This is a genomic window from Halobacteriovorax sp. HFRX-2_2, assembly GCF_043196705.1.
GTDB lineage: Bacteria > Bdellovibrionota > Bacteriovoracia > Bacteriovoracales > Bacteriovoracaceae > Halobacteriovorax_A.
In genome coordinates this window covers 127176-184846 of sequence record NZ_JBEBMT010000004.1, presented here as the reverse complement: position 1 = coordinate 184846, position 57671 = coordinate 127176, and the positions used below count along the sequence as shown (strand labels likewise).

The window sequence follows — 57671 nt, the reverse complement described above, 5'->3', positions numbered from 1 at the left end:
CTGTTAGCGCGCTGAAAGAACTGTAGTGATGGTACAAACTCTCTTGTTTGAAACGTTAGTTTTCCCATTGAGAAAATGGCATCAAAATAGTTTTTATTAATCTGTATTGCCTTAGATAAATTCTTTTTGGCTTCTTGGACTTTTTTGCCTATTAAATAAATTTCCCCTAACATATAGTATCCAAACTCTGAATTTGGATGCTTTTCAATTTCAACAAGGGCCGCTTTTTCAGCATCTCTGAATTTTCTTTGGCTAAAAAGAATCTTAGAACGATAGTAATTAATCCTAGGATAAGTAGGTAATCTCTTTTCTAAGATGTCTATATGCTGATTAGCAAGGCCGTAGTTATTCATATGAATATAAGTGATGATTAGCTTTTCTCTTACGAGAAGGTTTCCTGGCTCGTATACAAGAAGTTTAATCGCGTTCTCTATTAACTCTTTATAATTTCTTTCAATCTCAGAAACTTCAACTAAGTAAGAGTATAGTGCACCGTCTTTTTTATTCAGACGATCCAGAACCTCTTTCATCTCACGATAGGCTTCGTAGTTCTGATCACGATAGTAGAAGACTGCAATCTGCCCATAAAGCTTAGGGTTATCTCTGTGCTCTAAGAGTTCTTGACGAAGGTAACCAATAGCAGTTGTCACACCATCTGTTTCGTAAAGGACCTTACTGTTTAAGATTTTATAATCAATATTGGAAGGGTTTAACCCCATCGCCTCATTTAGAAAAATCTTTGTTTGTTTAAACTTTTTATTTTTAAAAGCAATCTTGGCCATTTCAAATTGAGCGATATCACTAAGAGGGTTTACTCTTGCAGCGGCCTTAAATTTATCGAAGGCCATCTTATCATTTGCAATTAAATTATAATAAAGCCCTAAGAGCATATGAAATTCAAAAGTCTCTCTAAACTTCTCACTTGTCGATAAAGCCGATAGTAAACGCTTGGCCTCATCTTTCTTATAAGACATAATATTAGCTTTAATGAGAGCATAATTAATTCGTGGATTAACTGGGTGAAGTGCTCGAAGCTTAGTTAGCGTTGTTATCGCAAAATCAAAATATCCTCTTTTGACTTGTAGCTCTGCTAAGTAAAGTTTTGCATCAATACTCGTCTCATCCAACGAAACAGCTCTTAAGGCCAATTCAAAGGCCCTATCCCAATTTAAAAGCGCAACTTCGTCTTTTGATTGCCTAATAAGAACTTTAATCTTACTTGTTGAAATAACTTTTTGAGTGAGATCACTTCCAGCTACATCTAAAGTTGCAAGAGTATCTCTTAGAGATTCATCATCATAGATCTTAAGTGATTGTTGGAATAACTTTGTCGCACCTTGAATGTCCTTATTATAGGCTTTAACAAAACCCATAAATTTTAAACCTTGGGCAAAGTTGTATGGTGATCCACCACCGTATTTTGCAATTAAGATCGAGGCAATCTTATTTAGCTCCCCCATTTTCTCTAACTCTAAGAGGAGGTCTCCATATATAATTAAGAATCGGTAATCACTTTGAAATTTTGTCTTATTCTCAGTTATAAGCTTAAGGGCCTCTGTACTATTCTCATTTAAGAGTAAGTAGTTAACCATTGCATCAATCGATTCAACTGTTCTTAGCTTTGCTTTAAATAGCTTGTCATAAACAATCTTGGCCTTATCGAGCTCACCTGCTTTTAAAAGATAATTCAAGTAAATTGAAAACATCTTAATGGAAGGCTTATTCGATTTTAAATAATTATATCTCTCGATAGCAAAAATCGCCGTTTCATACTTTTGAAAATAGGCATAGAATTGAGCGGCACCAATAACGACATCAATATCTGAGAGAAGCTTAGACTCTTCAATTCTAATAAGCTTAGACAGAACCTGACCTGCTTCAAATTTATTTTGTGTATCAATTAGTAAATCACTATAAGCGTGGATTAATTTGCTAATTGCAGGGTTTCCTGAAAACTTATAGCGAAGCGAGAGATTAAACTTGTTGGCCGCACTAATACGATTTACAAAGCCTTCTTGTTTAAACAAGGCCATACCTTCTTTATAGGCCAATTGTGCTTTTTGAGGTTGAGCAACTTCAGTTGCAACAGGAAATGAAATCTTTGGAACAACGACTGTTTCAATATCTTTCTTCGCTTCTGGCAATAGGAAGATGATTGTCACCACAAGAAATAATACAACAACGAGGTTTCTTTTCTTATTACTAGTAACTTCTTTCTTTTCGACTTTCTTTTGAACAACTTTTTTCTTCGGCTTCTTTTTAAGTCTACGCTCTTCCTGCATAATCTGAAGTTCAATATCACTATAATCTTCAGTCTTTGTTGGAAGCTCTTCTTTCTTTAATTCTGCAAGATTAAACATCTGAGTTGCAGCATCAGCATCCACAACTTCCTCAGGTTCCGGTTCTGGCTCTTTATCTTTCCCCTCACCTTCTTCACCTTCAGAATCTTCGTCATCGCTATCAAGATCAAACTCTTCTCTGAAATTATTTACAACGACAGTTTTAGCTACATCCTCGTCATCTTCTTGATTAGGACTTTGCTTTTTCAAACTAGAAACATTAACGAGAACTGTTTTATCAATTGGAGGAGGGCCTTCTTCTTCGACCTCATCCTTTGCTTCATCTTCTAATTCTTTCTTGGCCTTAAACTTCTCTTCGATCTCCTGATAGTCAATATCGATATCTTTGTCCTTAGAGAACTTAAATTCATTAAAGGCCGTCTTATCTTCACCAATTAGCGTGTGATGCTTTTGCTCACTATCTGTTTGAGCATATTTTACTTCTTTTTCTGTTTTTTCTTTAACAGGCGCTGGTTCTTCTATTTTAGAAAAGAGCTCACTTAGTTCTGGAATTGCATTTACAGGGGCCCAATCCCCAGTTGGAAACTTTTGAAATAGACATGAGTCATCGATTGCATCTTTATGACCCAACTCGATTAATTCTGAAAATACAAAGGGGCCCAAAACCTTATTCGATTTGGTTTTGACACGAAACTTTATCATGTCTTCATTATCCTAAGTATTTGAATTTAAATCAAATCTAGGCTGTGCGTGGATTATTTTTCACAATACCGAATATATTCTGTCTGTATGCTAGTGAAATAATCAAGAATATCGTCGAAAGTAATTGTAAATTCGTTAGATAATCCATGTGTAAATAAACAATATGTCCTATTAAAAATAAGTAGGCCACATGTACAATCCCCATTAGTTTTGAAACAAGCGGAGAATAATCAACCTTAATAGCAAATATTAATAAGTAGATGACTAAGAATAATTGATAAAAACTATCAATACCAAATGTTGGAAGATAGATAACTGCACTAGTCAAACATATCGACATAAGTTGAATGGCCTGATAACGAGTATCCACTTTTATAAACGAGAATATCACCTGCACACATAGGAATAGAAGGTAGAAATAAGGACTTAACTCTATATTCAAACTGATAAATCTTTCTAAGACAGATAAGCAGAAAATATATTGTAGGATTGATAGATATGGGCGCTTCTTTTCCTTAGGCATTAATAATGCTGTCGTAACAACAATTAAGATCTCATAAAAGAAATTCCCTAACTCAACACCTTGGAACTCTTTCACAAAGAAATAAACTACTGCGATGACAATCCAAGCGAGGATATAAAAAAGGCTGTGCTCACTCTTTTTGTCCGTATCAAAAAAACATAGTGCCCCTAAAAGCAGCACAATATCCGTAACACCAGTAAAATTCCAAATATTAAAAAGTGAAAACCATAAAAGTGTAAAACCTTTAAATAAAGATCTTAAGTCACCCTTACTATTAAAAAAGAAAAATGAAAAAGTAACTGCTGTTACAGCAAAATAACTTCTCTCTGTTGAAGAGAAAACAAAATCTTTAAATAGAAAATAAAACACACCTAAGAAAATAACAGAAAGAATCGATGTGCGTTGCTTTTCATTAATCCCAGAATATTTCTCTAAAATAGAGTTTAAAAAATATGTAACAGGATAGAATAATAATAGTGAATAAAAACTAGCTTGCATGGTTTAACTCCATACTCTTGTTACAGAAGTCGACAAATATTGTAAGTAGAACCATCAAAGGTATCAGCTTTGCTAGACCTGAAACAAATGAAATCGATAAGATTATCGTCAGCATTGAAATATTAGCTGTCATAATAAATTGCATACGCTCCTTAGAACCTTTAATGAACTCAGATAATCCAAGTAAACTAAGGGCCGTAAGTAATAGTGGCAATGTATGAACTTGAGTAAGTAATAATAGAGATAGAGCAAGAATATTAATCGAATTAGTAACTCTTGATCTAAAATGAAGTCCTATTAAAAGAAGAACGATAAAAGGAACTATGATAATTGCGGAACTTGAAACATATTCTGCGTAATTAATAAGTGTTAAATATTTCAAAATGATAAGAGATAGTAAGACACTATCTTCTTTAGAAAAGAAAATGAATAATAAAGATGAAACGACTAGTGAATAGAAAAGATAGTAGAATTGATCTTTGAAGATTAATAGTCCTATTAAATTCACAAATAAATAAGCTAGAAATTTAAAATTATGTAATTTTGCAATCGAAAGTAATGACATCGCTGCAAGGACAAAAGTTGCTAAGTTTGTAGCACCAAAGATAGCAAAAGCAAGAGGTGCCATTAATGACAAGCTTAGTGAATCAGACTTTCTTAAAAGATATAAGGTAAATAAGGCACCAACCGCTGGTAAGAAGCCAAACTCTATTCCCAAAGTTAATCCTGAGAATCCTGTTGCATACAAAGTGCCACTAAACACAAAGCATAAAATAGCTGAAATAAGTATAGAAGCTATAAGAATAAGATGCTCTTTATTAAAACTCATTTCATTACCACCTGGATAATTAGTACGAGAAAATACGATGCCATAAGAATCATACTTAATGCTCGTACACTTCGATAAGATAGAGCAAATACGCCAATATTTGATCGAGTCATACTTATCTGAGAACTTGCTGTATCTTTAGATGCAAAAACATCATCAAGAAATGCAAATCGTTTCATATTTCCTAAGTTAACTTTAGTCCCAATCATTGTTGTAAGTTCTGGGAACTTGATAGCAAGCCCAAAAACTAAAAGATTTAAAGTAAAATAAGAACCTACTGCATAGTAAATAGGGCCTCTGTTGATATCACCAATAAAGCCTTGGAAATAAATTAGCCCAAAAGAAATTAAGCTAATTGTGATTAAACAATAGAGAAATTCGAACCACTGAAGCTCTTGGCGATTCTTTAGTGTAGATTCAGTATTTAGTAGAAGTACTATCGTCGCAACAAAGAAAGTTAAGACGAGAATCCCCGTGTTTTCAATTGTAAAGGCTAAAGTAAATAGGCCCAATAACCAAACCTGATCAAATAATTCATATGAAAAGTACTTTTTTAGTACTTGTATCTCATGCGCCAAAATATTCTTTGTAGCGATCAAAGACTTCCCTACATAAAAGAAAACTAGAATCGACATCAATAGCGATTCTAAATTTAATAAGACTGCAATAATTGAAGTTAGTAAGAATACTGCCTTAAAGATACTGGCCTTACTAATGACAGCTAAGAAAAGTAGAATCGATAAAGAGATAAGGAATATATTAAGAGTCGGTGAAATATGCTGGATATTTGATAATAACAAAAATGACATAATCACGCCGTCCGTAATAGCAAAGTCATCATCATTTGAATGTAAAAAGCTTAAAAATAAATATGCCGAAAATAGATACTTGAATGAAGCGGACTTATCAACAAGTGTAAGAAAACAAATTATAGCTATTTTTAAGATTGCTAAAGATCGAAACTTAAAGTCTACCCTTGAGAAATTAAACAAGCTACATGTACTAAAACCTATAATCTTTAAATTAATATCAATTGGTAGAAGTAAGATACCAAATGGTAAAACTTCAAAAACCTTACGCTTAGATTGATCAATTACTAAGTAAGAAAAAACAAAAGGTATAATGGTATTAAAGAAATCAAATTCAACACCAGCAAAGTAATAAATAAAATTTAAAAGTATAGGAAAGATACTAATAAAGGCCTTAGCGTAATTATTTAATCGACTGCTAAAATGAAGACCCATTAATGCAAGGATGAATAATGAGATATTAATATAAATCATTTTAAACCCTGCCTTACTTTAAACTCTTTGAAGATAGCATTGATAATAAGAAAGATAGGAGCTGAATAAATAAAAATCATGACACCATCACCTAAACTAATAGACTCTTGTACCCTTAGATCAATTAAAAGAAGAAAAATTGCTATGATTGTAAAAAGAGAGAAAAGCTTTTTTGTAAATCTCTTAGTGAAGAGATAAACACCAATATTAATAACAAATAGAGTTGATAAAAGTGTAAATGGATCGATATTATGCATTCTTATCTCCATCTAAATTCACAATTGATAAAAATGCTATAAATACTAGCAGTACACTAAATTTTAATAATATTGTCCAATCAACATGTGTATCAACATTAAAGTTGTTAATTGAACCAATTAATCCACCGCTACTCTTAAGGTGATAGATATTAACTGAGAATACACCCAGTACGATTGTCGTAAATAGGAAGTAAGGCAGATACTCAAAACGCTTAAACCTTACTTCAGAAGTTGGAAAACAATATTCAACAACACTTAGAATTAGTATAAGCAGAGATAAGAAAATAAATAAGAAGTACAGTAGTACAGTTGATGATACACCTAGAAAATTTAAGAGAAGCATCGTTAGTGATACTGGATATAGAATCATCGTATATCTCTTCTTAGAAAATGCTGCCAACAAGAAGAATATAATAATTAAGATATTAAAATACATTGAATACCTTTGTAATACATAAAATCATAATTACGACTAAACTAAAGACGGCCCTACTGCGAGCGCTACTAAGTATAGTCGAATAGTCTTTGAGTGGTTGAAACTTTAAGTAAGTGTTACTCAAGATAATTAAAATGGTTTGATAAATTAAAACAAAAAGCGTTATGACAAAGTAGTATAAAGCTACCGATTCAAACTTACTTTTAAACAGCAGTGACCAATCAGTATTTGTAAAAGTTAAATTAATAAAGAAGAGAGCAATAAAGCTTTGGTATAAAAGCCTTACATATGAGCACTGTATACTAATATATTTCTTATCAGAGTAAATAGAACCAGCCTTTATAACTTCAATCTCAGTCGTATAAAAAAGAGCTAAGATCGGAAAAGCGAAAAGTAATTTTATTAAGAAGCTATTAGACTGAATCAATGAGTAAATAATTAAAAGAGTACTCAGGACAATAAGCTGGCATATAACAATTTGAGTCTTTTCAATAATCTCAGAACGAATAAGAGATAGTCTAAATCTAAAAATACCAACGAATACAGTGACCGCAACCATTAGAGCATAGAATGGTAAGATATATCTAATCTCATTTGTGAGTAAGAAAAACGCAGATAATGTCTGTCCAAAAATGGCCAAAAACAAGATCACGATAAAAGAGTTAAAACTTAAAGCATCAACACTTTCAACACTGTGAGAAGCTGCTAAATATTTCTTCAGGCTCAAAGTTGGTAAGATTTCTTTTGAGTTAAGAAGAGAACCCATTAATTGAATAACGATTAGCCAAAGCGGCAAAGCAATAATTAGTTCCAAGAACTATCCTCTTTAATTTTAGATAATTACAAAATAAGTAGTATTAAAATTGTAGCAAGACCAATCAATATTGAATACGCTTCTTTGTAAAAATCTAGCGTTTGGGCACCAAGAATGACAACAGTAATCATGGCAATAACCTGAAATACAATAAGAAGCTTAAATGTCGTCTTAAATGAAGTTAAGTTTGATTTGGCCAGATGAGACTCACGATTAAGTTTCTTGAAAGGAGCCTGGGCCATTTTAGGTTTGAAAAACAAGGGGTAGCCTAAGACTACCCCAAGAATAATAAAGAAAATTAAAGATGTTAGTAGTACTAATTCCATACTACTTAATTAGGAGCAAGGCTCCGTTAGCAAGAGCGATAAGCTTTTGCCAGAAAATACCAAGAAGTACAACTGGAAGCGTATAAGCACCAATTACTAGTTGGTTGATAAATCCGAAACCACCGATTTGCTCATCAGACTCTGCATCTTTAAGAATCATTACACGAACAACTTTCATGTAGTAATAAAGAGAGATTACAGAGTTAAGAGCAGTAATAACCGCTAGTACATAGAATTTCTTATCAATAATTGCAGCAAGAATGTTGAACTTAGCTACGAATCCCGATAATGGAGGAAGACCAGCTAAAGAGAACATTGTAATCGCCATAGCAATTGCCATAACTGGATGCTTCTTAATAAGACCTGAGAAACGATCGATATGATCATTACCGTAGTGATCTTGAATGAATGAAGCAACATAGAATGCTACAAGAGTCATAAATAAGTAAGTTACAGAATAGAAAAGAATTGCTGTCCATCCTGATTTACCAAGTACAATCGCACCAAGCATCATTACACCAGCGTGTGAAATTGAAGAGAAAGCAAGCATTCTCTTAATTGAGCGCTGACCGATAGCTGAAACGTTACCAACTGTCATTGTAAGAGCAGCTACGATACTTAGAAGAACTAGCCAAGAGTCCTTAAGAACACCAACATCTCCACCAAAGAATACCTGAGTTAGACGAGCAAATGCTACGATCCCTGCAAACTTAGGAACTAATGAGAAGAATGCTGTAACTGGCAGAGGTGAACCTTCGTAAACATCTGGAGACCACATGTGGAAAGGCACACAAGAAATCTTATAACCAATACCTACAAAGAAAAGTAGGAATGAAGGAATAAGAATTGCTGTTTGCTCAGTTGATAGAGTTGATAGCATTGGCATAAGTTCAGAGAAGTTAATTGTCCCTAGAACACCAAAGATGTGACTCATACCAAATAACATCATACCAGCAGTTACACCACCGTATAGAACATACTTAAGACCAGCTTCAGTTGAACGTTCATCGTTCTTCTTAAGCGCGGCCATTGCATATGATAGTAGTGAAAGTGTTTCGATCCCTAAATAGAATAGAAGCATATTGTTTGCAGAAGCTAGAAGCATCCCACCAACTAAAACACCCATTGCTAAAATTGTGTATTCAGCTTTTGTTCCTTCGTAAAGATCCTTAGAGATCTTAGAAAGGTAAATAACACCAGCTGTACTTAGGATCATTACGATCTTTGCAAAACCTGAGAAGTGATCAATAACTAAAGACTTAGTAAAGATATGTGTCGGCTCAATACCAAGACCTTTAACTTGATAGATAAGCGCACATAGTAGTCCAAGCATTGAACCCCAGTAAAACATGTTTTTTGAGCTACCTTTTTCATCATTTCCGTAAGTAGCTTCGATGAGGATTAAGGCCCCCATCGTGAAGCACACTAAAAGCTCCGGAATATAATGTGAGATACTCGCTAAATAATTTAAAGCCATCACTTCACCTATTGACTATTAAAAAGTCGCTAATAATGAAACTAGTTTACCTACAGAAGCCTTCATCATATCTAGTAATGGAGATGGCCAAATACCAAATAGGATTACTGCAATACATAGTGGAACCATGTAGAAGATTTCTCTAGCATTCATATCTGTATAAGATTTGTTTTCTTCAATAACCTCACCAAAGAACATTCTCTTGAACATCCATAGTAGGTAAGCAGCACCAAGAAGAAGACCAACAACTGCAAGAACAGTGATTGTTGTAAATCTATTGTAGATCCCTAGGAAAATTAGAGCTTCAGAGATGAAACCTGAAAGTCCTGGAAGACCCATTGATGCGAACATCGCGATGATGAAAACAATTGAGAACTTTGGAAGTTGTGTATAAAGACCACCAAAACCTTTTGTTCCATCTGGTCTAACGATCCATCTGTGGTGTGATCTTTCATAAAGAATACCGATAAGAAGGAACATCATAGCTGTTGAAGTACCGTGGTTGAACATCTGAAGTACAGCACCGTTCATACCTTGAACTGTCATAGCAGCAAGACCTAGCATTACGAATCCCATGTGAGAAACTGAAGAGTATGCAACAAGTTTCTTAACATCTGTTTGTGCCATGGCACAGAATGCACCGTAAATAACGTTAATTAAACCTAGCCATGCAATTGCGTCTGCAAAGTAAACAGAAGCTGATGGGAAGATTGGGAATGCAATTCTTAGGAAACCATAAGTACCCATCTTAAGTAGTACACCGGCAAGGATAACTGAGATCGCTGTTGGTGCCTGAACGTGTGCGTGTGGTAGCCACGTGTGGAATGGGAAAACTGGAACTTTGATCGCGAAACCAATGAAAAGTGCTACGAAGAATACTTTTGCAAATGGAAGTGCCATACCAAAGATATTTACAGTCTCGTTTACAAATTTACCGCCCGAAAGCGCTAGAATATTGAATGAATCAACACCTTGTCCTGTTACGAAGTATAGAGCAACCATACCAACAAGCATTAGGATTGAACCAAAGAATGTATATAAGAAGAATTTAACAGCTGCGTACTCTCTATTCTCACCACCCCAAATTCCGATTAGGAAGAACATTGGGATTAGCATTACTTCCCAGTAAACATAAAATAGGAAGAAATCCATTGATAAGAATACACCGTAAACAGTTGATTGAAGCATTAGTAGTAATGCAAAGTAACCTTTAACTTGCTTTTTAACTGTCCATGAAGAAAGGATACAGATCGCAAAAAGAAGCGAAGTTAAAAGAACCATTGGTAATGAAATACCATCAATTCCTAGGTGATAAAAAATGTTAAACTGCGAAATCCAAGAATGTTTAATTGTAAACATCTCTTGCATACCTGGCACAGTATTGTCGAATTTCATGTATAGACAACCTGATAAAACAAGTGTGATCACAGTATTAATCAAAGACCATACTCTAATTGCCGTCTCTTTCGTCTTAGGTAATAAAAGTACCCCAAGAACACCGATCATAGGCATCCACAGAATCCAACTTAATAGATTAGAATGTGCGTTCACTGTAACTCCTTAATTCTCTTATAAAGCTAAAATATAACCAAATAGTACTAAAATAATCATTGCGATGTAGAACTGGATCTTTCCGTTTTGGATCGTTCTTAAGATAACGTTGAATAAACGTACACTTGCCCCAGTACCATCTACCATCATTGTGTCGACAAATAAGTTATCGAACCACGCTGAAACTCTCATTACAAAACGTGTAACCGTTGCCCAACCGTCAACTGCGTATCTGTCATAGACCCCCATGTCAAACTTAGCTAATAGGTTGTTAAACGGAAGAAGTCCCTTCTTGATGAAGCCACCAATATAAAGATCATCCATAAAATATTTGTTTTGTAGTGTTCTGTAATAACGGTTAAATGAGTTAACCCAGAAACCTGGATTCCATTTACCCCATAGGTACATCATCATCGCGATGAATACACCAGAGAAAGCAATCACAATCGACATACCAGCACCAATATAGTGAACCTGGTGGATGTGGTGTGCTTCTTCTTCAGATAGTCCGTAAGTTGAATCATACTTAGAAGTTGTAAATGTACCTTTTTCACGTACATCAATTGATCCAAGTTGCTCACGCTTATAGTTTTCGAACTGACCTTTCTTAGGCTTTTGAATTAAAGTTTGGAACCACTCATACTTACCGTTTGCTTTATCTGCAACTTTAACAAAACCTTGTCCTGTTAATGAACCAGAGAACCAAACACCTAGAGTAAATACAGCTAGGATAAGTAGAGGTACGTTTCTGTTCCAAGTAAGCTTTTCTTCATGACAGTGATCGTATACTTCTTTGTCTCTTGGCTTACCGTGGAAAGCTAGGAACATCATACGACACATATAGAAAGCTGTTAGTAGAGCACCCATGAAACCAAGAACTGCCGGAGCAACCATTACTGGTGAGTGAAGTGCTTCAATTAAAGCATCCCCTAGGATTCTATCTTTCGATACGAAACCAGAGAAGAATGGAATACCTGCGATTGCAAGAGTACAACACCACATTGCAAACCAAGTAAATTTCATTTTATGTCTTAGACCACCCATTCGTGGCATCTCTTGTACGTGAGCATGCGTGTGGTGATCGTGTAGAGAGTGAATAACAGAACCAGCAGCTAGGAATAGACACGCCTTGAAAACAGCGTGTGTAATCAGGTGCATGAATGCAGCATTATATGACCCAACACCAATACCTAGAACCATATATCCTAGTTGAGAGATTGTTGAGAAAGCTAGTACCGCTTTGAAGTCTGTTTGAACAAGAGCAATTGTTGCAGCACCGAAAGCAGTAATACCACCGATATAAGCAACAAAAGTTAAAAGCCCACCAGCATCAAGTAGCGGGTAAATTCTTAGTGATAGATAAACACCAGCAGCAACCATTGTCGCAGCGTGGATTAGCGCTGAACATGGAGTTGGACCGTTCATCGCATCTGGTAGCCAAACGTTTAAAGGGAATTGCGCTGACTTACCAATTGTTCCCATAAAGATACAGAAACCAGCAAATGTTGCTAGAGGGATACCAAGTACCGCCTGACCAGCTAATCCACCAGCATCGATCGCTTTATATAGGTCTACAAAACTTACTGAACCAACAACAGTCCAAAGAGCAACAATACCTAGTAGGAAGAAAACATCCCCTACTCTTGTTGTCATGAAGGCCTTAACGTTAGCAGCACCAGCAACTTCTTTCTCGTAGTAGTGACCGATTAGAGAGTATGAACAGAATCCCATAAGCTCCCAAAAGATAAATACTGAAAATAAGTTATCTGAAAGTGCAAGACCAAGCATTGCAGAAGTAAAGAGTGACATATAAGTGAAGAAACGACCGTTTCTACCGTAGTTCATGTCATCTTTCATATACCAAGTTGAGAAAACGTGGATAAGTGTAGCAACGGCCGTAACCATCATAAGAAGAACAGCAGTCATGTTATCAATATAGATACCCATGTTTACTACGAACTCTTGCCCACCACCAGTTAGGTCAAACCAAGTGAATACTTTGTGGATATGATAATCAGCAGAGTACGTTCCGAAAACGAAGTCGCTAAAAATTCTCCACGCATAAATTGTCGAACCTGCGATTGCTGCACAACTGATCGCTACAGCAGTTCTCGTAAAGCGTGATGCAATAAATGCATTAATCACGAAAGCAAAGAACGGTAGTAGAACAATTGGAGCAATACTTGAAATCGTATAATCCATTTTTTTCCCTTATATCTCTAATTAACTTTTTAGTTCAGTTGCATCATCAATATGAATCGAATCTTTAACTTGGAAGAAACGAATCACGATTGCTAAACCAACGGCCGCTTCAGCAGCAGCAACAATAATAATGAATAGTGACATGATATTTCCGTCAATATTCTGGTTTGCGTATCTTGTGTACGCAGCAAAATTAAGAGCAGCTGCGTTTAAAATTAACTCAACACCAAGAAGGATCGCGATAATATTCTTTCTCGCTACCATTACTGCAATACCTGCAAGGAATAAGAAGAAAGAAATTAGTAAGTAAGAAGATAAAGTCATCATTTTTTTAATCTCCTTGGTCTAGAAATTACTGCTGCACCAACAAGAGCTCCAAGAAGCAGGATTGAAGAAATTTCGAAAGCTAGTACGTGATCCGTAATTAGCTTAGTTCCGATCTCTTCAACTGTTGATTGCATATCTTCCAGTTGCACATGTTTTTGAATTTTTAAAACAGGTGCTAGGATTTTCATTAATACAAAACTGATTACAAGCATCATGATTGCTGCAATAGTGTACGTTTTAGTCGTTCCCATTGCTGCTACTTTCTTGATCCCCAGCTTATTGTAAGCTTGTTCAATCCCACCAGTTAACATGATGGCAAATAGCATGAGAATAACAACACCACCAGCATATACAACTAACTGAGTAGCAGCTAAGAAGTCAGCGCCTAGAGTTGCATAAAGACCAGCTACTCCAAAAAGAGTAAGTAGAAGGTAGATACATGCATGCATTAAATTTTTTGAAACGGCGACAAGGAATGCTCCTATAACTGTAGCCGCTGCTGAAATTAAAAACATTGTGTTAATAAACATTTCAAATATCCTTAAATATTAGTGTCCGCCCGCACCAGCAGATGCAGATGCGATTACTTTTCCAAGAATTGCCCACATAGACTTACCATTAAATAGGTAAAGCCATACAGCACAACCAATCATATTAAATAGTGCAATTGGAGTTAGATATTTCCAACAAAGTACCATTAGAGAGTCAACTCTCATTCTTGGTAGTGTCCATCTGATCCAAATTACAACGTAATAAAGAGCAAGTGTCTTAGTTACGAAAGATCCAAGTTGTAAAAAGTTTCCAATTTGCTTACCGATCATTGGGTGAGCTGAAGGAATTAATTTATTTACGAATTCACCTGAACCAAGGCCAAAAGGTACTTGATAACCACCTAGGAATAAAGCAGCACAAACACCACAAACAACGAAAACTTCGATGTATTCTGCAAGTGCAAAGAATGCAAACTTCATACCTGTAAATTCAGTGTGGTAACCAGAAACTAGTTCTGATTCCGCTTCAGGTAAGTCAAAAGGAGCTCTGTTTGTTTCTGCAAGTGCACCGATAAAAAGTACGAAGAACCCAATGAAAGTAAATGGGTTATGAAGAACAAACCATTGGTGAGGTAAACCACCTTGAGCTTCTGTAATTGTTTTAAATGATAGTGAACCAGTCATGATTACAATTGCAAGAATTGAAAGAGTTACTGGAACTTCGTAAGAGATGATTTGAGAAGCACCCCTCATACCACCAAGCATTGACCACTTTGAGTTAGATGCGTAACCACCAAGGAAGATACCAACACCAACCAGTGAAGAAACACCTAGTAAGTAGAAAACACCAACATTAAGGTGTGTAAGAGTAAATCCGCTTGAGAATGGTACAACAGCAAGTGACATGAATACACCAACTAAAGCTAGAAGTGGTGCAATGTTAAATAAGAACTTGTCCGCATCACGTGGAACAACGTCCTCTTTAAGAATCATCTTCACACCATCAGCTAGAAACTGAAGAATACCAAAAGGACCAACACGGTTAGGACCTTGTCTCATTTGAAGGTCGGCAGAAATCTTTCTTTCAGCGTAAGTACCAAGACCACCAATTGTTGCAAGTGCACCAACGATGATTAATGAGAAAACTAAGAATAGTAAAAAAGTTACGATTCCAGTTGCATCAGTTCCTAAAAGTTTTGATAGTGCATCCACGGCCATTGAATAGCCTGGTGCTTGTGATAAATACGATACAATCGTTGAATTCATTATTTATCCTTTCCATTAATATTTGCTTGGAATGACTTAACCCAATCAAGGTCACCTTTCTTCCAGCAATAAACTAAACCTAAACTTAAAATAACAATGAATAGAAGTAGTGATCCAAGAACTGCACCACCCTGCCCGATGTCGACAAAGTTTTTATAAACTGTTGCAACAGGGAACATTAAAGCACCTTCAACATCAAAGATTAAGAATACTAGAGCGATAACATAGAAACGAACGTTAAAGTTAGACCAAGCAGTACCAGTTGGTTCCTCACCACATTCGTATGGCGTAAGTTTCAATTCTGTTGGATTATTTGGCCTTACAAGACGACCGACAAGTAATGTTCCAAAGAAAGCGACTACTGCTACAGCGGCTAAAATTAACACCGGCATATAGACGTCAAAGTTTTGCGACATCGATTTATCTCCATGTATAAGTAAAGTAAGTTCCCAAATATTACACGATTACTAGCACTTTGGAAATAAATTGGCCCCTCTTTTTTTGAGTAATATCTTCTATTTAGTAACGCATGGGCCAATGCATAAATTCTTTGTTCTCACTATATTTTATGTTAAAAAACGACATGGATTTATTTTCACCACTACGCACAAAACTAGAAACATGGTTAGACACTAGGCAACACGACCTTACCATCGACGGTATTAATAGGGAGCACTGGGCATTTGCTAAGTTCTTATTACAAGAAAAAAATGGTAAAATTAATCCATCGAATTTATTTATTTTTGAAAACTATGATGACGCAGAACAGTTCTACGAGCTTGTAAAAACGAGCTTTTCTAAAACAAAACTTGTTTTCTACCCAGGACTAGACGCGTCACCTTATTCGGGAATGTTTGCCTCTGAAAGTGCACAACTTGCCCGACACTCAGCATTAGAAAAAATTATTCGTGCTGAAAATAAAGAATTAATAGTTATCACTTCAATAGAATCTCTTGGATTAAAAGTTCCACCGGCCAACTTTTTCAATGAAACTAAAATTGAAATTAATGAATCAGATATTATTTCTCCAGATGAGTTAGCTGGAAAATTAGTTCAGCTTGGATACAGCTCTTCTTTTACAGTGGAAGAACAAGGAACATTTTCTAAAAAGGGTGAGATTTTTGACATCTACCCTGTTGGTCATCATCCAATTCGTATTCATTATTTTGATGAAATGATTGAAGAGATTTATGAAATTGATAAAGAAACTTTAAAGACTATTAAAGATAAGAAACTTGAATCAATTATCATTGCACCTGGGCCAACTATTTTTTGTGAGTCACAATACTCAAATAACTTACGAAATAATATTCCTCGCCCAAGGGCCAATCAAAGAGACTTATTAGAAAAACGTAATGATATTTTTAGCAAGCTTTCCAGTGGAATGCTTTTTGAAAATCATCCAATCTATACGCCTTTATTTTTTAATGAAAATGAAACAGCAACACTTCTCGACTACATTAACGAAAATTGGATTATTTCAATCTTTGATCGTGACAATGTTGAAGACTATTTTTCAAATTACTGTGATGACCTCGCTAGAGATTTTGAAGACTGTGAAGAGTTACTTCCAGAACCAAAATATTTTTACGACTTATCAACAATTGATCGTTTAAAAGATATCGCTTGTTTAAATCTCAATCATTTAAATATTACTGTTAACCTTGATAATGACAGTAATATCGTTGATCTTGGGTTTAGGCCTTTCAAGTCTTATATCTCTTATCACGACATTAACTACTTAGTTAAAAAAGAGTTTTTAACAGGACTCTTTAAGCATATTAAAAGTGAATTCAAATACTCCGGGAAAATTATTTTCACAATTCAAAATGAAAATTCTCGAAAAGAAATTGAACACTTAATTGAAACATTTGAAGTAGATGGTGAAATCAAGAAACGTATCGAATTTGTTCCTTTCAAATTAAGTGAAGGATTCTTCTACCCTAGTGATAAATTACTTACAATTTCAGATAGTGATTTATTTTCAATTAGAAGAGACAAGGCCAAGGTTTCAAAGATTCACGACTATGATCTCTTTGCAGAACAGCTGGCCTCTCTTAAAGAAGGTGACTTCGTAATTCACTCTAAACACGGTATCGGAAAGTACTTAGGCTTAGAAGCAATGGATATTGGTGGCTCTAAAACGGACTACCTCGTTCTTCTTTATAAAGGTAATGATAAAGTATTCGTACCAATTTATAAGATGAATCTTATTCAAAAGCATGCCGGCGGAGAACTGAATGTCAATGTCGACAGCTTAAGAACAAATAAATTCTCGGCCCTAACTTCTAGAGCACGTGAATCTATTAAGAAGTTAGCTTTTGACCTCTTAAAACTTCAGGCCGAAAGAGCATCGGCCAAGGCCTTTCAATTTTCTCCTCCAGATCATGACTTTAAAGAGTTTGAGCTTTCATTTCCTTTTAATGAAACACCAGACCAAAAGAACGCTATTGATTCTGTTATTGATAAGATGCAAGCAAGTACAGCGATGGACTTTCTAGTTTGTGGAGATGTTGGTTTTGGAAAAACAGAAGTCGCCATGCGTGCAGCTTTTAAAGCTGTTCTTGATGGTAAACAGGTTGCGGTCTTAGTTCCGACAACAGTTCTTGCGCTTCAACATTATAATTCATTTGTTAAACGCTTTGAAAAGTTCCCAGTTCGTATCGATTACCTTTCTCGTTTTAAAACAGGAAAGGATGAAAAAGAAACGAAAGAAAAATTAGAAAAAGGCGAAATTGATATTATCGTTGGTACTCATAAACTTCTAGGTAAAACCATTCGTTATAAAGACCTAGGACTTGTCATTGTTGATGAAGAACAACGCTTTGGTGTTGGCCATAAAAACCAACTTAAACTTCTAAAGTCATCAGTTGACTTCTTAACATTAACGGCAACGCCAATTCCTAGGACACTACAACTATCTTTCTTAGGACTTAAAGATCTTGCTCTTATTAAGACGGCTCCTCCTAGAAGACAGTCGATTAAGACATATGTGATTAAAGAAGATGATCACACAATCCAATCGGCAATTAATCGTGAACTAAAGCGTGGTGGCCAGGTCTTTATTGTCCACAATCGCGTACAAGATATTGAAAATTACACGGCCTATATTAGAGAACTCGTTCCTGAAGCAAAGATTGTTTTTGCTCACGGACAGATGGCAGAAAAAGAACTTGAGTCTCGTATCTCCGCTTTCTACAACGGTGCATACCAGATTCTTATTTCGACTACTATTATTGAATCAGGAATTGATATTCCAAATGCCAACACAATGATTGTTGATCGTGCTGATCGCTACGGCCTTGCACAACTTCACCAGCTGCGTGGTCGAATTGGCCGATCTGATAAGAAGGCCTACTGCTACTTTGTTGTTCCAAATAATCGCAATATTACAGAAGTTGCGGCCAAGCGACTTAAGGCCCTACAGACATATGCAGATATGGGAAGTGGTTTCCAAATTGCCAATTGTGACCTTGAAATTCGCGGTGCCGGAGATATTCTCGGCGCACACCAATCTGGACATATTGAGGCCATAGGTCTTGAACTTTATATGGAGCTTCTAACAGAAGCGATTCAAGAACTTCGTGGTGAAAAGAAAGTCATCACAAAAGATATTGAAATTAACACGCCATTTGCGGCCTTTATTCCTGCCCACTTTATTAGTGAATCAAGTGAGCGTTTAAAATATTACAAGCAATTATCAAATTCAAAATCAATTGATGAAATCACTGCTTTAAAAGAAACAATCTTTGATATCTACGGCCCAGGGCCTGAAGAATTTAATCAGCTGATTGCCATTCTCGAAGCTCGCTCGTACCTGATGCCTTGTGGCGTAAAATCAGCGCAGCTAATTGATAACACGATCGTTTTTCAATTTGATCAAAATGTCGTTGAGGCCAATGAACAGCTTCGAAATAATATTTTAAATAATTTCTTAGGAATGCCACGAAAATATCGTTTCACGCCAGACTTCAAACTGATTTTCACTAATAAAAGCACAATATCTCCGAGTGGATTAGTCGAGTTCTGTCAGGAAATTGCGGAAAAAATAGTTCCATCTTAGTGAAATTTATAAGTTTTTAAGAATTTTTGGTACAATTAGATATAGTTTAAGAATTTGATTTCTATAATTTGAAAAGGATATCTATATGTACGGTAAAATCATCTTAGTTTTACTACTTGCACTAGGACTTGAAGCTGCACCAAAGAAAGTTGTAGCTGAAGTTAATGGTCAAAAAATCACGAAGGAAGAATTAGACCAAGCATACCTACTAAATAAGTATGTTGTTTCTGATGATCCTGTAACGATGAAGAGAGTTCTTACAGACCTAATCAACAAAAAGCTAGGTGTTGAAAAGGCCAAGAAAGCAAAGCTTGATAAAGACCCTATCGTTGTTAGAAAGCTAGAAGAAGTCATCTTCAATGCTCAAGTTTCAAAAGATCTAGAAGGTGAATTCCAAAAGATTAAAGTAACAGATGCAGATGTAAAGAAATTCTATAGTGAATATCCAGAATATCGTACAGCACATATCTTACTAAGAGTAAGAGTTGCTCCATCAGAAAATGAAATTAATGCTGCTCAAAAGAAGATTTTCGAAATTCATCAGCAAGTAACTCAAGAGCCAGCTAAATTTGCTGAATTAGCTAATAAGTATTCACAATCACCAAACGCTCATACTGGTGGTGACGTAGGATATCAACCAGCTTTCTTTATGGCACCAGAGTATTTTGCGGCCATTAAGGGAAAGAAAGATGGATTTATTACACGTCCGGTTCGTACTCAACTTGGTTACCATGTAATTAAGGTTCTTGGTGTGAAAAAGTACGAAGAGATCAATATGGGCGCTTACAAGAAGTTTGTTTATGACAGGAAGCGCGATAGAATTATTGAAGATTATTTCGCAGGCTTACGTAAAAAAGCCAATATTAAAATTTTAGACAAAAATCTAAAGTAATTCAGATTAAATAATTTGCACAAGCCTCATGGGCACGATAAATTATTGTTCTATACTTCATCGATGAAAGAACAGTAATAAGAGGTGTTCATGAGGCTTTTTCTTTTTTTGGCCCTACTTTTTTCAACATTAAACTTACAAGCAAAGAATACAAAACTATTAGATAAGATTACGGCAGTAGTTGATGAACACGTCATCACAAAATCAATGATCGAGCGTGTGAAGAAATCACTTCCTATTCGCCAAAATATTTCACCATTTATCTACAAGAAAGATATGAAATATACAGATAAGGCAGTCGCAGATCTTATTATTAGAAAATACATCATTCGCTCAACTCTTGCTGAGCAGGGATATGTAATTTCAGACTCAACTGTAGAGAAAGAGATTAAGAGAAAAGAGCAAAGACTTGGGCTTAGCCGAAATGACCTTATCGCCTTCTTAAAGAAATCAAATACAAACTTTGAAGAGTTCTTTGAACTAAATAAAGAGGCCATTGAGTTTAACCACTTCAACTCAGTTGTAATCATCCCTCTTATCTCTGTCAGTGAACAAGAAATTAAGAACGAGTTCTTCAAGGAAAACGTAAATAATAAGACTGTTTCTTATCGCTATACTCTTGTGGACTTCTCAATCGATGAATCAATTGTCACAAAGAAAGACTACTCTAAATTTAAAAAGACTATGGAGTCTTTCCAAAAAGGTGGACCCCTACCAAGTAAGTACGGCTCAATTGAAACTTCAACTCTTGGTGATATCACGGCCGATGGCCTAACTGCAGAGTTACAAAAGCTTCTCAATAAAACACAAGAAGGACAATTCACTCTACCAATTAATATGATGGGTGAAACACATATCTTCTATGTAAAAACTCGTGATGTTGTTGAATCTTCTCTATTTCAAAATGCTAAGAATCGAATTAGAGCTCAACTATATGAAGCAAAAGCAAAAGAAGTTACAAGAATGTGGTTTGAACGCGAAAAAGCAAATCACTATGTAAAAACATTATAGAAGAAATGATCTATGTTACTGCTGGCCATGAAAGAGGAATAGGACTTGAAGTTTTTTTAAAAGCTTGGAGCCTTCTATCATCAAGTCAGCAGTCTAAATTCCACCTCTTTGTTGGTGAAGAATTTAAAAATCAATTACCTGCCGAATTAAATCATACACTAGTTCAAAGCCCCTATTCACATAATGCCCTTGAGCAAGCTTGTGATCTTTGTGGGCCTAATGACATTTTAGTAACCATGCCTACGACAAAGAATGAATTATTCTTTGAAGGCAAGCCTGTGTCAGGACACACTGAATACTTTCGCAAGAGATATCAAAATGAAAATCTTGTGATGTTCTTTAAGTCGTATGATGCCAATGTACTTTTAATTACCGATCACATTCCTCTTAAGGATGTGACCACAAAAATAAATCATAATCTTATTCACAACAAGATTAAGATTTGTGTTGATAATTACAAAAAATATTTTGGCCATTTAAATGATGTCATTATTTCTGGTATTAATCCACATGCCGGAGAAGGTGGTATTCTTGGTAGCGAAGAAAAAGAGATTATTAGAGCAATTAAAGAACTCGATATCGATGAAAGAATTATTGGCCCTCTACCTGCAGACGGTCTCTTTCTAAATGATAGTTTTGCAAGTGATAAGCTCTACGTCTATATGTACCACGATCAAGGTCTTGCACCATTTAAGACGATGTTTAAATCTAAGGGTGCCAATATCACCTTAGGTATGCCCTATCTTCGTCTAAGTGTTGATCACGGTACGGCCTTTGATCTCTATGGAAAAGATTGTGCCAATTATATGGGCTGCTACTATGTTTTAAAGTTAGCTTTAAAGGTTATAAAAAATGAACAATGAAATTAAAGTCGTAAAAGCACGTGTTCACAATTTAAAAGACGTCACGATTGATATTCCCAAGAATCAATTGACTGTTATTACCGGTCCTTCTGGTTCGGGAAAGAGCTCCCTCGCCTTTGATACAATCTATGCCGAAGGACAAAGACGCTATATTGAATCTCTTTCATCTTATGCAAGGCAATTTCTTGGCCAGCAGCAAGCACCAGATGTTGAATCGATCACTGGCCTTTCACCGGCCATTGCCATTGACCAGAAGACAACAAACAAGAACCCAAGATCAACAGTAGGTACTATTACTGAGGTCTATGATTATATGAGAGTACTCTTTGCTAGAGTCGGTGATCTCTACGATCCAAATAACGGTGAAAAAGTTATTAGCTACACTCCAGGACAGATCACACGTGATCTTATGGATCTACCGGAGAAAACAAAACTTCATATCACAGTAGAAATAACTGATGAAACGAAGAAGGCACTTGAACAGCAGATGGCAAAGTACCTATCGATGGGGTTTTCTCGTTTTATCGTAAATGATGAAATCATGCTTCTTGATAGTAGCGAAATAAAATCTCTTAAAGCATCTGATGAAATCCTAGTCGTTATCGATCGTATCCTTGTTAAGGCCGATATTGAAAAACGTTTAACTGATTCAGTTGAACTAGGACTTAAACTTGGTAATGGAATTATTCACGTCATGATTGATGATGAATACCATACATATTCTGAGATCAATATGTCTCACGTAACAGGAGAAGTTTTCCCTGATCTTGAACCAAGACTCTTCTCTTTCAACTCACCTGTTGGTGCTTGCGGAAAGTGTAACGGACTTGGTGAATCAAAAGAATTTGTACTTAGCGAGATTATCTTCGATGACTCTCTACCTGTTCTTAAGGGAGCAATTCCACTTTTAACTAAGAAGAATAACTTCCTTCACAAGATGGTTGAGTGCATGCTTAAAGAAGAAGGTTTTGATTTAAAACTTCCTCTTTCAAAAATGCCAAAGAAAATATTTAAAATCCTAACGGAAGGTACTGATAAGGTTTATACCTATAAGTTCAAATCAGAAAATTCTGTCTTTGAATTCTCAAAACCATTCCCTGGCCTAATCAACTGGCTCGATAAGAAGTATCAAGAATCGACTTCTGAAAGAGTGCGTTCTGAACTTGAAAAGAGTATGCGTGTTCAAAAATGTTCTGAGTGTAATGGCCGTCGTCTTAATACAATTGCCTTAAGTACGAAAGTTGGTGAAAAAAATATTATTGAACTTTGTGAAGTACCACTTAGTGAAACTTATGAATACTTTAAGGATTTAAAGCTAGAAGGTATCAAAGAAAAGATCGGTGCCAAGCTACTGATTGAAATTACTTCACGCCTTAAATTTTTAAATGATGTAGGCCTTGATTATTTAACACTTAATCGTTCAGCTGGAACTTTAAGTGGTGGTGAGTCACAACGTATTCGCCTTGCCACTCAAATTGGTTCTGCTCTTTCAGGTGTTCTCTATGTCTTAGATGAGCCTAGTATCGGACTTCATCAAAGAGATAACGTAAGACTGATTCATACATTAAAAGAGCTGCGTGATCTTGGAAATACTGTCCTCGTTGTTGAACACGATGAAGATACAATGAAGGCCAGTGACTATATCATTGATATGGGACCAGGGGCCGGTGTTCACGGTGGAGAAATTGTTGCTCATGCGACAACTAAAAATTTCTTAAAGAAGAAATCTCTTACTGCCGACTACCTAAATCACAAAGTTAAAATCGAAGTTCCTAGCGAGAGGCGCAAGCTTAATGAGTTCATCAAACTTAGAGGCGCTCAACATAATAACCTAAAGAAAGTCGACGTGGACTTTCCGCTTGGAGGACTCGTTTGTATCAGTGGTGTATCTGGTTCGGGAAAATCAACTCTAGTACACGAAGTTCTCATTCCTGCAGTAAAGAGTAAATTAACTCGCATTAACCGCTCAATATATGAAAAGGCCAATTACAAATCAATTACTGGCCTAGAAAAAATCAAAACTGTTATTGAATTAGACCAATCACCTATTGGCCGTACACCTCATTCAAACCCTGCAACTTACTCAGGTCTATTTGATGATGTAAGAAAGCTATTTGCCGCAACAAGTGAATCACAAATTCGCGGCTATAAGCCAGGACGCTTTAGCTTCAATGTTAAAGGTGGGCGCTGTGAAGAGTGTGAAGGAAATGGAACTCAAAAAATTGAGATGCACTTTCTACCAGATGTTTATGTAACTTGTAATGAATGTAATGGACGTCGTTATAATAATGAAACTCTTTCTGTTCTCTACAAAGGAAAGTCAGTCGCTGACATTCTTGAGATGACAATTGAAGAAGGATACGAATTCTTCAAGAACCACCGAAGACTTGGTAAAATTCTAAAGACCATGAATGATGTCGGTCTTGGATATATGACTCTTGGTCAACCAGCTACAACACTTTCTGGTGGAGAGGCGCAAAGACTAAAGCTGGCAAGAGAGCTTGCAAAGTCAACGAAAGGTCATACTCTCTATGTTCTTGATGAGCCTACAACAGGTCTTCATTTTGAAGATATTAAGGTTCTTATGAAAGCAATCAATGAACTTGTTGAAAGCGATAACTCTGTTCTTATTATTGAACACAATCTAGATGTACTTAAAGTCGCTGACCAAATAATTGATCTCGGCCCTGAAGGTGGACACCGAGGTGGAACAATTGTGGGTACAGGAACACCGGAAGAGATTGCGAAAATTAAGACGTCACATACTGGTAAATTTTTAAAGGAAATTCTGAAGTGATAAATGGTTTTGAAGAATTTTATAATTTAAAGGATAAGAATCTTATTAAAGATGATTACTGTATCGCTGAAACAGAAAAGGTTGTTTGCAAAGCACTTCGTTCTAATCACGAAGTTGAAAAGATCATTGCGACTCAAGAATTCTATGATGCCAACAAAGAATTAATCGATCAAAACTGTAAGCATGTTTTAATAAAAGATAAGAAAGAGCTAGAAGAAATCACTGGCTTTAAACTCCATCATGGAATACTTGCTAAGGTTAGAACTAATGGCCTTAAAAAGATTGATGAGCTTGGCGACAAGATTCTTATCTTTAACGGTGTTACGTCACCTGAAAATGTTGGAACGATGACGAGAGCAGCAATGGCCTTTGGATTTGATAATATTATTTATGATGCGAAGAGTGCTTCTCCCTATCTAAGACGTTGTATTAGAGTATCAATGGGAAATGCATTTGAAGCGAATATATGTAAGTCACTTAACATTATTGAAGACATTTCTTTACTTCAACAACTTGGTTATTCAGTTTGTGCTACGGCCAACGAAGAGGGTGCCTTACCGATTACAGACTTTAAGTATCCGCAAAAAGTTGCCTTAATTATTGGAAATGAGGGTAATGGTATGGATCGTGAAGTTATTGACGCTTGCGATAAAAAACTCTTTATACCTATTACAAATTATGTGGCGCACTTAAATGCTGCGAGTGCAGCTTCAATTTTTCTTTATCATTCGATCTTTTAATTAGATTTTTATTTATCTTTATTAACCTGACATTGGTGATGATAGTCTATAACTTAGGCCCATAAGCTCATCACCACACACCGATAGAGTTTGTATCTTTTTCGTTTTTTTCCAATAAAAAAGGCCACTGTCGTAGTGGCCTTTTCTTTTACTATATTTTCAAAATTAATTAGTCGATTGATTTAAGAAGCGTCGCCATTTCAATTGCAGACATCGCAGCTTCCCAACCTTTGTTTCCAGCTTTTGTTCCTGCTCTTTCAATCGCTTGCTCAATTGTATCAACTGTAAGAACACCAAAAGTTACAGGAACTCCTGTCTCAAGTGATACTTTTGAAATCCCTTTAGCAACTTCATTTGAAACAAAGTCAAAGTGTGGAGTTGATCCACGAATAACAGCACCAAGAGTAATGACAGCATCATATTTTTTAGAAGCTGCAAGTCTTTGAGCAATTAGAGGAATTTCGAAGGCACCTGGTACCCAAGCAATATCCATTTCATCAACGTTTCCGTCGTGTCTTTTAATGCAATCAATTGCACCACCTAATAGTTTGCTTGTAATTAGTTCGTTAAAACGTCCAGCTACAACAGCAAATTTCTTTCCAGATGCATTTAAGTTACCTTCTAGATTTCTAGGCATGTGTTTCTCCTAAATTTTCAGCACTTTCACCAAGTGCTTCTTTTCTATATTTAATTAAGTCTTTAATCGTTACAAATTTTAAACCGTGCTCTTGGGCAATCTTAGCAAGCTCAGGAGCTTTGGCCATTGTTCCATCTGCACTCATGATTTCACAGATAACACCTGCCGGATAACAACCAGCAATGCGGGCCATATCAACAGCGGCTTCAGTGTGGCCATCTCTTTCAAGAACTCCACCGTCTTTTGCAATCAGTGGAAAAATATGACCTGGCCTCATAAAGCTATCGGCCGTTGAATTCTTATTAGCAAGAAGTGAAATCGTAAGGGCGCGATCTTGGCACGAGATTCCTGTTCCACCATTTGCAGCATCAATAGAAACAGTGAATGCTGTGTGATGTACTGAATCGTTTTCTTTCACCATAAGTGGAAGATCTAATTCATTGGCACGCTCTTTCGTGATTGGTGCGCAAATTAACCCGCGTCCAATCGTGGCCATAAAGTTGATTGCTTCAGGTGTGATACGATCTGCCGCCATAACAAAGTCACCTTCGTTTTCACGATCTTCATCATCAATTACAATGACCATCTTCCCAAGACGAATATCTTCAATGGCCTCTTCAATTTTATCAAATTTAATCATTTAGAAATGACTCCAAATTTTGTGTGCTTGCTCCATTACTACGTCTAGCACCGTTAAAAAGCAAGTTTTCTATATATTTTCCCAGGATATCCACTTCAATATTCACCAAACTCTGAACACTGCGATTTCTTAAAACTGTGTTCTCCCAAGTATGTGGAATAATAGATAGCTGGAATGACGAATCGGCCTTAAAGACGTCCGCCACAGTTAGTGAAATCCCATCAATTGTTATTGATCCTTCTTTCACAATATATTTCATTTGCTTTGAATTCACTTTAATTGTCACAAGGTAATTGTTCCCGCGACTTTGAATTTGAACAATTTGTCCAACATCATTGACGTGACCTTGAACGATGTGACCACCTAGTCGATCACTTGCACGAAGAGCAAGCTCTAGATTCACCTCTTCACCAGACCTAAGACTTCCAAGAGTCGTCTTCTCCAAACTCGTATGTACTGTTTGCACAACAAAAGTAGAGTCCGTAATTTTCACGGCCGTCTGGCATGCACCATTGATTGCAACTGAATCATCAATGGCAATTTCAGGGAGAAGCTCTTTACAGCTTACTTCAATAAGTTTCCCCTCAGCATTAGAGCGTACACTCACAACTTTTCCAATTTCTTTAACTAGTCCAGTAAACACTATGACCTCGTATCAATCTCAAACATTGCTTGAGATCCTATATTTTTAACTTCTACATTTTTAAAATTTAAAGCATCGGCCATGGAATCAAGTTGTTCATCATAGTAACCAATACCATTCCCTAAAATTTTCGGGGCCACAAAGATTGTCATCTTATCAGCAAGTTGCTTTTTCAATATTGTCGAGGCAAGCATACCGCCACCTTCAACCAGAATTGATTGAACACCAATGGCCTTTAGTTGTGCCATGGCATCTTCGATAACAATTTCATTATTCTCACACTTAGCAAATACAATGCGAATCTGCTTTTCAGTAAAAAACTTCACGACATCATCTGGCGCAGATTGATAGTCTGCTCCCGTTGTCACGATAATCGTTTTCTTCGTGTGCTGGTCATTAAAGACTTTTGAAAGTGGGTCCATCTTTGAAATCGAACCCATTACAATTCGATATGGAATTTTGCCACTATCATCAAGACCAAAACGAATATTTAAACTTGGATCGTCATTATTAAGAGTCTTGCGACCAACCATGACACCGTCATATCTCTTTCTAAAAGCGTGAACCATCTTGCGAGCGCTTTCGTCTGTAATCCACTTTGAGTCACCTGTCATCGTCGAAAGCTTACCATCAAGAGTTTGCGCAAGTTTAAGATGAACAAACGGAAGATTGCTTTGCATCGATTTAAAAAAGATGCGGTTAAGCTCTTTCGATTCTTCTTCAAGGACGCCAACTTTGCACTCTAACCCCGCCGCTTCTAAAATCTTAATTCCATTGCCAGCAACTTGTGGATTTGGATCAAGACAAGCAACAACAACACGAGCAAAACCGTGTTTTAAAAGTTCGTGCGCACATGGAGGAGTTCTTTTATTCGTGTGACAACAAGGCTCAAGCGTTACATAAATAGTTGCGCCCTTAAGTTCGCCCTTTTGTTCTTCGGCAACATCAGCAATTGCTTCAGGTTCTGCATGTGGAAGCCCGGCCTTCTTATGCCAACCTTTTCCAAGTACAATTCCATCCTTTACAATAACAGCACCAACCATCGGATTGGGAGAAGTTGTTCCCTCACCCAATTTCGCTAGATTAAGCGCCATTTGCATATAAGCAATATCTCTAGAAGCCTGATTTTCCATGCCTTTTCATAACATATATGGCCATAACTCGCACTCATAAATTCAGAACGTTGGTACTTTTAACACAATAAGGCCACATGCTTCGAACATAGGCCAAACAAATATAATATCAGACACTTATACACTGTCAGACTTCTTTACACCCTATAAATAAATTTCACTAAGAAGCAATAATTCTCAAATATTAGCTAAATTAGATTTATGAACAAGTTAATCGCACCACTTATTTTAATCTTAGCCTTCTCGATGGCCTCATGCTCAAAGGATGCCCAGAAGCTCTTAAGCACCAACACGCCAAGTACAACGCAGTTGGAACCAACAGATGGTCATTCAGACAAGGTCATTCTTAATGCCAAGGTTGGAAATTTCTGCGAAGGCCATGACTGCCCAGATGGGATTGTTGCGGTTAAAACAAACGACAAATCAGTAACTTGTGCCGGAATTGTTCAATCAGCAACAGAAGTTCTGATCTCACAAAACTGCGCCGAAGCTAACAATACATTTCACGTCCAAACAACGGCCGGTGAGATCATCAAGGTCGAGTCTGTTGAAGAGACTCTATCCAACGAATTTGATGACAAAGTACTAAAGCTCACAACTTCTAAAGAAATTGAAACTCAAGCATCAATCTCAATTCCAGATGCTGAAAATCAAACTGTAGAACTACTAAGCTTTGATAAATTTGGAGTCCTTACAAAACAAAGCTGTGAACTTACATACGCTTCACTTGCCTACGCGAACTCATTCGACAACGAGTCCCAACTTCTTAACATCAAAAATTGTGATGGTGTAAAAGACGGCTCACTCATTTCTCAAGACGGAAATGTTATTGGTTTTCTAACTAAGAAGCATGAAGAGATTGCGTTGTATGAGGGTGTTAGTCTTGAGGGTATTTATTTTAAAACCAATATATTAAATAAAATTGACAAGATTAGCCTAAGCCTAATATCAGAGGATGCCTTCATATTTGGTTATCTTGCAGCCTCTTATCCTCTTAATGATGCTGATAATGTTCAAGAAACTATATCTTTCAATGAGAAGACGATGGAGTTTAAAACAACTTTAAAATGTTACAAAAATATGAACTTCGAAGCAGAGGATAAATTATTTAAGCTAAAGCTCGATAATCGTATTTTAGAGTTTAATAATGAGTCTGTTCTTATTGATAAACTGATAGCATCATATATACCTAAATCTAAAGTTAACATACCTCTTAGAAGTGGAATACAGCAGAAATATAAAGATTATAATTATTTGAAATACTATGGAAACATTAACAATCTAGAAAAGCATTATGTTAAGAACCCATTCACTGGTGATGTAATTAATCAGACATATAAACTACCTAAGAATAATAGTGAATTTATAAAATTGGACATTTGTAAATAAAAAGAGCGAAAATTCTCCGCTCTTTTTAAAGTGAATTAATAATTAAAATCTTTGAACTTGAAATTTTTAAATTTAACGCCCATTTTAATTCTTCTTTCCAACATTCTAGTTCCCATATTTTTTAAACTCTTTTTAATATTCGAAGAATAATCTAGGACTTCAATTTGTTTGTCTTGATACTCATCAATTAATTCAATGCTTTTAACGCTAAGAATGCGTTCTCTAGTTTTAAGTATCCACCTATTATTAGTTGAATCAAAATCAAAATCACCTGACTTAAGCAACGTTCTGCTTGATAAGTCTAAATATAAAGAATCATTGTTTTTAATATCAATAATACTTGGCAATTTTCTTAAAGTATCAACATCTCCAATTACGCCCGACTTTCCAGCGGGAGCGAGAGTATCAGTTCCACCAATAACACCGCCATTCGCATATACTGAAAAAATCGCAAAGATTATAATTACATATTTCATATTAACTCCTAATTAATTTTTCTTACTAAGCTACTAACAAAGAATACATCTTCACCACGGTTGTCCGGTGATAACATAATTTTTCTAACATTATATGAGAACTCTGATGCAAGTTGTTTTAACTCATCTTTTACTTTCTTAGCATCAACTGACTGATAACAAATATCTGCCTTACTTGCGAGTGGATCACCATGAACTCTAACCTCTGTTAACATTTCACTATAAACTAAGTTAGTTAAAGACAATGTGGCTTCTGTATCTATACGCTGAAGCTCGTCTGAGTGATAAAATCTACCATCTTTATTCTTCAAAACACCATCTGACGCTAATTTCATAAAAATTTTATGACCATGTCTACCATACTCTTGAAGTACTTCATTCTCACTTAAGCCATAGTAAGTTGAAGCTTTAATCATCATCTTATAAGTAGATTCATCTTTGAAATACTGTATTTCATTTCCAGTAATTGTGTTCTGTGTTTGAACTTCATAGAAATGCCCATACAAACTCTCATGGACCTCAGGGAAGTATTCCCTCACGAACTCTGCAGTCTCTTTTTTTGAGCACAGGCCATTGAGGACTGTGACACAAATGTCGAGGCCAGGGTTTTTAACATCGCCCATTTCTAGGCGGTGAAATGTAGAAGGTGGAAGTCCAAGCCTTCTAGCAATTTGATTGCTACTTAAGCGGGAATGCTCTTTTTTGTACTTTCTGATCTTGTCCCGCAAAACTTCGTTTACCGAAGGTCTTTCTAGAAAAACCTTATCCATTTTGCTCTCCTCTCTCTATATTTTCCCAAAGTTGTTTAGTAGTTCTTCATACACCAGAATCCAATAGAATTTATGAACACTGTAAAAACTATTAATAAAACTTATTGTTAAGTATTTGATGAGACATAAATAAAATTTCATAAGTGAAATTTCTCGATTTTTTCAAAAATGAAATGAATCATTTCAATGTGGAATAAGAAAGCGCTAAATCTTTGTAAATACGAAGCACTCATTATAAAATAAATACATAGAGTTTAATAAACTACTGAAATCACGAAAAGGACCCGCGTACCTTATGCTTGCATTGGCCACTATTTTCTTCGTTAATTACTATATTTTGGCCATGAAGAAGGGCCAAAGATTCGAGATCTCTCTCCCAATTATCTTGATCAACACATTCTTTATCGCTGGCTACTATGTAGCAAACAGCTTAACTGGTACAGGTGTAAATGAAGTCGTAAAGTTTCAACTACTAACAAGTTGGGAAGGTACAGGTTACGGAGAATTCATACCGCAATTACTACTGGGCCTACTCTATATCCTTATAACAATGGTTCTCGTATTTATTGCAAGTAAGAAGGCGACAACTAAGAATAATTATTTTGTAACAATAGTTGGACTTATCGCTATTTTGATCAACCCAACAACTAGTGACTTCTATGAGTGGTTTAGGCCATATACTCATTTTGCTGAAATCGATTCAATCAGTATTTCAAAGTTAAAGAATAATTCAAAAGTCGTGCTCTCTGAAAAACCAAAGAGCTTCATCTATATTTACGCAGAAAGTTTTGAAAGAACATTTTTTAATGAAGAGATCTTTCCTGGCCTAGTAACAGAACTAAAAAAGAAAGATTCTACTTATCTCGACTTCACAAATGTAGAACAAGTCTACGGTACAGGTTCAACAATGATGGGAATGGTTGCCTCACAATGTGGTGTCTTTTCCGTTCCTTCAATTACTGGCGATTTCATGGGAGGTATTAGCTGCCTTGGAAATAAGTTACAAGATGCAGGATATGATCTTCACTATATACAAGGTGGAGCCTTAGACTTTGCAGGTACAAGAGAGTTCTATACTAATCATGGCTTCAAAAATCTTACTGGTATTAGCTTTTTTAAAGAAAAATATAAAGAAGATAAGTACTTTAGCCAGTGGGGTGTTTATGATGAGTACTTACTTAAAGAAAGCTTTCAAAGATATCAAAAATTAAAAAGTGAAAATAAACCATTTGGCCTATTCTTAGTTACACTTGATACGCATTATCCAAAGGGACACAAGTCACCTTTATGTGATTTGAAATATGAAGATGGTAAGAACCCATACTTAAATGCAATTAAGTGTTCTGATAGCAATATTGCTAGTTTCATCAGACAGGTACTTGAAGAAGATAATGGTGAAACACTAATCATATTAGCTTCTGACCACTTGGCCCTAAAAACAACTGCGAGTCATCTACTTAAAAGTATCCCACGCAGAAATTTGTTACGTTTCTATAATTTAGAAAAACAGAATGTGAATAATCTCAAGCCTGCTTCTACCCTCGACATAGGAACAACTCTTTTACATGCTCTTGGAATCAGGGATCAATTAGGCGTGGGAGTGAATCTTTTTTCAAATGAAAAAACACTAATTGAACGCTACGAAAGAAAAACAAATAACTTTCTAAGAAGTCTTACTCCTAAAATAGAGGAAGCATCACTCACTAGCAGAAAGTAGTTTTCTCTTTGTTGAATTTAAATTCAAAAAACGATTTTCACTAAAGATAATGTAATCCATTTTGTCCCAAAGCTTCGCTGTAATTTCTGGCTTATCGGAAATAGGATTCTCTTCTTTTGGGTCCATCATTAGATTAAAAAGTAACTTTCTATCAGACTTCTTCTGCCATACTAATTTGTAAGGCCACTCAACAGCTGCAAGTGTAACACCATTATATGGTTGAACGAGTAAAGCAGTTGATCCCTGCTCATTAAGCATTGATACACCGGCCGTTTCGATTTTTTCTGAAATCCCCATTAAGTCTAAAACTGTTGGTAGGATATCAACTTGTGAAAAGGTTTTTTCTTTAATAACTTGAGGAGCAATTTCGCCTTTCCATATAGCTAGAAAAGGAATCTTAAAGAACTCTTGAAAGTAAGATGTTTGTGCATCATAGAATCCATGTTCACCATTAGGATAACTATGATCGGCCGTAATTATGATTAGCGAGTTATCATATAAACCATTTGCTTTTAATTCCTTAATTAAAGTCCCTAGATACTTATCTGATACATTTAAAGAATTAAGAAATGCTTCTTCTTTCGATCTTTGTTCAGGGAATAGTTCACGCTGTTCTTTTGGAACATTACCAAATTTCATATGATGAGATACCGTATGAATTGTAGCAAAAATCGGTTTATTACTCTTTGATGTAATATTCTTAATGTTTTTTACAAATTGCTTATAAGAAATATCATCTTGCACACCCCAGCCCCAAACATTGTGTGTTTTTTCATAATCCGTCATTTGTGACATATCTGTTTTACGGACGTGATCAAAGCCAATATCCAGCATGAAGTTATGAGTATTATCAAAACTCAAATCTTGAAAACATTTGTGAAAGTACGATTGATAACCAATTTCAGAAAATACTTTTGGTAGGCATTTTATCAAAGTATTATCGAGTTGATATGAAGCTTTACCTCTAATAAGAGGTACTTGAGAACAATATGTTGCAAATTGTCCTTTAACTGTTTGAACTGAGTTTCCATAAAAATCATCAATTGATAGACCTTCTTTTAACAATGAATTAAAGACTGGAGTAATCTCTTTTCCGCTCTTCGTTTTCTTATTGATATAGAGGCCATTAAAGGATTCCATTGAAACTAAAATAATATTTGGTTTTCTCACTTCTTGAAAATGAGATGATATCTCTCTTTCTACCTTATAAGTATGTTTTGCTTCTAGTGGCCTAAATGATTCCACGACAGACTTCACTGAATATGAAATTTCTCCAAATGGATATGGTAGAGCAAAAATCAACGCAAGGTATGAAGTAAGTAGCCCTAGTCCTTTCAAAGGACTTATTTGATTTTTAAGATTAAAGATCTTGAATTTAAATTGTGCAAAAAGAAGTAGTGGAACAAGTGCTAAAGTCTCGTAAAAATCTTTAAGCTTCATTGTATTTAGAATTACATCTCCACTGGCAGCATTAAATGTTTCTCTGAAATTTGAAATGAAAACCACTAAGTCAAAGCTTGTCTTCACTCGAAAATGATATTTACCTGCAATATAGTATAAGCAAATTAGAAAAATACTTAGTAGTACACGAAGAAATGCTGGCTTCACAAGCTTATTGATTGCTTCACTGTAGAGGTATATTAAACCAAAGCCTACAGCTATAACCAAATAGTCTGTAAGATGCAGCGAATTATACAAACGCCACTTTAAAATTAGCCATGTATTAAAGTAAAAATATAGAAACCAAAGTGCTTTTGTAGTGAAGAACATAGTTAACTATCTTAACACTTTCTTAACATAGAAAAAAGAGTGCAATAAAATCAAAAGCTTAACGTTTTTTATTGCGAATAGTTAAAATACTTATCTACTACGAGAAGAGAAATTAATAACTCTCTGCGTTCATTTTTAAATTGTTCAACCCACTCGTGTGCATTCTTGATTATGACCTTCGCTTCTTCTGGATTTTCAATATAATATTGAATTTTCTCAGGAAGATCTGAGTAGTCGTCTTTTACTTCAACGTAGTGTTTGCCCGCAACTAGCCTTCCTTCCATGAACCAAGTCTCATATTTTGGTTTAGAAAGAATACAAAGAGAGTTTGATGACATCGCCCATTTTAAGTTAGTGGCAACATCATTACCTTCTAAGCAAATAATGAACTTATATTTAAGTTGATCTTCAATCGATAGAAACTCTTTCTCCCAAGGGTTCCCCTCAATAGGAGAAACTTGACCGATATTACAAAGAGGATGGTTATAGAATTTTTCCACGACCTGCTTTCTTTGAGGAACTAGAGCTGCACCTCTCCAAACGGCCATGTCTTTTTTTTCATCAAAAGAAAGGGTGTCATTAATAAAATTAAAATGCCTAACTTTGTTCAGTTTTAAAACGATAGAGTTATCGTTATTTGATACAGGTCTACTTTTAATAAAAGTTGGAAGTTCTGGAACATAAGTCACATCTCCTGCTTCATATCGAAACCTTAGCTCTTGTGAAAAATGTCTAATTATATCCAAGATATCAAAGAAGTAAGTTGTTCCTTCATACTTCTTAAAATTCTTAATCTTTAAAGTACGAGGAATATTTTTTTCTTTTTTAAATTCGTTTTCTGATTCAGGAAGCGTAAACGAGCTCGTTAATTTATTATAATAATTTACGCGATCTTCAATATAAGTGTCTTTTGAACTTTCGTAAGCCTTAAGTATATTACTGGCCTTGTTTCTGTACCAACAATTTGGCACTAAAAACTTTAAAGCATTCTTTAGATAATATACTTGCTTCATATGATCTCTATAGCATTCCGAAGGTTTTTCTAAGCCTTAAATTAATAACGTTAAAGAAGGCTTCAAAAATAATTCCACCACCCATTTTTGATTGCCCATCACGACGCTCATAAAAGATAATTGGAACTTCCTTAACCGATAGGCCCTTGGCCCACACTTTATAATTAAGCTCTAGTTGAAAGATATAACCATTAGAGATGATTCCATCTAGGTTTAAAGCTTGAAGTGCTTTTCTAGAAAAACATTTAAATCCACCAGTTGTGTCCTGAACAGGAATTCCTGTCATAAAACGCGTATAAATTGAAGCGCAGTAAGAAAGAAGTAATCTTCTAAATGGCCAATTGATAATTCTGATCCCATCAATGTAGCGAGAGCCAATTACAAGATCATTTTCTTGGGCTGCCGCCAATAAATCTTTTACAGAATCAGGATCGTGAGAAAAGTCACAGTCCATTTCAAAGACAAAATCAAATTCTCTTTCTAGGGCCCATTTAAATCCTGTGATATAGGCCGTCCCTAAACCAAGCTTTCCTTTTCTCTCGATGATGTGAAGATTTGAATTTGTTTCCATTTTCTTTTTCACAACATCTGCCGTTCCATCAGGAGATCCATCTTCAATAATTAAGAGAGATACTTCTGGGTATTTCTCAAAAATTGTATCGATCATGCGTTCGATATTCATGATCTCATTGTATGTTGGAATGATAATTAACGACTTGTTCCAAGGAAGTTGATTCACTGATTTCTCCATAATTTCTTAGGGATTCAAGATAGCGTCTATTGCACCAATTTTCCAGAGTTTTTAGGGTGAAACACGATCTCCATCTCTAGCCCGCAAGCCTTCGCGTACTTATTCAAAGTGGATAGCTTCAGATCAAGACGATTCTCAATTTTAGATACATCTGGCTGGTCAATTCCAACAAGATCCGTTTGCTTCAAGCCAAGTGATTTTCTTAAGGCCTTTAGGTCAATGTCATAGTAGTCGTTTTGTTTGATTGCCGTCTTGGCATACTCAAAAAACTCGAGGTCTAAGTTGTCATAACTCATTAAGTTTCTCCCTGTTTCATCCGTAAAACAGATATTGATTTATTTAAATTATAACATGAATCGATTTTGGTGCGACTATTACTTCAAGTGCATAACGAAGTAGTCAGTTATTCACTTGAGTGAATATCAAAAACCGGATCTATGAAATTATGTACTAAAGTGCATATAACTTCAGTTTATTCACAAAATATTCACTTGTGTGCATAAGTCTAAATTTCACGCTGGATATATGCAGTCTAGGGCATAAAAAATATGCACTTTAATGAATATTTATTTTCTTTCTTTAAGCCAGAGCTCTCGAAGCTTGGCATATTTTAGAAAAGCATAGAGTCCGTTGATATAACAAACCATAAAGCCACGAGCACCATCTAAGAACCCGGCCCTAAGAATATAATCTCTGACAAAAACAAGTACGGGGCGCGTTATAACTTGAAGCATTGTCGATTTCTTACCCCTGTCAAAATAGGCTTTCGCAGCGATTGTCGAAAACTTGTCTTGCTGCACAATATGTTCTTCAATTGAAAAGTAAGTATAGTGTAGAAGATCTCCATCAAGAAATTTAGTCCTGGAGTTTGGAGACATCTCAATAATGTCGTGTGGGTTTACTCCACCCCACTTGGCCTTATCTTTATGAAAAATTCTAAGCTTACGATCTGGATACCAACCGCAGTGATAGATCCAGCGATCAATATACCAATTTCGACGATTAAAATTATAGCCGTCATAATCAGCAAGCGTATCTTTAATTGCCAAAATAGAATCACGAAGCTCGCTTGAGATGGCCTCATCAGCATCGAGAGAAAGGATATAATCGTGACTTGTTTGAGAAATGGCGAAGTTCTTTTGCTGGATATGGCCTTCAAATGCATTCTGGATAAATCGAACACCTTCAAATGATTCACAAATCTCTTGTGTGCGGTCGGTCGAAAATGAATCAATCACGACAATTTCATCAACGAGTCCACCGAGTGACTTTAGGCATCGCTCGATATTTCTTTCTTCGTTGAATGTGATCACTGTTGCTGAAATCATCATTATATAAATTTAACACGTAGTTTTTAATATTAAAATTTCTTTAATTCTATGCCATACTCTAGCCCTATGAATTTAAAAGATTTTATTACTAATCCGATCGAGCTCGAATATTTTGAGGGTTTGCTTTCTCAGTTAAATGAAAAAGCTGAACACTTAACAATTGCGACCCCAGAAAATGACACCGGAGTCTACCCTACTGCGATAGCTCCAAGAAAACTCCTTCGCGATGAACTTCCTTTTCATTCATATGAAGACATCAAACAACGCTATTCTACAAAGGAAGTCGTTGACTGCACCCTTTGGCTAAGAAAGATGCATGGAGGGCTTGGCTCAAGCCTTGATCGTTCGGACTACTTAAAAAAGTATGGCCGTTCAACACCTGGTTCAAAATCCACTGACCTCTATATTGAGACAGAGGAATTCGGTGCAATTAGTTTAGCAGAAGCTCAAATTATTCAAGCATCAAAGAAAACAAGCTCATTTAAGAAAGTGGTCCTACAGGACCTAGTTAATAATGATGTGAAACCAATCCTCGATGAAATGTGGAAAAAGTATGAACATCTTCTAAATGATAACTTCTCTCGTCTCGACTCTGTCATTCAACAAAAGCTTCCAACTATTAAGAATGGTGAGCTTTCACTAGAACGACTTGCCCCTGCTGGACACGGTGTCTTTGGTTATGAAGTTTTTAAAGGACCAAGGCCTGAAGGTGAAAATGTCATTGCCTGTATTGGAAATGGTGAAGATTTAAGCTCAACTCCAGATCGTGCCATCGTTAATTGGATGCTCACAGAGAATATACCAGTTGTTATGGTTACAACGACTAAAACAGAAAGAGATATGAAAGGTGGTCAAATCGCTCTTAAGACAGAGGGCGATAAAACCTATCTTACAATTATTGAAAAAGCCCAAGCTGAACAAGCTGGGCAGTTAGAGTATTTTGAAAAGCTTGGATTACGCGAAGAAGACGATGATGCTTTTTTTAATACGAATTTAGTACTCGTTAATTTTAATGCGGTTAAAGATTATAAAATAGCACTTCCTGATTTGATCAAAAATCAAAAAGGTGAGTTTTTACAACTTGAAGGTGCGATGGGTTCGGTGCTCTTGAACTCGGATCGGTTGGCCCGATTAATAGACAAGAAATTTGTTCATATTTTAAATGTTAACAGAGAGAATAGAGGAAAGTTTTTTAATCCTATAAAATCAAAAGATGACTTTGAATATATTATCTCTAACCTAAAACTAAATGAACAAATTTTTCATTTTATAAAAGAATAAAAAAGGGTTACTGACTCAACACGATAGTGAGTCACTGGTTTGTTATGATTCAATATTTTTTAATATTTTTACTCTCTTTCCTTGTATCTTATTTTACAATGCCAATCCTTATAAAATTTGCAAATCAAGCTACTATATTTGCAAATCCAAATGAGCGTTCATGTCATACACAAAAAATACCTAACCTAGGTGGAATTGGAATTTTCCTAGGTATGATGTTTTCTATAATGCTAATTACGCCAAATAATGAGTTTGCAAACTTACAATATCTTCTTGTCACACAAATGATAATTTTCTTTCTAGGATTAAAGGATGATATTTTTATCCTATCTGCGAGAAATAAGTTAGCTATTCAAGCAATATGCGCAATTATTCTCATGGTATTAGCAAAAGCAAGAATTACTAATTTTTATGGAACACTGGGAATATATGAACTAGACCCTGTAGAGTCTTATATTTTTACATTTATAACTATAATAGGTCTTGTAAATGCATTCAACTTAATCGATGGAATAAACTGGTTAGCTGGACTTATAGCTATATCTACTTGTTCATTTTTGAGCTTCTGGTTTATAACTAATGACTTTTCTCTATACGGCTCAATTACCTTATCTATAATTGGTTCAGTAATTGCATTTCTCATTTATAATAAAACACCAGCAAAAATATTTATGGGAGATACAGGATCTTTACTACTTGGCCTCACTATTACATATTTAATTATTAAATTTATTAATTTAAATCATTCTTCAGAGAGCTTGAACCTTTCGTTTCGATCTGCACCTACAATTGCAATAAGTTTATTTTTTATTCCAATTCTTGATACATTAAGAGTCTTCATTTTAAGGGTTTCCAAAAGAAAAAGCCCATTCTCTCCAGACAAGAATCATATACACCATATTCTACTAAAGAGAGGGTATAGCCATATCAAGAGTTCAGTCATCTTATTTTTAGTGAATACGGTCTGTATTATCATTTGTGTTGTACTAAATCAGATAAGTGGAAAGATTATTATCCCTACATTATTCGTTGTTACTTATACTGCTGTTAATCTCTTACTAATTAGGAATTTTAATAAAACAAATAAATCATCAATTCTTGAGAATTGAAAAAGAGTCACCTATGAATCAATTCGAATTACTTAAAAAAAATCTTCTAGAAAATCAATATACTTGGACAGTAACTGGCTGTGCAGGTTTTATTGGCTCCAACATTACAGAAACACTTTTAAAACTGAATCAAAGAGTTATCGGCTTAGATAATTTCTCGACAGGTCACCAGCACAATTTAGATGAAATAAGAGATAGTATAACAAAAGAACAATGGGATAATTTCTCATTTATTGATGGTGACATAAGGGATAAAGAAACATGTATAAAGGCCGTAGAAAGCTCAGACTACGTGATCCACCAAGCAGCTCTTGGTTCTGTCCCACGCTCTATAGCTGATCCGATTAATACTAATGAAAATAATATTAGTGGGTTTTTAAATATGTTAAATGCATCTAAAGATGCAAAAGTAAAAAGTTTTACTTATGCTTCTAGTAGTTCAGTATATGGAGATCACCCTGATCTACCAAAAATTGAACATAAAATTGGAGAGCCACTCTCTCCATATGCATTAACGAAACTAACAAATGAAAAATATGCTGAAGTCTTTGCAAAAACTTATGGCTTTTATGCCGCAGGATTAAGATACTTCAATGTTTTCGGAAAACGACAAGATCCAAATAGTGCATATGCTGCAGTAATTCCAAAATGGACCTCTTCATTAATAAATAATGATGAACTTTTTATTAATGGAGATGGAGAGACAAGTCGAGATTTTTGCTACATAGAAAACGTGGTTCAAGCGAACTTACTGGCTGCAACAACAAAATATAAAGAGTTCCCAGGTGCATTCAATATCGCGCTTGGAGATAGGACGACATTAAATGAGCTCCTCTCTCTTCTAGGAAAACATTTAAAAAACAACGATATATTAAGTCAGTCAGTCATCACTAAAAGAGATTTTAGAGCAGGTGACGTACGTCATTCACAAGCTGATATAAGTAAAGCAAAAACTATTATCGGTTATGAACCATTAGTTAGAATTGATGAAGGAATTCAAGAAGCAGTTCCTTGGTACATCAAACAATTCAAAGGCTAGGAATGAAATTATTAATCGTTGGCGCAAATGGAATGCTAGGTAACACACTCTATCGTTACTTCAGCAATAAATATGAGACAATCGCGACATCACGTTCTAAGAGTTGGTCAAAAGATGCTCTTGAAGGTTATGATATAAGTGACCTTGAAAAATTTGATAAACTTCTAAACGAATTCAAACCAGATATAGTGCTTAATTGTGTTGGTATAATTAAACAACTCAAAGATTCTAAAGATAGTATTATATCAATTAGAGCGAACGCTCTTTGGCCACATCAGTTATTAGAAATATGTAAAAAACACAAAGCCAAAATGATTCATTTTAGTACAGACTGTGTTTTCACAGGAAAAGTTGGAAACTATCATGAAACAGATACGCCCGATTCAGTAGACCTTTACGGTACCACTAAGAGACTTGGTGAAGTCGTAAATGATTTAAATGCCTTAACATTGAGAACCTCAATAATAGGACATGAAATCAACACATGCGTTTCATTAGTAGATTGGTTTTTATCACAAAAAGATGAATGTAATGGATTTAGCAAAGCTATCTATTCAGGTTTCCCTACTATTTCGATAGCTAAGATAATCGACAAATACTTAATTGAGAAGCTAATGAAGAACGAAATACATGGTCTCTACCATCTATCTAGTGATCCAATTAACAAGTATGACTTATTAAACATAATTGCTAAAGAGTATAATAAGAATATTATAATTCATAAAGATGAAGAATTTGAAATAGACAGAAGTCTTAACTCAGACAAGCTGAGGCAACTAATTCATTTTAAGCCTAGTAGCTGGGATGAATATGTAGCAGAAATGCATCAAGACTATCAAAACTTAAAAGACAAAAGGAAAGAGCAATGCCTTTAAAAGTCATGACTATCGTAGGAACTAGACCAGAAATTATTAAACTGAGTCGAGTAATTCCATTAATAGATAAATTTTTCGATCACATTCTTGTTCACACTGGACAGAATTACGATTATGAACTTAATGAAGTATTCTTTAATGACTTAGAGATTAGACAACCTGATCACTTTCTTAACGCTGCAAAAGGTAGTGCGATAGAGTCAATAGCAGAAATCATTAAAGCAAGCGGTGAAGTTTTAGAAAAAGAGATGCCTGATGCTCTTTTACTCTATGGTGATACAAACAGCTGCCTTTCTGTACTAGCAGCAAAAAAATTGAAAATTCCAATTTTCCATATGGAAGCTGGAAATAGATGCTTTGATCAACGTGTGCCAGAAGAAATAAATAGAAAGATCGTAGACCATCTTTCAGATATTAATTTTGTACACTCAGAGCATTCTAGAAGGTATTTAATAGATGAGGGACTAAGGCCAGAGCAAATAATTAAATCAGGAAGCCCTATGACGGAGGTTTTAAATAAATTCCTTCCAAGTATTAATGAAAGTAAAATTCTTGCTAAGCTTAAGCTCTCTAAAAAGGACTACTTCTTAGTAAGCGTACATAGAGAAGAAAATCTTGATAATCCTGAAAACTTTAAAGATCTTTTAGATTCTTTAAACACAGTGGCTACAACCTTCAATAAACGAATTATCGTCTCTACACATCCAAGAACAAGGAAAAAGCTAGAATCCCTTAATGATACTTCGTTTAATCCTCTAATCGAATTCATGAAGCCAGTTGGGTACTTTGATTACAATAATTTACAAATAAATTCCTTATGTACTATTTCTGATAGTGGTACTATAACTGAAGAATCCAGCCTTCTTAAGTTTCCTGCTATTACTATCAGGCAGGCCCATGAAAGACCAGAAGGGATGGATGCTGGAATATTGATTATGTCAGGTTTAAAACCAGATGATGTAATTAATTCAATAAATATTGCCATTGAGCAATCCAGAGAATTTAAAAACAGCGATATTGAAGATTATTCAAATCAAAATATATCGTATCAAGTAGTCAAAGTAATTCAAAGCTATACTGGCTATATAAACAGAACAACTTGGAAAAAAACTCTATAATAGAGAGGACAATATGTTTAAAAATAAAACTTTATTAATTACTGGTGGAACAGGATCATTTGGTAATGCAGTTCTTGATCGCTTCTTAGATACTGATTTAAATGAAATTCGTATTTTTTCTCGAGATGAAAAAAAACAAGATGATATGCGAAAGAAGTATAATAATGAGAAAATTAAATTCTATATTGGAGATGTTAGAGATTTCCAAAGCATCAACTCTGCAATGATTGGTGTGGATTATGTTTTTCATGCAGCAGCGCTGAAACAAGTACCTTCTTGTGAATTTTATCCACTAGAAGCAGTTAAGACAAATATACTTGGAACAGAAAATGTACTTACAGCTGCCATTAATAATGAAGTTAAAAAAGTTATTTGCCTAAGTACTGACAAGGCTGTTTATCCAATCAACGCAATGGGTATGAGCAAGGCCCTCATGGAAAAGACATTTGTAGCTAAAGCAAGAAGCATTGGAAATAACTCAAAGACTACTATCTGTGGTACTAGGTATGGAAATGTAATGGCTTCAAGGGGATCTGTAATTCCTCTTTTTATCTCTCAGATTGAGGAAGGTAAACCTATTACAATCACTGATCCAAACATGACACGTTTTATGATGTCACTGGAAGAAGCTGTTGAACTTGTAATATTTGCTTTTAAGAATGGAGAAAATGGTGACATTTTCGTTCAAAAATCTCCAGCAGCAACAATTAAAACTTTAGCGGAAGCTGTTAAGATCTTCAAAAACTCACCTGAGACAAATATCAACATTATCGGTACACGCCACGGTGAAAAACTCTATGAAACTCTATTAACAAGAGAAGAAATGGTAAATGCTATAGAGCTAGAGCGATATTACAGAATTATCCCAGATAGTCGTAGTCTTAACTATGAAAAGTACTTTGATAATGGCCAAGAAAATATATCAGAAGCTACAGAATATAATTCTCATAATACAGAACGACTTGATACAAATGAAATGCTAGGACTACTTAAAAGCTTGAAGGAACTAAAATAGTGTTAACAACTAAGAAATACGTTATTTCTTACAGCTATTCACATATACACTCCTCAGCTGGGACTCGAGTTAGATTACTCAATTCGAAGTATCTCAAGAATAATAACTGGAATATTGTTACAAGTAGACTTTCCACGATTTCGGAGGACAATGTTATCGTTATCCCTTCACTTGTGGATAAATTGTTCAAACCTATTTCTTACAACAATACAGAGTCTAAAAGAACTTTCAAAAAGATATTTAATAATTTACTTTGGCCAGATAGAGGGATCTTCTGGTCTATAAAAGTAATCATTTATTTCGTAGGTAAATTATTATTTGAGAAAGAAAAAATAAGAATAGTTGGAGTAGGGTATCCCTTCAGTTCTATACTTTGTAGTGCCATTATTAAGTCATTTTTTAAAAACAAAGTGCACTTTACAGCGCACTTTATCGATGGTTACTATCTAACAAGTAAAGACAGTTCTAATATTCTAAGAAAAAAAATAAATTATTTAACTGAGAAATTTGTACTAAAAAACTCAGACCACGCGATTGTTTGCGAAGATAAAATTAAAGAATTCAAAAAATGCTTCAACCAATTTGTTAACAAAACAACATTTGTACCAACAATGATAGGTATAGATACTGACTTAAGATCTTTCAATTCTCCGTACAATAACATTAAACATGATCATCATTTCTTTGGTGGTTCTCTCTATAGAAAGATAAGAAATCCAGAAAAAGTTATAGAGATATATAAACACTTGCAAAATACTATCTTTACAATTGCTGGTAATCTAAATGATTGTACAAGTATGGTCAAAAGCAGTGGCCACTTGGAATACGTGGGAAACTTATCACAAGAAGATTTAATTAATTATATTCAACACAGTAATATTCTTATCAATATAGACAATCAAACATCCATAGAACAGTCTCCAGGAAAAATTGTTGAATACATGGCTTTTCAAAAACCTATTATAAACTACTATAAGAATTCTTCTTTAAGTAAGTCAATTCTTGAAAAGTATGATTTATGTAAAGCAAGTTTAAGCATTGATATTGAAGAACCTATAGATACAAATCTTGAAAAAATAAATAACTTTATTAAATCTACTCAAAATCTTAATGGTAGACTTTACAGTACACCAGATACATTAGAGTTAACTTATAATTTGTATAATAGAGATACAAACTAGTGAAAAAAGACTTACTCTACACATTATCAGGTAATGCCACATTACAAGTTACATCCATTATATCTTCGATAATCATTTCAATCTACTATACACCTAAAGATCTAGGTAATTACTCTTTATTATTATTAATAAGCTCAATATTAGCGACACTCTATACACTAAGATCTGAAACTTTAATTATAATCGAACCTGATGATAAGCAAGCTAAGAACTTCTATCACTTTGCGCAAAACTTATCATTCATAATGTTTATCATTACAACCATAGTATGCTTACTTATTGTCCTAATTTTAAATGATTATTACTTCTATATATTTTTACCTTTCTTAGCATTTGTTACTTCTAATCAACTAACAGAAAGGGAAACATATTTTCGAAACTCTGAGTTTAAGCAAGAAGCAATAATATCAGGAGCAAGAGGCTTAATTAACAATATACTACAATTGGCTTTTAAAAGTATTCCACACTCTTTAATCCTGTCGAAGCTTATTTCAGAAACTACTTATATTATTCAAAGTAATTTAAAGAATAAACTCAGTATTAAATTTTCACTCGCTAAAACAATTGAAACATATAGAGCAAACTCCACTGCTTTGTTAAATTTAACTGCAAATAGAATTCTTCAAAACATTTCAAATAATGGCTTCTATTATATTACAACAATATTTTTCGGATTAACCAAACTTGGTCTGGTCACTCTCGCAACAAAAGTAATACAACTGCCGGCAAACTTTATGGGCGAAGGTTTATCTAAGATATTTGAAAAGTATCAACTTAATAAAGATAAGAATGAATTCAAATATTTCACCATTAGGTTTTATTTCACAATACTCGCTATTTCACTTATTACGGGACTTTCAATAGGAACCGTTTCATATTTTAATTTTTTTAATATTTTGCCTAGTAAATGGAACACTGTTTCAGGGATGGCCCTTATATTATCCCCTATCGTTATTGCAAATATCACTAACGCCTTTATAATTAGCTGTTTTAAAATAAAGAAAAAACTAACATTATTTAATAAAATAGAATTATCAGAAAGTTTTATTAAAGGAATTGTTTTAATCTATCTAGGTTATAGTAGTGATTTTAATTATTACTTATTAAGCTACTCTATACTTAGTATTTGTTTTCATTTTATTAAAGTTGTTTTTTTATATAAGGTGATAATTGAATGAAGATATTGAAAAACCCAACTTTCTATTATCTAGCATTACCAATGATTTTACCACATGGCTTAAGTTTTAACCAAGAGGCACATAATACATTGGCCCCTAAGTATATTTTCATTACAACATTTCTCTTCTTACTATTTACAACATTTAATAAAATTAAAGAATTTAAAACAAATGACTATATACAATTAATATCATTAATTATCATATCTATATGCAGCTATTTCTATACAGGTTTTTTTGAATTAACTTTCATATCGATATTAATGGTAACCTATTCTCTTATAGTGTTAAGAAAAACGGAAATAAATAAAGAAACAAGCTTCAAAATATTAGACTTTATTTTTCCTATCATTATTTTAAAAGGCATCTTTTATAGCTGGTATCAATCTAGAAACTTCGGATTAGGGAATCCTAATCATGCCGGATTTTCACTATGTCTCTATTATTCAATAATGCTCTTCAGAAGAAAGTATCTACATGCACTTATATTAATTTTCTGTTGTTTCTTAACATTATCTTACGGAACAATACTATCCGCTCTTATTATTACAGCTTCATACTTTCTAAATTTATATAATCTATTTCATAAACAGAAAAAAGTAGTACAAATCCTAGTCGTCATACTAACACCAATACTAATGACATTTGGTTATAAGTACCTAATTACATTTTCAATGGAAAAATCGAAGCTAATCCAGGGACAAAAACTAGCATTAAAACTTGAAGATAGAGAAGTAAAACACAATACAATTAAAAGAGGTAAATTTGATATATATCATCCCTCAAAGTTAACAAGAATATATCAATTAGATAAATTCATTGAGAACATTGATAAAAATATAATATTCGGAAATGAAGTTTCATTTATAACAAAGTACAAATTTACAATACACAATGCACTTTTCGGAAATATAGTTATAATCGGAGGATTAGCAACTCTGTTTTATACATTAATTTTAATGAATAGTTTTTCGAACCAGTTATTTATTCTAGCAAGCCTATCTCCATTTTTTGCGTTCGACACACCGACCAAATTAAATAGCTACTTTATAATACAATCATGGATCATTGGATTACTAATCACTAAATATACAACACATTCATTCAGCAAAGAGTATTTTAAAAAGTTTATCGTTAATAACTTTAGTAGAAAATCTTTTAATCGCAAGTTCCCTACTACGTTCACCCATTTCATCAATTTCTTTCGTAGAAAGACTTAAAAACTTTTTCATACCTTCAAATAGAGCATCACTTGACCTTGCTTCAAAAGTAATACCATTCTTATTACTAATTACTTGACGGCACCCTGGAACATCACTTGCCAATAGTACACACTTCATTGATGCTGCCTCAATCATGACTCTAGATAACCCTTCTCTATATGATGGTAAAACAAGAGCTTTTGTATTATCTAAAATAGTTGCTACATCATCGGAAAAACCTAAATATTCGATTGAAGACCCATCTAGCATTTTCACCAGCGCACTTTTCGAAATATGTCCCTGGTTCCCAATATCAATATTTCCGACAATGCCAATTTTAGCATTGGGAAATATATTTAGAATATCCTTACTCGCATTAATAAACTCGAATATCCCTTTATCTTTTATAATTCTACCAATGAATAAAAAATCAAACTCTCTATCCGAGGTATTATTCACAGAAGGAATGAGAGCTGTAATATCAACACCACTCCCCTCTATAAGTTGAAAATTATGAGGCTTTACCCCTTCATTTTTTATTAGTTCAAAATCATCTTCATTTTGAAAAATAATAGCCCTTGCTGAAGGGAATACAAACTTATACATCAAAACGACTAAAGATTTGACCATTCCCTTATTGATAAAAACAGTACCTAGGCCAGTAACATTATTGATATAGGGAATATTTAAAAGCTTACACACCGCACCACTGAATATATTAGGCTTAATTGTAAAGTTCATAACTACATCTAATTTATGACTGTTATAATATTTCAAATAGAACATGAGCAGTTTAAGATTTGACACAATCCCTAGCGATTTTCTCTCTAAAGAACTATTAATCACTTTAACGTTTGGTGCCAAATCCCCCAACTTCCCCTCAAAGCCATCATAACCAACAAGTACATGAACACTATCAAATCTCGAAGCTAGTTCACGAATCATTGATTTTCGGAAGTTATATACATACCAGGCATTTGATGCAACCACCCCTATATTATTAGACACACGACCTCTTTTTATTTAATATCTTGTTAAATTATTTTAAGTTTATAAAGGTAAAATATGAGAAATATTTCTGTTATTGGATTAGGATACGTGGGCCTACCGGTTGCCGTCAACTTTGCAAAAAAAACAAGCGTGATTGGTTTCGATATTAATGAAGCACGTATAAATGAATTACACGCTAAAAAAGATTCAACTAACGAAATTAATTTTGAAGATTTCGATAATATAAACATTAAATTTACGAATAAAATTGAAGATCTTAGAACAGCTGATTTCCATATCGTGGCAGTACCAACACCTATTGACGATTCTAAAAAGCCAGATCTCAGACCAATAATTGGTGCAAGTAATACAGTAGGAAAAGCATTAAAAAAAGGTGATATCGTTGTATATGAATCAACTGTATACCCAGGAGTCACTGAAGAAGTATGTGTTCCAATACTTGAAGAGTTATCTGGCCTCAAACATGGTGCAGATTTCTGGGTAGGATACTCGCCAGAAAGGATTAATCCTGGCGACAAAGAACATACTTTTACAAAAATCACCAAAGTTGTGGCCGGTTGCTGTGAAGAATCCCTCAAAATTATTTCTGAAACTTATGCGAGTGTAGTCACTGCAGGGGTCCATGAAGCATCATCAATTAAAGTCGCCGAAGCTGCTAAAGTTATTGAAAATACCCAACGTGACGTAAATATTGCTCTTATAAATGAGCTTGCACTTATTTTTGATAAAATGGATATCAACACTTTAGAAGTCCTAGAAGCAGCAAGCACAAAATGGAACTTTCTTAACTTTAGACCTGGCTTAGTTGGTGGTCATTGTATCGGAGTAGATCCGTATTACCTTACTCACAAAGCTGAACAACTTGGTTATCATCCAGATGTTATTTTGAGTGGCCGAAAAATTAACGACTATATTCCAAAATTTATTGCAGAAAAAGCAATTAAGTTAATGATAAAGAACAAAATTAATCTAGCTAGCACAACTATAACTATCCTAGGCCTCACTTTTAAAGAAAACTGCCCTGATTTAAGGAATTCGAAAGTTGTAGATATTATAAGCGAAATAAAATCTTATGGTATTAAAGTTCAAATTCACGAACCTGAAGCATCTGCAGAAGAAGCTCTACATGAATATGGGCTTGAAATAACAAAAGACATAAGTAAACTTGAAAAAACAGATTTAATTATTGGTGCTGTAGCCCATAATATCTATTCGAAAGAATATTTAAAAAATATAATCAATGACAATACAATCATTCTAGATGTGAAAAACTTCCTTAAAGGTTTTCATAACGGAACCTATTGGAGCCTGTAAGATATGAGCATGAAAGGAATCATTCTAGCAGGTGGCACAGGGACTAGATTGTACCCTGCGACATTCTCAGTATCTAAGCAAATACTGCCAATTTATAATAAACCAATGATTTACTACCCTCTCAGCGTTTTAATGCTTGCAAATATAAGAGATATTCTAATTATTACAACTAATAGAGATTTAAATACATTTAAAGAACTTTTAGGTGATGGATCGCAATTCGGCATCAATTTAGAGTATGCAATTCAAGATGAACCAAAAGGATTAGCTGAAGCATTCATCATTGGAGAGGAATTTATTGGCGACTCGTCTGTTTGTCTAATACTTGGTGATAATATCTTTTATGGGCAAGGAATAAGAGAAAAACTTGAGTCTGCCTCTAAGATACAATCAGGAGCAACAATTTTTGGATATTATGTTAATGACCCTGAGAGATATGGAGTAGCAGAAATTGATGACCAATACCATGTAACATCAATAGAAGAAAAACCAAAAAATCCAAAATCTAATTATGCTGTTACTGGCCTATACTTCTACGATAATAGCGTAATTGAGAAAGCTAAAAATGTTACTCCTTCAGATCGTGGAGAACTAGAAATTACATGTATAAATAATGCTTACCTTAAAGAAAAGAACATTAATATGGAAATTCTAGGAAGAGGTATAGCATGGCTTGATACTGGTACGCATGAAGCACTACTTGCAGCGAGCAATTTTGTTCATGCCATAGAAAACCGACAAGGCTTACAAATAGCATGTTTAGAAGAAATTGCTTTTTTAAAGAAATGGATTACAAAAGAAGATATTATAAATCTAATAACAAAATTGAAAGACAACACATATTCTATGTACTTAAAAAGGGTAGTAAAGCATGAGTAAAAATATCCTTATCTCTGGCGGTTCAGGCTTTATTGGATCAAACTTTATCAACTATTTCATAGATAAATACAAAGATTACCAAATTATCAATGTAGATAAGCTTACCTATGCAGCGAATGAAGATAATAACCAAGCATTATCAAACAGAGATAACTACCACTTTGTTCAAGCAGATATATGTGACACTCAAAAAATATATTCTATAATTGAAAAATATAATATTACGGATATTATTCATTTTGCCGCGGAATCACACGTAGATAATTCCATCAATGGCCCTGAATCTTTCATTAAAACGAATATAAATGGAACATTTAATTTACTAGATGCTAGCTACAAATACTGGTCAAAGAATAAACAACTAGTTACATCAAGGTTCCATCATATCTCAACAGATGAGGTATATGGTTCTTTAGATAAAGATGGATATTTTACTGAATCTTCACAGTATGCACCTAATTCACCGTATGCTTCATCCAAAGCTGCATCGGACATGCTTGTTAGAAGCTATCATAAAACATTTGGACTTAATACAGTCACTACAAATTGTTCAAATAATTACGGTCCTTACCAACATAGAGAAAAGCTAATTCCAAAAATTGTCTCAAATGCCTTAGAAATGAAACCGATTCCAATCTACGGAAGTGGGAAAAATGTTAGAGATTGGCTACATGTAATTGACCACTGCAGAGCAATTGACACAGTTTTTCACAACGCCAAAAACGGAGAAAAATATAATATTGGAGGAAACACGGAAATTAGTAATATTGAAATTGCAAAATTGATTTGCAATATTATTAATGAACTTTTACCAGAACGTGAAAATGATCACAACTTACTTATAACATTTGTCGAAGATAGATTAGGACATGATTTTAGGTATGCAATAGATTCTACTAAAATTAAAAATGATTTAAATTGGTCGCCTAGTATTGATTTCGAAACAGGAATTAAAGAGACAGTTAAACATTTTTTGAATCTAAATAACTCTTAATTTCACTAATTGAAGAGTTTGATAACACATCAATAATTGATAAGTAAGGAATAAATAAGTCCGTGCCTTGTTCATAAACAAAGCTTGGTAACTCTATAAATTTCAAGTCAATCCCATTATCATTAAAAGGGCCATCAGAATACAAATCCCGCCCACCCGGTAAATTATAATACTCAGTAGTTTTTAAAGCCTTACAAATTTCAATTATTCTATCTTGCCCTTTAAGTTCACTGGAGATTTTAAATTCACTCGAACGATAAAATACGGTTTTGAGATCTAATAAGTTCGCAACTTTCTTAAGTTGATTTTCTAAAAAAATAGATAATGAAGTATTTTGACAGACATCCTTAGAAAATAAATAATCGATCATTTTTATTCCATATAAAGACTTACTATATGAATGAAGAAGAGTTTTTCTTAAGTTTTCAATAGAATCAGAACAAATATCAATCTCATTAATTTTTTTATTAATGCTAGCTTTCTTCAAACTTAATGTAATCAGCTTTTTTTCTTTATTAACTATTATATTATTTCTGTTTATCCAACCTCTTTTAATGAAGTTCACATCATCGAAAATTACAAAATTATCAACACTTGCTATTAATTGTATATAACCAAGATATGGTAAAAAATATGGTTGCATAACTGCTGTTTTAATAAATACCTACTCTTTTAAAATCTTTATAATTCTATCAACATCATTATCACTTAAGTCGGCAAATAAAGGTAAACATAGAATTCTTGAAGAAATATCTCTTGAAATATTACAAATATTTGAACTATTTATTAATGTATCTAGTGAAGGCATAAAGTACCTTCTAGGATATATATCCAATGCATTCAAAGACAATATTTTATCATTCAGTTCTTTTTCAGATTTGAATAATATTGGTGCATATGAATAGTTCCATTCAACTTCCATATTTAGATTTTGAAATTTATATTTATCATTCAATTCATTTTTATACTTATGATATATAAGCTTTCTTCTATTAACAGATTCTTCAAAAACATCAAGCTGTGTAATCCCCATAACAGCATGTACTTCACTCATCTTTGCATTAATACCAAATACTTTTTCGCCTTCTATATCAACTACTCCAAACGAACGAAGGCTTCTTAATTTATCAGCTAAATCAGTATCATTCGTAATAATCGCTCCACCTTCTATTGTCTGAAAAACTTTAGTTGCATGAAAACTCAAAGTTGAGGCTTTTCCATAAGAAAGTACACTTCTCCCCTCTTTCGTAACACCAAAAGCATGAGCTGCATCATATATCAAATGAACGTTATTCTCTTTAGCAATAAATTCAAACTCTTCAAGAAAACATGGTTGACCAAAAACATGAACAGGTAAAATGGCTTCAACATCTAAAAGGTCATCCTTACTAACTAAGTTAGGAGAAAGATTAAATGTGTCATCGCAAATATCAGTAAATACGGGCTCTATCCCTTCCCATTTCAAACTACTCATTGTAGCCAAAAAAGAAAAAGGTGTTGTTAATACCTTTTTACGAATTCCCAAAGCCTTATATAATAACTGTAGTGCAATTGTACCATTAGATACTAAAACAACATTTTCAACATCAAGAAAGGCCTTTAGCTTCTCCTCTAACAGTTGTACAAAAGGTCCATTGTTCGTAAAGTTATTTGATTCTAAAACTTTAGAGATCAAAGACTCATATTTTTCAACATTTGGGATATATGGTTTAACAACATTTATATTATTCAAATTAAAGTCCTTAATATGAAATAGATCATTTGAAATTATATTAGACTAAATATACTATATATTACAATAAGGAGAATACATATGCATGAAATTGATGCTACTTCATTAGAACAAAATACATTAATAAATACTTTGAAAAGCGTTGTCGAAAAAGGCACAACTCCTTATGTAATCATCCGCAATGCAACAAAACTCTATAATGAAGATGAATGGCTAGATTTTCTAACTAACAACTGCAACTTAAAAAGAGATTGCCGTCAATTTGATGCTGATTCGAATTTCTTATTAACAGACTGGTGGACGATTTCATATAATCCTGAAAAAGACTATAGCTATGCTCATAGCAAAACCCCTCAACCATTTCATAATGACAATGCATGGTTTCAAGACCCTGCTGAGATTAATTTTTTCATTATGAAGAAACAGTCTCAAATAGGAGGGGAACAAAAAATTATTCTAGTAAATGATTTTGTTAATTTTTTAAAGGAAAATAATCCAATCTTACTAAATTCATTATTAACGACTCAAGTAAAAATCAAAAAAGGAACTACTGATAACGAATACAATGGAACTATATTGAATAATAGTAATGGTGAATTTGAAATGCACTGGAATTACTACAGAACTGATAAAAGTAATTCAAAAATAGAACAAATGTGTGATGACTTATTCAATCTTCTAAAACAGTTAGAAACAACTAAAATAGTCCAAACAGTAAGACTTAATACTGGGGATGGCCTCTGTATCGCGGATATGAAACTACTACACGGAAGAAACTCTTATCATGCAGAAAGGAAAGATGACAGAATCTTACTCCAATCTATGTGGAGGCTTTAGCATTTCTATCACAGTATAGATATAAGATAACATTTATCAAAGCTACCAAAAACCAAGAGGACAAAGACGACCACACAGCACCTTTTACACCGTAAACAGGTATCAATAGATAGTTTAAAAATAGATTCAAAACTGCAGCCATAAGAGAAACTAAAGAAACTTGTAAAAACATTCCTCTTAAAATCCATTGCGGAGAAATACTTGCAGAAAAAGAAGACATCACAACTCCTAACAGAAGTAGCCTATAGATATCAATTGCATCATAAAATTCACTTCCCATGAAATATGAAATAATTGGAACACATAAAAAATATGCAATAATAGCTGCGAAAACCATTATAGAAGTAGTGTATATTATCAATTTTTTATGTGTTTTCCAGTTTGAACTTAAATCAGCTTGATTCAATCCACCCAGAAGAACTATCCTCACTGTTTGTGGAATAACTAATAAAAAGTTGATAAGGGCTACAGCCAACTGATAATTTCCTGTATCAAAGTTACCAAGAAAATAATTTATCATTAATACGTCACTAGAAGTAAATATATAAGTTGCAACTACCCCTAGGTGTAAATGAGAACCATTTTTTAAGTATTTTTTGAACGTCACAAGCTTTGGTATTTCTAGCTTTAAGCCCTCTTTAATCAAAGACAAACTACATATAAACACACAAATTAATGATACTATTAATTGAGACCACAACAGACTTACGATTTTTAATTTATCGGTAAAATACAACAGGGAAATCAATATTAATAAGAGTACTTGTGTTACAAATTTTACTTTATTGAAAAAAACTATTTTACCTAATCCTGAAAAAATTGGCTCAACAAAACTTTCCCACAATAAAGCAAGTGCATAAAAAGTAACAAAAAAGATATAGAAATAATTATCTAAAAAAATTAAATCTACATTCGAAAAATATTTTAGTACAAAGACTGCTAAAATTTGAAATAGGAAAACTATAAGTAAATAAATTGAAAGGATTGGTAATGCCTCATCTACCCACGCAGAAGATTCTAACCTCTTTCTACTTATTGCAATTTGACCTAAACTTAAAGAGCAAACAATTGCGACAGAACCTGCCCAAGTAGTTAATGTGGCAAACTCACCACGTCCTACTGCCCCCAAACCTCTTGCTGTTACCGTTAAAATAACAAAACCTATAATCATACTCAAAATTTTAAGTATACTACTTGAAAAGATCATTCTGATCATAAATTATCCCTCAATAATACTAAGGTAATAGTCGATTATAGATTGTGGAGAATAATTTTTATCAGCATATAACCTCGAGTATTCTCCAATTTTTTTTCTGTACTCTAAATCTTGTAATCTAATCAGTTGATGACATACTTCTTCAGCATTAGAAGCAACACAAATTGGTAAATCTTTGCTAGGTGCTTCACTTTCAATCTCTTGTATATTAGTTAAAACAGGTCGGCCAAAACACAATGCATCTACGCCTACCATTCCCATCGCAGAAGCACCTAATTGATCAACTATTACATCAGACATTATAAATTGCTTATACAATTCTGACTGACTCATTTCCTCGAACCAGATAACTTCATTTTCTAAAGCTAGTTCTTTAACTAGCGCAACCGTTTCATCAATATCAACGCCCTTCTTAACTAAACATAAGCTAATAGATATATTAGATCTCTCTTTAAAGAGCTTAATTCCATATAAAAGCTTATCTACATCTTTATAATCAAGTTCCGTTAAATTATTTTTAAGTGGTCTAACCCAATTCAACCTAGCGCCACAAAATACTTTTAACTTATTAGAAGAGCTATCAAGAATTGGTGTATATTTAATTGATTTATTATTACCAATCATAAATGACGTTCTAATTTTAGATTTAGGATTTATTTCATCTAATATTTTATCACCATGTGGTAAAAAACCTTTTTTAAAATAATTAAAAAATTTGGCATTTCTAATGCTATTCCTCATTGATAGGATAATAAAATATAAAAAGTATTGGCGTATAAATAGCTTTAAACCATTTTCCTTAAGAAATTTAATTGAAAAGAGCTTCAAACTTGCTAAGTTTCCATAAACATCTAAATCTGAACCTGTTATGAGCACACCATAATCAACTCTAATCAACCATGCAATAATTGTAGGCATTCCATTATAGAAAATAAAATCATAACTTTTTAATTTCTTATAAAACTTTAATCTAGAGAGAGTAGGTAAGAAGAAAGAGTATCCAAATTTAAATAATGTGGATACATTAAAAATCCAATCACTATTTTCTAGAGAAGAATCTCTATTAACAGGATTATGTAAATCGTCTGATTTATCACAATATAAATCAACTTTATATCCCCTTTCTCTAAGTTCTAAAACGAGAGGAAGGGGATAATTATTTGTATTACCAAAAAATGCTATACGCATTATTTTTTTCTAGCAACAAATAGCTTTCTAGTTAACTGTTGATAGATATCATATTTTCCAGAGCTTACAATTTTATCATGAATTGCCCTGTCAACGCCTTCATAGTATGAGTGGGCATCATCAAAGCAAATCCAGCCCCCCGATACTAATAATGGTTCAGCTCTTTCAATATCCTGAACAACAGCATCATATGAGTGATCACCGTCTAAAAATACTAACTTGTACTTACTCTTAAGTGTAGCGCCAATAATTGTAGAGTCTGACTTAAATGGAGAAACGATACCACTAACTCCAGCATTTTCAATAGCTTCATTAAAAGCATCTAGTACACTTTCATACTTTTCATATATCGGAGCAATATCTCTTTCAAAGGGTTCCTTCCAAACTGTTTGTACATGGTAACCGTCTTTAATATCACCATTAAGGTCTACACGAAAGCTATAACTACCATCTTCATTTTCATACCAGTCCGACTTAGAAGGGAATAGGTCAACACAATCTACTTTAGTGTCACCAATTTTAGTTGCCGCTAAACCTAAAACAACCGCAGATCGACCACACCATGAACCAACCTCAAGTAC

51 protein-coding genes and 1 pseudogene (1 of these 52 only partly in view) are annotated in these 57671 nt (G+C 34.3%); 20 read left to right on the top strand and 32 right to left on the bottom strand.

Annotation, left to right across the window (positions count from 1 at the left end; all coding sequences use genetic code 11):
* From ABMA79_RS13715 to ABMA79_RS13645, 15 genes are all read right to left on the bottom strand, one after another.
* Window positions 1-2930, bottom strand: the 5' portion of a protein-coding gene (locus tag ABMA79_RS13715; RefSeq protein ID WP_393093301.1) for a hypothetical protein. The gene continues 166 nt to the left of window position 1, outside the view; the window shows 2930 of its 3096 coding nt (coding positions 1-2930); it begins with the start codon at window positions 2928-2930; its stop codon lies off the left edge, out of view.
* Between the two features lie 109 nt (window positions 2931-3039).
* Window positions 3040-4023: a hypothetical protein gene (locus tag ABMA79_RS13710; protein ID WP_392861289.1), complete on the bottom strand. Its 984-nt coding sequence runs from the start codon at window positions 4021-4023 to the stop codon at window positions 3040-3042.
* Window positions 4013-4741, bottom strand: coding sequence for a hypothetical protein (locus ABMA79_RS13705; protein WP_393093298.1), 729 nt, complete (start codon window positions 4739-4741; stop codon window positions 4013-4015). The genes ABMA79_RS13710 and ABMA79_RS13705 overlap by 11 nt, the downstream gene beginning before the upstream one ends.
* Before the next feature lie 107 nt (window positions 4742-4848).
* Window positions 4849-6135 carry a hypothetical protein gene (locus tag ABMA79_RS13700; protein ID WP_393093295.1) on the bottom strand — a complete coding sequence of 429 codons (1287 nt, stop codon included), beginning with the start codon at window positions 6133-6135 and terminating at the stop codon, window positions 4849-4851.
* Window positions 6132-6392 carry a hypothetical protein gene (locus ABMA79_RS13695; protein ID WP_392861294.1) on the bottom strand — a complete coding sequence of 87 codons (261 nt, stop codon included), beginning with the start codon at window positions 6390-6392 and terminating at the stop codon, window positions 6132-6134. The genes ABMA79_RS13700 and ABMA79_RS13695 overlap by 4 nt, the downstream gene beginning before the upstream one ends.
* Window positions 6385-6831 (bottom strand): hypothetical protein, encoded by a 447-nt coding sequence (locus ABMA79_RS13690; RefSeq protein WP_392861296.1) that lies wholly within the window; start codon window positions 6829-6831, stop codon window positions 6385-6387. Before ABMA79_RS13690 ends, ABMA79_RS13695 begins: the two co-directional genes overlap by 8 nt.
* Window positions 6821-7645, bottom strand: coding sequence for a hypothetical protein (locus ABMA79_RS13685; protein WP_393093292.1), 825 nt, complete (start codon window positions 7643-7645; stop codon window positions 6821-6823). Before ABMA79_RS13685 ends, ABMA79_RS13690 begins: the two co-directional genes overlap by 11 nt.
* Window positions 7646-7671: 26 nt before the next feature.
* Window positions 7672-7971, bottom strand: a complete 300-nt coding sequence (locus tag ABMA79_RS13680) for a hypothetical protein (RefSeq protein WP_392861299.1) — start codon at window positions 7969-7971, stop codon at window positions 7672-7674.
* 1 nt (window position 7972) lies between these two features.
* Window positions 7973-9448 (bottom strand): NADH-quinone oxidoreductase subunit N, encoded by a 1476-nt coding sequence (locus ABMA79_RS13675; RefSeq protein WP_021267433.1) that lies wholly within the window; start codon window positions 9446-9448, stop codon window positions 7973-7975.
* An 18-nt stretch (window positions 9449-9466) separates the two neighbouring features.
* The gene (locus tag ABMA79_RS13670) at window positions 9467-10999 is read right to left on the bottom strand and encodes a NuoM family protein (RefSeq protein WP_392861301.1); all 1533 of its coding nucleotides are present in this window, start codon (window positions 10997-10999) and stop codon (window positions 9467-9469) included.
* 18 nt (window positions 11000-11017) lie between these two features.
* Complete coding sequence (locus ABMA79_RS13665) at window positions 11018-13201, bottom strand: NADH-quinone oxidoreductase subunit L (protein WP_392861302.1); 2184 nt, start codon at window positions 13199-13201, stop codon at window positions 11018-11020.
* A 21-nt stretch (window positions 13202-13222) separates the two neighbouring features.
* Window positions 13223-13528 (bottom strand): NADH-quinone oxidoreductase subunit NuoK, encoded by a 306-nt coding sequence (gene nuoK, locus ABMA79_RS13660; RefSeq protein ID WP_103218558.1) that lies wholly within the window; start codon window positions 13526-13528, stop codon window positions 13223-13225.
* The gene (locus ABMA79_RS13655; protein WP_393056979.1) at window positions 13525-14058 is read right to left on the bottom strand and encodes an NADH-quinone oxidoreductase subunit J; all 534 of its coding nucleotides are present in this window, start codon (window positions 14056-14058) and stop codon (window positions 13525-13527) included. Before ABMA79_RS13655 ends, nuoK begins: the two co-directional genes overlap by 4 nt.
* An 18-nt stretch (window positions 14059-14076) precedes the next feature.
* Window positions 14077-15285 carry an NADH-quinone oxidoreductase subunit NuoH gene (gene nuoH, locus ABMA79_RS13650; RefSeq protein WP_392861304.1) on the bottom strand — a complete coding sequence of 403 codons (1209 nt, stop codon included), beginning with the start codon at window positions 15283-15285 and terminating at the stop codon, window positions 14077-14079.
* A complete protein-coding gene (locus ABMA79_RS13645; protein WP_103218560.1) occupies window positions 15285-15701 on the bottom strand; it encodes an NADH-quinone oxidoreductase subunit A in 417 nt (138 codons plus the stop codon). The genes nuoH and ABMA79_RS13645 overlap by 1 nt, the downstream gene beginning before the upstream one ends.
* Window positions 15702-15868: 167 nt before the next feature.
* Between ABMA79_RS13645 and mfd the strand changes: the two genes are divergently transcribed.
* From mfd to ABMA79_RS13615, 6 genes are all read left to right on the top strand, one after another.
* Entirely contained in the window at window positions 15869-19348 is a 3480-nt protein-coding gene (mfd, locus tag ABMA79_RS13640) for a transcription-repair coupling factor (RefSeq protein WP_393093290.1), read from the top strand.
* An 85-nt stretch (window positions 19349-19433) separates the two neighbouring features.
* Window positions 19434-20240, top strand: coding sequence for a peptidylprolyl isomerase (locus ABMA79_RS13635; protein WP_392861307.1), 807 nt, complete (start codon window positions 19434-19436; stop codon window positions 20238-20240).
* A gap of 90 nt (window positions 20241-20330) precedes the next feature.
* Window positions 20331-21251 carry a hypothetical protein gene (locus ABMA79_RS13630; protein ID WP_393093287.1) on the top strand — a complete coding sequence of 307 codons (921 nt, stop codon included), beginning with the start codon at window positions 20331-20333 and terminating at the stop codon, window positions 21249-21251.
* 5 nt (window positions 21252-21256) lie between these two features.
* Entirely contained in the window at window positions 21257-22114 is an 858-nt protein-coding gene (locus tag ABMA79_RS13625; protein ID WP_393093284.1) for a PdxA family protein, read from the top strand.
* Window positions 22104-24911 carry an excinuclease ABC subunit UvrA gene (gene uvrA / locus ABMA79_RS13620; protein WP_393093281.1) on the top strand — a complete coding sequence of 936 codons (2808 nt, stop codon included), beginning with the start codon at window positions 22104-22106 and terminating at the stop codon, window positions 24909-24911. Before ABMA79_RS13625 ends, uvrA begins: the two co-directional genes overlap by 11 nt.
* Window positions 24908-25651: a TrmH family RNA methyltransferase gene (locus ABMA79_RS13615; protein ID WP_392861314.1), complete on the top strand. Its 744-nt coding sequence runs from the start codon at window positions 24908-24910 to the stop codon at window positions 25649-25651. Before uvrA ends, ABMA79_RS13615 begins: the two co-directional genes overlap by 4 nt.
* A 169-nt stretch (window positions 25652-25820) precedes the next feature.
* Here ABMA79_RS13615 and ribE read toward each other — a convergent pair whose 3' ends face one another.
* From ribE to ribD, 4 genes and pseudogenes are all read right to left on the bottom strand, one after another.
* Window positions 25821-26288: a 6,7-dimethyl-8-ribityllumazine synthase gene (ribE, locus tag ABMA79_RS13610; RefSeq protein ID WP_392861316.1), complete on the bottom strand. Its 468-nt coding sequence runs from the start codon at window positions 26286-26288 to the stop codon at window positions 25821-25823.
* A 40-nt stretch (window positions 26289-26328) separates the two neighbouring features.
* Window positions 26329-26928 (bottom strand): annotated as a pseudogene (gene ribB, locus ABMA79_RS13605) (3,4-dihydroxy-2-butanone-4-phosphate synthase); the annotation flags it as partial.
* Complete coding sequence (locus ABMA79_RS13600; RefSeq protein WP_392861318.1) at window positions 26921-27571, bottom strand: riboflavin synthase; 651 nt, start codon at window positions 27569-27571, stop codon at window positions 26921-26923. The gene ABMA79_RS13600 and the pseudogene ribB, both read right to left, overlap by 8 nt.
* Window positions 27571-28704 (bottom strand): bifunctional diaminohydroxyphosphoribosylaminopyrimidine deaminase/5-amino-6-(5-phosphoribosylamino)uracil reductase RibD, encoded by a 1134-nt coding sequence (ribD, locus tag ABMA79_RS13595; RefSeq protein WP_393093278.1) that lies wholly within the window; start codon window positions 28702-28704, stop codon window positions 27571-27573. Before ribD ends, ABMA79_RS13600 begins: the two co-directional genes overlap by 1 nt.
* Window positions 28705-28905: 201 nt before the next feature.
* On the opposite strand from ribD, the gene ABMA79_RS13590 reads away from it, so the two are divergent.
* Window positions 28906-30093: a hypothetical protein gene (locus ABMA79_RS13590; protein WP_393093275.1), complete on the top strand. Its 1188-nt coding sequence runs from the start codon at window positions 28906-28908 to the stop codon at window positions 30091-30093.
* A gap of 35 nt (window positions 30094-30128) precedes the next feature.
* Here ABMA79_RS13590 and ABMA79_RS13585 read toward each other — a convergent pair whose 3' ends face one another.
* Both ABMA79_RS13585 and ABMA79_RS13580 read right to left on the bottom strand, forming a co-directional pair.
* Window positions 30129-30569 carry a hypothetical protein gene (locus tag ABMA79_RS13585; protein ID WP_393093273.1) on the bottom strand — a complete coding sequence of 147 codons (441 nt, stop codon included), beginning with the start codon at window positions 30567-30569 and terminating at the stop codon, window positions 30129-30131.
* A gap of 8 nt (window positions 30570-30577) precedes the next feature.
* Window positions 30578-31339: a hypothetical protein gene (locus ABMA79_RS13580; protein WP_393061674.1), complete on the bottom strand. Its 762-nt coding sequence runs from the start codon at window positions 31337-31339 to the stop codon at window positions 30578-30580.
* Between the two features lie 295 nt (window positions 31340-31634).
* Here ABMA79_RS13580 and ABMA79_RS13575 point away from each other — a divergent pair, with 295 nt between their 5' ends.
* Window positions 31635-33056 carry a sulfatase-like hydrolase/transferase gene (locus ABMA79_RS13575; protein WP_393093270.1) on the top strand — a complete coding sequence of 474 codons (1422 nt, stop codon included), beginning with the start codon at window positions 31635-31637 and terminating at the stop codon, window positions 33054-33056.
* Here the strand turns inward: ABMA79_RS13575 and ABMA79_RS13570 are convergent.
* The 5 genes from ABMA79_RS13570 to ABMA79_RS13550 form a co-directional block, all read right to left on the bottom strand.
* A complete protein-coding gene (locus ABMA79_RS13570; protein ID WP_393093267.1) occupies window positions 33036-34724 on the bottom strand; it encodes an LTA synthase family protein in 1689 nt (562 codons plus the stop codon). The two genes, ABMA79_RS13575 and ABMA79_RS13570, sit on opposite strands and share 21 nt — an antisense overlap.
* 170 nt (window positions 34725-34894) lie before the next feature.
* Window positions 34895-35839, bottom strand: coding sequence for a glycosyl transferase family 90 (locus ABMA79_RS13565; RefSeq protein WP_393093264.1), 945 nt, complete (start codon window positions 35837-35839; stop codon window positions 34895-34897).
* Window positions 35840-35846: 7 nt separating this feature from the next.
* Window positions 35847-36578: a polyprenol monophosphomannose synthase gene (locus tag ABMA79_RS13560; protein WP_393093263.1), complete on the bottom strand. Its 732-nt coding sequence runs from the start codon at window positions 36576-36578 to the stop codon at window positions 35847-35849.
* A gap of 38 nt (window positions 36579-36616) precedes the next feature.
* Entirely contained in the window at window positions 36617-36886 is a 270-nt protein-coding gene (locus ABMA79_RS13555) for a helix-turn-helix domain-containing protein (protein ID WP_393093260.1), read from the bottom strand.
* A gap of 270 nt (window positions 36887-37156) precedes the next feature.
* Window positions 37157-37921 (bottom strand): glycosyltransferase family 2 protein, encoded by a 765-nt coding sequence (locus tag ABMA79_RS13550; RefSeq protein ID WP_393093257.1) that lies wholly within the window; start codon window positions 37919-37921, stop codon window positions 37157-37159.
* 66 nt (window positions 37922-37987) lie between these two features.
* Between ABMA79_RS13550 and ABMA79_RS13545 the strand changes: the two genes are divergently transcribed.
* From ABMA79_RS13545 to ABMA79_RS13510, 8 genes are all read left to right on the top strand, one after another.
* Window positions 37988-39202 carry a UTP--glucose-1-phosphate uridylyltransferase gene (locus tag ABMA79_RS13545; RefSeq protein ID WP_393093254.1) on the top strand — a complete coding sequence of 405 codons (1215 nt, stop codon included), beginning with the start codon at window positions 37988-37990 and terminating at the stop codon, window positions 39200-39202.
* Window positions 39203-39246: 44 nt separating this feature from the next.
* Complete coding sequence (locus ABMA79_RS13540) at window positions 39247-40311, top strand: glycosyltransferase family 4 protein (RefSeq protein ID WP_393093251.1); 1065 nt, start codon at window positions 39247-39249, stop codon at window positions 40309-40311.
* Between the two features lie 13 nt (window positions 40312-40324).
* Window positions 40325-41350: an SDR family oxidoreductase gene (locus ABMA79_RS13535; protein WP_393093248.1), complete on the top strand. Its 1026-nt coding sequence runs from the start codon at window positions 40325-40327 to the stop codon at window positions 41348-41350.
* A gap of 2 nt (window positions 41351-41352) precedes the next feature.
* Window positions 41353-42225 carry a dTDP-4-dehydrorhamnose reductase family protein gene (locus ABMA79_RS13530; protein ID WP_393093246.1) on the top strand — a complete coding sequence of 291 codons (873 nt, stop codon included), beginning with the start codon at window positions 41353-41355 and terminating at the stop codon, window positions 42223-42225.
* The gene (wecB, locus tag ABMA79_RS13525) at window positions 42216-43343 is read left to right on the top strand and encodes a non-hydrolyzing UDP-N-acetylglucosamine 2-epimerase (protein ID WP_393093243.1); all 1128 of its coding nucleotides are present in this window, start codon (window positions 42216-42218) and stop codon (window positions 43341-43343) included. The genes ABMA79_RS13530 and wecB overlap by 10 nt, the downstream gene beginning before the upstream one ends.
* 13 nt (window positions 43344-43356) lie before the next feature.
* The gene (locus tag ABMA79_RS13520) at window positions 43357-44358 is read left to right on the top strand and encodes a polysaccharide biosynthesis protein (protein WP_392910813.1); all 1002 of its coding nucleotides are present in this window, start codon (window positions 43357-43359) and stop codon (window positions 44356-44358) included.
* Window positions 44359-44531: 173 nt separating this feature from the next.
* Window positions 44532-45539 carry a hypothetical protein gene (locus ABMA79_RS13515; RefSeq protein ID WP_393093240.1) on the top strand — a complete coding sequence of 336 codons (1008 nt, stop codon included), beginning with the start codon at window positions 44532-44534 and terminating at the stop codon, window positions 45537-45539.
* The gene (locus ABMA79_RS13510; RefSeq protein WP_393093237.1) at window positions 45539-46717 is read left to right on the top strand and encodes a hypothetical protein; all 1179 of its coding nucleotides are present in this window, start codon (window positions 45539-45541) and stop codon (window positions 46715-46717) included. The genes ABMA79_RS13515 and ABMA79_RS13510 overlap by 1 nt, the downstream gene beginning before the upstream one ends.
* A 1100-nt stretch (window positions 46718-47817) precedes the next feature.
* On the opposite strand, the gene ABMA79_RS13505 is transcribed toward ABMA79_RS13510, so the two are convergent.
* Entirely contained in the window at window positions 47818-48927 is a 1110-nt protein-coding gene (locus tag ABMA79_RS13505; RefSeq protein ID WP_393093234.1) for a glycosyltransferase family 4 protein, read from the bottom strand.
* A gap of 57 nt (window positions 48928-48984) precedes the next feature.
* Between ABMA79_RS13505 and ABMA79_RS13500 the strand changes: the two genes are divergently transcribed.
* The 3 genes from ABMA79_RS13500 to rfbB are packed head-to-tail and all read left to right on the top strand — an operon-like array spanning window position 48985 to window position 52117.
* The gene (locus ABMA79_RS13500) at window positions 48985-50244 is read left to right on the top strand and encodes a nucleotide sugar dehydrogenase (protein ID WP_393093231.1); all 1260 of its coding nucleotides are present in this window, start codon (window positions 48985-48987) and stop codon (window positions 50242-50244) included.
* A gap of 9 nt (window positions 50245-50253) precedes the next feature.
* Entirely contained in the window at window positions 50254-51123 is an 870-nt protein-coding gene (rfbA, locus tag ABMA79_RS13495; protein ID WP_393093228.1) for a glucose-1-phosphate thymidylyltransferase RfbA, read from the top strand.
* On the top strand, window positions 51116-52117 hold the full coding sequence (rfbB, locus tag ABMA79_RS13490) for a dTDP-glucose 4,6-dehydratase (protein WP_393093225.1): 1002 nt from the start codon (window positions 51116-51118) through the stop codon (window positions 52115-52117). Before rfbA ends, rfbB begins: the two co-directional genes overlap by 8 nt.
* Here the strand turns inward: rfbB and ABMA79_RS13485 are convergent.
* Together ABMA79_RS13485 and ABMA79_RS13480 are read right to left on the bottom strand one after the other, a co-directional pair.
* Window positions 52086-52760, bottom strand: coding sequence for a WbqC family protein (locus tag ABMA79_RS13485; RefSeq protein ID WP_393093222.1), 675 nt, complete (start codon window positions 52758-52760; stop codon window positions 52086-52088). The two genes, rfbB and ABMA79_RS13485, sit on opposite strands and share 32 nt — an antisense overlap.
* A 21-nt stretch (window positions 52761-52781) precedes the next feature.
* Entirely contained in the window at window positions 52782-53849 is a 1068-nt protein-coding gene (locus ABMA79_RS13480; RefSeq protein WP_393093220.1) for a DegT/DnrJ/EryC1/StrS family aminotransferase, read from the bottom strand.
* An 81-nt stretch (window positions 53850-53930) separates the two neighbouring features.
* On the opposite strand from ABMA79_RS13480, the gene ABMA79_RS13475 reads away from it, so the two are divergent.
* Window positions 53931-54686, top strand: coding sequence for a TauD/TfdA family dioxygenase (locus ABMA79_RS13475; RefSeq protein WP_393093218.1), 756 nt, complete (start codon window positions 53931-53933; stop codon window positions 54684-54686).
* Here the strand turns inward: ABMA79_RS13475 and ABMA79_RS13470 are convergent.
* From ABMA79_RS13470 to ABMA79_RS13460, 3 genes are all read right to left on the bottom strand, one after another.
* On the bottom strand, window positions 54670-55902 hold the full coding sequence (locus tag ABMA79_RS13470; protein ID WP_393093215.1) for an oligosaccharide flippase family protein: 1233 nt from the start codon (window positions 55900-55902) through the stop codon (window positions 54670-54672). The two genes, ABMA79_RS13475 and ABMA79_RS13470, sit on opposite strands and share 17 nt — an antisense overlap.
* A gap of 3 nt (window positions 55903-55905) precedes the next feature.
* Complete coding sequence (locus ABMA79_RS13465) at window positions 55906-57090, bottom strand: glycosyltransferase (RefSeq protein WP_393093212.1); 1185 nt, start codon at window positions 57088-57090, stop codon at window positions 55906-55908.
* Window positions 57090-57671 (bottom strand): class I SAM-dependent methyltransferase (locus tag ABMA79_RS13460; RefSeq protein WP_393093209.1); only part of this gene is annotated, 582 nt, incomplete at its 5' end. The genes ABMA79_RS13465 and ABMA79_RS13460, both read right to left, overlap by 1 nt.

Coding starts and splice junctions, on each gene's coding strand:
- ABMA79_RS13710 (WP_392861289.1), bottom strand. CDS start 4,023: ATGCAAGCTAGTTTTTATTCACTATTATTATTCTATCCTGTTACATAT.
- ABMA79_RS13700 (WP_393093295.1), bottom strand. CDS start 6,135: ATGATTTATATTAATATCTCATTATTCATCCTTGCATTAATGGGTCTT.
- ABMA79_RS13695 (WP_392861294.1), bottom strand. CDS start 6,392: ATGCATAATATCGATCCATTTACACTTTTATCAACTCTATTTGTTATT.
- ABMA79_RS13690 (WP_392861296.1), bottom strand. CDS start 6,831: ATGTATTTTAATATCTTAATTATTATATTCTTCTTGTTGGCAGCATTT.
- ABMA79_RS13680 (WP_392861299.1), bottom strand. CDS start 7,971: ATGGAATTAGTACTACTAACATCTTTAATTTTCTTTATTATTCTTGGG.
- ABMA79_RS13675 (WP_021267433.1), bottom strand. CDS start 9,448: ATGGCTTTAAATTATTTAGCGAGTATCTCACATTATATTCCGGAGCTT.
- ABMA79_RS13665 (WP_392861302.1), bottom strand. CDS start 13,201: ATGGATTATACGATTTCAAGTATTGCTCCAATTGTTCTACTACCGTTC.
- nuoK (WP_103218558.1), bottom strand. CDS start 13,528: ATGATGACTTTATCTTCTTACTTACTAATTTCTTTCTTCTTATTCCTT.
- ABMA79_RS13655 (WP_393056979.1), bottom strand. CDS start 14,058: ATGTTTATTAACACAATGTTTTTAATTTCAGCAGCGGCTACAGTTATA.
- nuoH (WP_392861304.1), bottom strand. CDS start 15,285: ATGAATTCAACGATTGTATCGTATTTATCACAAGCACCAGGCTATTCA.
- ABMA79_RS13645 (WP_103218560.1), bottom strand. CDS start 15,701: ATGTCGCAAAACTTTGACGTCTATATGCCGGTGTTAATTTTAGCCGCT.
- mfd (WP_393093290.1), top strand. CDS start 15,869: ATGGATTTATTTTCACCACTACGCACAAAACTAGAAACATGGTTAGAC.
- ABMA79_RS13635 (WP_392861307.1), top strand. CDS start 19,434: ATGTACGGTAAAATCATCTTAGTTTTACTACTTGCACTAGGACTTGAA.
- ABMA79_RS13630 (WP_393093287.1), top strand. CDS start 20,331: ATGAGGCTTTTTCTTTTTTTGGCCCTACTTTTTTCAACATTAAACTTA.
- ABMA79_RS13625 (WP_393093284.1), top strand. CDS start 21,257: ATGATCTATGTTACTGCTGGCCATGAAAGAGGAATAGGACTTGAAGTT.
- uvrA (WP_393093281.1), top strand. CDS start 22,104: ATGAACAATGAAATTAAAGTCGTAAAAGCACGTGTTCACAATTTAAAA.
- ribE (WP_392861316.1), bottom strand. CDS start 26,288: ATGCCTAGAAATCTAGAAGGTAACTTAAATGCATCTGGAAAGAAATTT.
- ribD (WP_393093278.1), bottom strand. CDS start 28,704: ATGGAAAATCAGGCTTCTAGAGATATTGCTTATATGCAAATGGCGCTT.
- ABMA79_RS13590 (WP_393093275.1), top strand. CDS start 28,906: ATGAACAAGTTAATCGCACCACTTATTTTAATCTTAGCCTTCTCGATG.
- ABMA79_RS13585 (WP_393093273.1), bottom strand. CDS start 30,569: ATGAAATATGTAATTATAATCTTTGCGATTTTTTCAGTATATGCGAAT.
- ABMA79_RS13580 (WP_393061674.1), bottom strand. CDS start 31,339: ATGGATAAGGTTTTTCTAGAAAGACCTTCGGTAAACGAAGTTTTGCGG.
- ABMA79_RS13575 (WP_393093270.1), top strand. CDS start 31,635: ATGCTTGCATTGGCCACTATTTTCTTCGTTAATTACTATATTTTGGCC.
- ABMA79_RS13565 (WP_393093264.1), bottom strand. CDS start 35,839: ATGAAGCAAGTATATTATCTAAAGAATGCTTTAAAGTTTTTAGTGCCA.
- ABMA79_RS13555 (WP_393093260.1), bottom strand. CDS start 36,886: ATGAGTTATGACAACTTAGACCTCGAGTTTTTTGAGTATGCCAAGACG.
- ABMA79_RS13550 (WP_393093257.1), bottom strand. CDS start 37,921: ATGATGATTTCAGCAACAGTGATCACATTCAACGAAGAAAGAAATATC.
- ABMA79_RS13545 (WP_393093254.1), top strand. CDS start 37,988: ATGAATTTAAAAGATTTTATTACTAATCCGATCGAGCTCGAATATTTT.
- ABMA79_RS13540 (WP_393093251.1), top strand. CDS start 39,247: ATGATTCAATATTTTTTAATATTTTTACTCTCTTTCCTTGTATCTTAT.
- ABMA79_RS13535 (WP_393093248.1), top strand. CDS start 40,325: ATGAATCAATTCGAATTACTTAAAAAAAATCTTCTAGAAAATCAATAT.
- ABMA79_RS13530 (WP_393093246.1), top strand. CDS start 41,353: ATGAAATTATTAATCGTTGGCGCAAATGGAATGCTAGGTAACACACTC.
- wecB (WP_393093243.1), top strand. CDS start 42,216: ATGCCTTTAAAAGTCATGACTATCGTAGGAACTAGACCAGAAATTATT.
- ABMA79_RS13520 (WP_392910813.1), top strand. CDS start 43,357: ATGTTTAAAAATAAAACTTTATTAATTACTGGTGGAACAGGATCATTT.
- ABMA79_RS13500 (WP_393093231.1), top strand. CDS start 48,985: ATGAGAAATATTTCTGTTATTGGATTAGGATACGTGGGCCTACCGGTT.
- rfbA (WP_393093228.1), top strand. CDS start 50,254: ATGAAAGGAATCATTCTAGCAGGTGGCACAGGGACTAGATTGTACCCT.
- rfbB (WP_393093225.1), top strand. CDS start 51,116: ATGAGTAAAAATATCCTTATCTCTGGCGGTTCAGGCTTTATTGGATCA.
- ABMA79_RS13485 (WP_393093222.1), bottom strand. CDS start 52,760: ATGCAACCATATTTTTTACCATATCTTGGTTATATACAATTAATAGCA.
- ABMA79_RS13475 (WP_393093218.1), top strand. CDS start 53,931: ATGCATGAAATTGATGCTACTTCATTAGAACAAAATACATTAATAAAT.
- ABMA79_RS13470 (WP_393093215.1), bottom strand. CDS start 55,902: ATGATCAGAATGATCTTTTCAAGTAGTATACTTAAAATTTTGAGTATG.
- ABMA79_RS13465 (WP_393093212.1), bottom strand. CDS start 57,090: ATGCGTATAGCATTTTTTGGTAATACAAATAATTATCCCCTTCCTCTC.